Annotated in this window: 58 protein-coding genes and 1 pseudogene (2 of these 59 running past the window's edge); 30 read left to right on the forward strand and 29 right to left on the reverse strand. The window is 62.3% G+C overall.

Annotated elements, in window-relative coordinates; genetic code table 11:
- Nucleotides 1-1546, reverse strand: the 5' portion of a protein-coding gene (locus WN982_RS24910) for a CHASE domain-containing protein (protein ID WP_341318308.1). The gene continues 533 nt to the left of window position 1, outside the view; the window shows 1546 of its 2079 coding nt (coding positions 1-1546); it begins with the start codon at nt 1544-1546; the stop codon falls past the left edge of the window.
- A gap of 387 nt (nt 1547-1933) precedes the next feature.
- Here WN982_RS24910 and WN982_RS24915 point away from each other — a divergent pair, with 387 nt between their 5' ends.
- Entirely contained in the window at nt 1934-2410 is a 477-nt protein-coding gene (locus tag WN982_RS24915; RefSeq protein ID WP_341318309.1) for a universal stress protein, read from the forward strand.
- A 111-nt stretch (nt 2411-2521) separates the two neighbouring features.
- Here the strand turns inward: WN982_RS24915 and WN982_RS24920 are convergent, their stop codons facing one another.
- The 11 genes from WN982_RS24920 to arcD all read right to left on the reverse strand — a co-directional run bounded on the left by WN982_RS24920 (nt 2522) and on the right by arcD (nt 14830).
- Complete coding sequence (locus tag WN982_RS24920) at nt 2522-3349, reverse strand: universal stress protein (RefSeq protein ID WP_341318310.1); 828 nt, start codon at nt 3347-3349, stop codon at nt 2522-2524.
- Complete coding sequence (locus WN982_RS24925; protein ID WP_341318311.1) at nt 3346-3849, reverse strand: universal stress protein; 504 nt, start codon at nt 3847-3849, stop codon at nt 3346-3348. Before WN982_RS24925 ends, WN982_RS24920 begins: the two co-directional genes overlap by 4 nt.
- Nucleotides 3850-3891: 42 nt before the next feature.
- Nucleotides 3892-4728, reverse strand: coding sequence for a universal stress protein (locus WN982_RS24930; RefSeq protein ID WP_341318312.1), 837 nt, complete (start codon nt 4726-4728; stop codon nt 3892-3894).
- 151 nt (nt 4729-4879) lie between these two features.
- Nucleotides 4880-5641 (reverse strand): enoyl-ACP reductase FabI, encoded by a 762-nt coding sequence (gene fabI, locus WN982_RS24935; RefSeq protein WP_341319414.1) that lies wholly within the window; start codon nt 5639-5641, stop codon nt 4880-4882.
- Nucleotides 5642-5649: 8 nt separating this feature from the next.
- Entirely contained in the window at nt 5650-6843 is a 1194-nt protein-coding gene (locus WN982_RS24940; protein WP_341318313.1) for an acetate/propionate family kinase, read from the reverse strand.
- On the reverse strand, nt 6840-8243 hold the full coding sequence (locus WN982_RS24945; RefSeq protein WP_341318314.1) for a bifunctional enoyl-CoA hydratase/phosphate acetyltransferase: 1404 nt from the start codon (nt 8241-8243) through the stop codon (nt 6840-6842). The genes WN982_RS24940 and WN982_RS24945 overlap by 4 nt, the downstream gene beginning before the upstream one ends.
- Nucleotides 8244-8252: 9 nt before the next feature.
- Nucleotides 8253-10046 (reverse strand): alpha/beta fold hydrolase, encoded by a 1794-nt coding sequence (locus WN982_RS24950; protein ID WP_341318315.1) that lies wholly within the window; start codon nt 10044-10046, stop codon nt 8253-8255.
- 100 nt (nt 10047-10146) lie between these two features.
- Nucleotides 10147-11058 (reverse strand): carbamate kinase, encoded by a 912-nt coding sequence (gene arcC / locus WN982_RS24955; protein WP_341318316.1) that lies wholly within the window; start codon nt 11056-11058, stop codon nt 10147-10149.
- A gap of 9 nt (nt 11059-11067) precedes the next feature.
- A complete protein-coding gene (gene argF, locus WN982_RS24960; RefSeq protein ID WP_341318317.1) occupies nt 11068-12066 on the reverse strand; it encodes an ornithine carbamoyltransferase in 999 nt (332 codons plus the stop codon).
- 39 nt (nt 12067-12105) lie between these two features.
- On the reverse strand, nt 12106-13323 hold the full coding sequence (locus WN982_RS24965) for an arginine deiminase (protein WP_341318318.1): 1218 nt from the start codon (nt 13321-13323) through the stop codon (nt 12106-12108).
- Nucleotides 13324-13348: 25 nt separating this feature from the next.
- Entirely contained in the window at nt 13349-14830 is a 1482-nt protein-coding gene (gene arcD, locus WN982_RS24970) for an arginine-ornithine antiporter (RefSeq protein ID WP_341318319.1), read from the reverse strand.
- 269 nt (nt 14831-15099) lie between these two features.
- Here arcD and WN982_RS24975 point away from each other — a divergent pair, with 269 nt between their 5' ends.
- The 10 genes from WN982_RS24975 to WN982_RS25020 all read left to right on the forward strand — a co-directional run bounded on the left by WN982_RS24975 (nt 15100) and on the right by WN982_RS25020 (nt 22291).
- Nucleotides 15100-15540 carry a hypothetical protein gene (locus tag WN982_RS24975; protein WP_341318320.1) on the forward strand — a complete coding sequence of 147 codons (441 nt, stop codon included), beginning with the start codon at nt 15100-15102 and terminating at the stop codon, nt 15538-15540.
- A 136-nt stretch (nt 15541-15676) separates the two neighbouring features.
- Nucleotides 15677-17152 carry a F0F1 ATP synthase subunit beta gene (gene atpD / locus WN982_RS24980; RefSeq protein WP_341318321.1) on the forward strand — a complete coding sequence of 492 codons (1476 nt, stop codon included), beginning with the start codon at nt 15677-15679 and terminating at the stop codon, nt 17150-17152.
- A complete protein-coding gene (locus WN982_RS24985) occupies nt 17149-17607 on the forward strand; it encodes a F0F1 ATP synthase subunit epsilon (protein WP_341318322.1) in 459 nt (152 codons plus the stop codon). The genes atpD and WN982_RS24985 overlap by 4 nt, the downstream gene beginning before the upstream one ends.
- Complete coding sequence (locus WN982_RS24990; protein WP_341318323.1) at nt 17604-17921, forward strand: AtpZ/AtpI family protein; 318 nt, start codon at nt 17604-17606, stop codon at nt 17919-17921. The genes WN982_RS24985 and WN982_RS24990 overlap by 4 nt, the downstream gene beginning before the upstream one ends.
- Nucleotides 17914-18195: an ATP synthase subunit I gene (locus WN982_RS24995; protein ID WP_341318324.1), complete on the forward strand. Its 282-nt coding sequence runs from the start codon at nt 17914-17916 to the stop codon at nt 18193-18195. Before WN982_RS24990 ends, WN982_RS24995 begins: the two co-directional genes overlap by 8 nt.
- Entirely contained in the window at nt 18192-18890 is a 699-nt protein-coding gene (locus WN982_RS25000) for a F0F1 ATP synthase subunit A (RefSeq protein ID WP_341318325.1), read from the forward strand. Before WN982_RS24995 ends, WN982_RS25000 begins: the two co-directional genes overlap by 4 nt.
- Nucleotides 18887-19135, forward strand: coding sequence for a F0F1 ATP synthase subunit C (locus WN982_RS25005; protein ID WP_341318326.1), 249 nt, complete (start codon nt 18887-18889; stop codon nt 19133-19135). The genes WN982_RS25000 and WN982_RS25005 overlap by 4 nt, the downstream gene beginning before the upstream one ends.
- Before the next feature lie 9 nt (nt 19136-19144).
- Nucleotides 19145-19894: a F0F1 ATP synthase subunit delta gene (locus tag WN982_RS25010; RefSeq protein ID WP_341318327.1), complete on the forward strand. Its 750-nt coding sequence runs from the start codon at nt 19145-19147 to the stop codon at nt 19892-19894.
- A gap of 1 nt (nt 19895) precedes the next feature.
- The gene (locus WN982_RS25015) at nt 19896-21449 is read left to right on the forward strand and encodes a F0F1 ATP synthase subunit alpha (protein ID WP_341318328.1); all 1554 of its coding nucleotides are present in this window, start codon (nt 19896-19898) and stop codon (nt 21447-21449) included.
- A complete protein-coding gene (locus tag WN982_RS25020; protein WP_341318329.1) occupies nt 21446-22291 on the forward strand; it encodes a F0F1 ATP synthase subunit gamma in 846 nt (281 codons plus the stop codon). Before WN982_RS25015 ends, WN982_RS25020 begins: the two co-directional genes overlap by 4 nt.
- A gap of 50 nt (nt 22292-22341) precedes the next feature.
- Here WN982_RS25020 and WN982_RS25025 read toward each other — a convergent pair whose 3' ends face one another.
- The gene (locus tag WN982_RS25025; RefSeq protein ID WP_341319415.1) at nt 22342-24054 is read right to left on the reverse strand and encodes an oleate hydratase; all 1713 of its coding nucleotides are present in this window, start codon (nt 24052-24054) and stop codon (nt 22342-22344) included.
- A 292-nt stretch (nt 24055-24346) separates the two neighbouring features.
- On the opposite strand from WN982_RS25025, the gene WN982_RS25030 reads away from it, so the two are divergent.
- The 12 genes from WN982_RS25030 to WN982_RS25085 all read left to right on the forward strand — a co-directional run bounded on the left by WN982_RS25030 (nt 24347) and on the right by WN982_RS25085 (nt 33501).
- Nucleotides 24347-25180 carry a potassium channel family protein gene (locus WN982_RS25030; RefSeq protein WP_341318330.1) on the forward strand — a complete coding sequence of 278 codons (834 nt, stop codon included), beginning with the start codon at nt 24347-24349 and terminating at the stop codon, nt 25178-25180.
- Between the two features lie 450 nt (nt 25181-25630).
- Nucleotides 25631-25984: a hypothetical protein gene (locus WN982_RS25035; RefSeq protein WP_341318331.1), complete on the forward strand. Its 354-nt coding sequence runs from the start codon at nt 25631-25633 to the stop codon at nt 25982-25984.
- 74 nt (nt 25985-26058) lie between these two features.
- Nucleotides 26059-26517 (forward strand): universal stress protein, encoded by a 459-nt coding sequence (locus tag WN982_RS25040; protein WP_341318332.1) that lies wholly within the window; start codon nt 26059-26061, stop codon nt 26515-26517.
- Between the two features lie 173 nt (nt 26518-26690).
- Nucleotides 26691-27200 carry a hypothetical protein gene (locus WN982_RS25045; RefSeq protein WP_341318333.1) on the forward strand — a complete coding sequence of 170 codons (510 nt, stop codon included), beginning with the start codon at nt 26691-26693 and terminating at the stop codon, nt 27198-27200.
- The gene (locus WN982_RS25050; RefSeq protein ID WP_341318334.1) at nt 27190-27936 is read left to right on the forward strand and encodes a beta-ketoacyl-ACP reductase; all 747 of its coding nucleotides are present in this window, start codon (nt 27190-27192) and stop codon (nt 27934-27936) included. The genes WN982_RS25045 and WN982_RS25050 overlap by 11 nt, the downstream gene beginning before the upstream one ends.
- A 138-nt stretch (nt 27937-28074) precedes the next feature.
- The gene (locus tag WN982_RS25055; protein ID WP_341318335.1) at nt 28075-29115 is read left to right on the forward strand and encodes a zinc-dependent alcohol dehydrogenase family protein; all 1041 of its coding nucleotides are present in this window, start codon (nt 28075-28077) and stop codon (nt 29113-29115) included.
- 131 nt (nt 29116-29246) lie between these two features.
- Complete coding sequence (locus tag WN982_RS25060; protein ID WP_341318336.1) at nt 29247-29675, forward strand: Hsp20/alpha crystallin family protein; 429 nt, start codon at nt 29247-29249, stop codon at nt 29673-29675.
- Nucleotides 29676-29748: 73 nt separating this feature from the next.
- The gene (locus tag WN982_RS25065) at nt 29749-30399 is read left to right on the forward strand and encodes a BON domain-containing protein (RefSeq protein ID WP_341318337.1); all 651 of its coding nucleotides are present in this window, start codon (nt 29749-29751) and stop codon (nt 30397-30399) included.
- A gap of 75 nt (nt 30400-30474) precedes the next feature.
- Entirely contained in the window at nt 30475-30711 is a 237-nt protein-coding gene (locus WN982_RS25070; RefSeq protein WP_341318338.1) for a UDP-glucose 4-epimerase, read from the forward strand.
- 216 nt (nt 30712-30927) lie between these two features.
- Nucleotides 30928-31617, forward strand: coding sequence for a CBS domain-containing protein (locus WN982_RS25075; protein WP_341318339.1), 690 nt, complete (start codon nt 30928-30930; stop codon nt 31615-31617).
- A gap of 71 nt (nt 31618-31688) precedes the next feature.
- A complete protein-coding gene (locus tag WN982_RS25080; protein WP_341318340.1) occupies nt 31689-31973 on the forward strand; it encodes a universal stress protein in 285 nt (94 codons plus the stop codon).
- 346 nt (nt 31974-32319) lie between these two features.
- On the forward strand, nt 32320-33501 hold the full coding sequence (locus WN982_RS25085) for a DUF4346 domain-containing protein (protein WP_341318341.1): 1182 nt from the start codon (nt 32320-32322) through the stop codon (nt 33499-33501).
- A gap of 91 nt (nt 33502-33592) precedes the next feature.
- On the opposite strand, the gene WN982_RS25090 is transcribed toward WN982_RS25085, so the two are convergent.
- The 5 genes from WN982_RS25090 to WN982_RS25110 form a co-directional block, all read right to left on the reverse strand.
- Nucleotides 33593-33913 carry a hypothetical protein gene (locus WN982_RS25090; protein ID WP_341318342.1) on the reverse strand — a complete coding sequence of 107 codons (321 nt, stop codon included), beginning with the start codon at nt 33911-33913 and terminating at the stop codon, nt 33593-33595.
- 212 nt (nt 33914-34125) lie between these two features.
- Nucleotides 34126-35151 (reverse strand): alcohol dehydrogenase AdhP, encoded by a 1026-nt coding sequence (gene adhP, locus WN982_RS25095; protein ID WP_341318343.1) that lies wholly within the window; start codon nt 35149-35151, stop codon nt 34126-34128.
- Nucleotides 35152-35454: 303 nt separating this feature from the next.
- Nucleotides 35455-37218 carry a SulP family inorganic anion transporter gene (locus WN982_RS25100; RefSeq protein ID WP_341318344.1) on the reverse strand — a complete coding sequence of 588 codons (1764 nt, stop codon included), beginning with the start codon at nt 37216-37218 and terminating at the stop codon, nt 35455-35457.
- Between the two features lie 762 nt (nt 37219-37980).
- Nucleotides 37981-38328 (reverse strand): hypothetical protein, encoded by a 348-nt coding sequence (locus tag WN982_RS25105; protein WP_115105509.1) that lies wholly within the window; start codon nt 38326-38328, stop codon nt 37981-37983.
- Nucleotides 38329-38453: 125 nt separating this feature from the next.
- Complete coding sequence (locus WN982_RS25110; protein WP_341318345.1) at nt 38454-39035, reverse strand: hemerythrin domain-containing protein; 582 nt, start codon at nt 39033-39035, stop codon at nt 38454-38456.
- Nucleotides 39036-39055: 20 nt separating this feature from the next.
- On the opposite strand from WN982_RS25110, the gene WN982_RS25115 reads away from it, so the two are divergent.
- The gene (locus tag WN982_RS25115) at nt 39056-39271 is read left to right on the forward strand and encodes a hypothetical protein (protein ID WP_341318346.1); all 216 of its coding nucleotides are present in this window, start codon (nt 39056-39058) and stop codon (nt 39269-39271) included.
- Here WN982_RS25115 and WN982_RS25120 read toward each other — a convergent pair.
- The 6 genes from WN982_RS25120 to WN982_RS25145 form a co-directional block, all read right to left on the reverse strand.
- Nucleotides 39253-39876: a c-type cytochrome gene (locus tag WN982_RS25120; protein WP_341318347.1), complete on the reverse strand. Its 624-nt coding sequence runs from the start codon at nt 39874-39876 to the stop codon at nt 39253-39255. The genes WN982_RS25115 and WN982_RS25120 overlap by 19 nt on opposite strands.
- 398 nt (nt 39877-40274) lie before the next feature.
- Nucleotides 40275-40862: a hemerythrin domain-containing protein gene (locus tag WN982_RS25125; protein ID WP_341318348.1), complete on the reverse strand. Its 588-nt coding sequence runs from the start codon at nt 40860-40862 to the stop codon at nt 40275-40277.
- A 147-nt stretch (nt 40863-41009) separates the two neighbouring features.
- On the reverse strand, nt 41010-42155 hold the full coding sequence (locus WN982_RS25130; protein ID WP_341318349.1) for a polymer-forming cytoskeletal protein: 1146 nt from the start codon (nt 42153-42155) through the stop codon (nt 41010-41012).
- A 67-nt stretch (nt 42156-42222) separates the two neighbouring features.
- Nucleotides 42223-43092 carry a DUF6544 family protein gene (locus WN982_RS25135; protein ID WP_341318350.1) on the reverse strand — a complete coding sequence of 290 codons (870 nt, stop codon included), beginning with the start codon at nt 43090-43092 and terminating at the stop codon, nt 42223-42225.
- 70 nt (nt 43093-43162) lie between these two features.
- Complete coding sequence (locus tag WN982_RS25140) at nt 43163-44263, reverse strand: Tat pathway signal protein (protein WP_341318351.1); 1101 nt, start codon at nt 44261-44263, stop codon at nt 43163-43165.
- A 329-nt stretch (nt 44264-44592) separates the two neighbouring features.
- Nucleotides 44593-45756, reverse strand: a complete 1164-nt coding sequence (locus tag WN982_RS25145) for a tyrosine-type recombinase/integrase (protein WP_341318352.1) — start codon at nt 45754-45756, stop codon at nt 44593-44595.
- Between the two features lie 92 nt (nt 45757-45848).
- Here WN982_RS25145 and WN982_RS25150 point away from each other — a divergent pair, with 92 nt between their 5' ends.
- Nucleotides 45849-46124, forward strand: a complete 276-nt coding sequence (locus WN982_RS25150; protein ID WP_341318353.1) for an MbcA/ParS/Xre antitoxin family protein — start codon at nt 45849-45851, stop codon at nt 46122-46124.
- Nucleotides 46125-46722: 598 nt separating this feature from the next.
- Here the strand turns inward: WN982_RS25150 and WN982_RS25155 are convergent.
- Together WN982_RS25155 and WN982_RS25160 are read right to left on the reverse strand one after the other, a co-directional pair.
- Nucleotides 46723-47595, reverse strand: coding sequence for a tetratricopeptide repeat protein (locus WN982_RS25155; protein ID WP_341318354.1), 873 nt, complete (start codon nt 47593-47595; stop codon nt 46723-46725).
- Between the two features lie 143 nt (nt 47596-47738).
- A complete protein-coding gene (locus tag WN982_RS25160) occupies nt 47739-49148 on the reverse strand; it encodes an amidase (protein ID WP_341318355.1) in 1410 nt (469 codons plus the stop codon).
- A 253-nt stretch (nt 49149-49401) separates the two neighbouring features.
- Between WN982_RS25160 and WN982_RS25165 the strand changes: the two genes are divergently transcribed.
- Nucleotides 49402-49920 (forward strand): TetR/AcrR family transcriptional regulator, encoded by a 519-nt coding sequence (locus WN982_RS25165; protein ID WP_341319416.1) that lies wholly within the window; start codon nt 49402-49404, stop codon nt 49918-49920.
- Nucleotides 49921-50749: 829 nt separating this feature from the next.
- A complete protein-coding gene (locus tag WN982_RS25170) occupies nt 50750-52432 on the forward strand; it encodes a long-chain-fatty-acid--CoA ligase (protein ID WP_341318356.1) in 1683 nt (560 codons plus the stop codon).
- Nucleotides 52433-52605: 173 nt separating this feature from the next.
- Here WN982_RS25170 and WN982_RS25175 read toward each other — a convergent pair.
- Nucleotides 52606-52728: pseudogene (locus WN982_RS25175) on the reverse strand (tyrosine-type recombinase/integrase); the annotation flags it as partial.
- 602 nt (nt 52729-53330) lie between these two features.
- Here WN982_RS25175 and WN982_RS25180 point away from each other — a divergent pair.
- Entirely contained in the window at nt 53331-53888 is a 558-nt protein-coding gene (locus tag WN982_RS25180) for a peroxidase-related enzyme (protein WP_341318357.1), read from the forward strand.
- A gap of 25 nt (nt 53889-53913) precedes the next feature.
- On the opposite strand, the gene WN982_RS25185 is transcribed toward WN982_RS25180, so the two are convergent.
- Nucleotides 53914-54069 (reverse strand): hypothetical protein, encoded by a 156-nt coding sequence (locus WN982_RS25185; RefSeq protein ID WP_341318358.1) that lies wholly within the window; start codon nt 54067-54069, stop codon nt 53914-53916.
- Nucleotides 54070-54134: 65 nt separating this feature from the next.
- Between WN982_RS25185 and WN982_RS25190 the strand changes: the two genes are divergently transcribed.
- Together WN982_RS25190 and WN982_RS25195 are read left to right on the forward strand one after the other, a co-directional pair.
- Nucleotides 54135-54521: a nuclear transport factor 2 family protein gene (locus tag WN982_RS25190; protein ID WP_341318359.1), complete on the forward strand. Its 387-nt coding sequence runs from the start codon at nt 54135-54137 to the stop codon at nt 54519-54521.
- 230 nt (nt 54522-54751) lie between these two features.
- Complete coding sequence (locus WN982_RS25195) at nt 54752-55201, forward strand: MarR family transcriptional regulator (RefSeq protein WP_341318360.1); 450 nt, start codon at nt 54752-54754, stop codon at nt 55199-55201.
- A gap of 28 nt (nt 55202-55229) precedes the next feature.
- Here WN982_RS25195 and WN982_RS25200 read toward each other — a convergent pair whose 3' ends face one another.
- Nucleotides 55230-55855, reverse strand: the 3' portion of a protein-coding gene (locus WN982_RS25200; RefSeq protein ID WP_341318361.1) for a LysR family transcriptional regulator. Its footprint extends 259 nt past the window's final position; the window shows 626 of its 885 coding nt (coding positions 260-885); its start codon lies beyond the right edge, outside the window; the stop codon is at nt 55230-55232.

Raw genomic sequence — 55855 nt, forward strand, 5'->3', positions numbered from 1 at the left:
TTTCGAGCTGCTGCTCGACCGACGAAAGGTCCATCTTGAGGGCGGTCAATTGCTGCCCGAGGTCGTCGTGCAGTTCCCGTGCGATGCGGGTTTTTTCTTCCTCGCGAACGTTTTGCAGATTCGCCGAGAGTTCGCGCAACTCCTGACGCGATTGCCGCAGCGCATTTTCCGATTTGACCCGCTCGGTGATGTCGCGCAGCATGACCGTGTACAGCTTGTCGTCGCCGTCGCGGATCTGCGAGATCGACGCCTCGATAGGAAACTCCTCGCCGTTGCTGCGCAAGCCGAACAGCACACGCTGCTTGCCCATTTGGCGGTCGGAAACGCCTGTCACGCCGAACTGTTCGACGTGCCGCTCGTGCCCCGCGCGAAAGCGCTCGGGAATGAAGCGCGAGAGCGAGGTGCCCACCGCTTCCATGGCGGTGCATCCGAACACCCGTTCAGCCGTTGGATTGAAGATGACGATGTTCTGCCGTTCGTCGATGGTGATGATGGCCTCCATCGATGACCGGATGATCCCCATCATGCGTGCCTCGTTCAGGTTCAACTGGTTGCGCGCCTTGCTCGTCGCGGCAGATCCGACACCGCGTTCGCGGGCGATCAGGAAAGCGATGGCGCCGAACAGGCATGCCGCCGCGATGCCGGCGATCAGCACTGCGGTTTCTGCAATTTCGTCCTCAGCTCGTAGGGAGCGGCTGCTCGCCGTATAGGACAGCGTGAGCGGTTCACCGCCGACGCGCAAGGTAGCGGTTTTACGCATGATGGGTGCGCGCTCCGCGGGGTCGTCGTCCCCGGCGGCGGACGAATAAATCAGTGTGGCGGGCGTTCCGCTCAATACCTGCAGGTCGATGCTTCGTTGCCGGGCGAGCGCGTTATCGAACACACGGCTGGTGTCCAGCGCCGCCACCAGAAGCCGCTTGATGGCCGCGCGCCGCGCTGGTGGCGTAGGCGGCGATCCGGTGTCCGAATACACTGGAAAGTAGACGTAGAGACGCGCGTGGCTGTTCGAGCTGGTGTCGCCGAATTGCGCTGCGCCGGCGTTGAGCGCGCTTGCTCCTGTGTCGATGGCGCGCAGCAATGCCTTACGGCCCGCGGGGGCGCTAGCCAGGTCGTAGCCGACCGGCATCCCATCGGCGGTGCCCGGCTCTATCAGCTTCACCGGCGCAACCGGTTGCGGCGCGGCGGCCTGTCCGGCCGCGCTGCCGGTGTCGTCCGTCAGGCGGGCGATGCCGGCGGGGTCCACGTCGGCGTAGCCAAGCGCGCGCACGACGGACGACGTTTCATGCAGATCGAGCTGCGCGACATATCGGTACCAGGCCTCGGCATCGACAGAGGGCGCGAAGGAGAGCAAGCCGCGCGCGCCGAGCAGCAGTGATTCGCTGGTGGCGAACTCGCGCTGCAGATCGGCGGTGATTTGCGCAGTGCGCTGATCGAAGCGGCTGTCGGCGGCGTGCAATGACTGTTCGCCCACCCAGCGCCACGCAGTGAGCGCCACCACCAGGACGACAGCAAATGTGACCGCCGCGACAAGTTTGGGGCGCCGCAAAGGTGGCGCAGCCCGGCTGTGCGGAGGCGATTCGTTAGCAAAGGGCGTCTTACCGCGAAAAGGCATGTGCGCCTCATTGGATGGTGGCAATGCGCAGCACTCGCTTACAGAGCAGGCGCGGAGCGGGAAACGTCACCGTCATTTTATTTGAATGCTGCCAACCGGAACGACGGGTGCGCCGCCTATTGTGCGCGGTCCGCACGGATCGTGCCAGTATCCGGCAATTCGCCATGGGAGCCGCGCCGCGCAAGAATACTGACGGACCGCCGACCCGCCGGGCTTGATCCTCGTCAAGCGTATTCCGGGCTGCGAACCGCAGACTGAAAGCGCGTTGCCGCCCTGATGGCCGTGGCCGTTCAGGACGGCGGCGAACTCAGGGAGAAGGTCATGTACAAACAGATTCTCGTAGCAATCGACGGCAGCCAGGCCGCGAAGCTCGCGCTCGAAGAAGCGCTAAAAATCGCCGAGGCCGCACAGGCGATGGTGACGGCCGTATTTGTCGCCGAACATGTTGCACAAATGGTCGATATCGGAACCGGGTTGATCGACGAACAGACAGCCGATACAGCGGCGACTGAAGCCGCGATGGCGACGCTTGAAGATGCCCGCGCGTTGTTTGAACAGCGCAACGTGCGCGGATTGACCCGGACGATTGACGCGTACGGCGAAGACGTCGTCACCGTCCTCTGCCGTGTGGCGCAAGAGTGCGAAGCCGATCTCGTGGCGATGGGCACGCATGGGCGGCATGGCATCGGCCGGCTGTTGCTCGGCAGTGTCGCCGAGGCGTTCTTGCGGCGGGCCGAGATGCCCGTTCTACTGGTTCGGCGCGCACGGGACATGGACGAGATCCCGTCGAGCCTGTAATAACGCGGTGGCGAACCGGCGCACCGGGGGAATCCAAAAAAGAAGCGCCTCGAAAACCGGGCGCTTCAAGTTGTGCGAGGGTCACTTTCGCGCAATTCCTGAATGGTTTGGTCAATGCGACATCAGTACCGGCACGGTCATCGATTCAAGCATGAGCCGTGTGACGCCGCCAAGCAGCAGTTCCTGGGCGCGTGCATGCCCGTACGCGCCCATCACCAGCAGATCGATATGACGATCGGCCACCATGTTCAGCAGCATTGCGCCTGTAGGGACGCCGGCCACCTTGGGCACGGCCGAAAATCCCGCCTGGATGCCGTGCCGTTCGAGCCAGGCGGCGACGTCGATGCCGGCTGGCGCTTCGCTACCCTGGTGTCGCTGCACGGTCATCACGGTGACGAATTTCGCGCGTTTGATCACCGGCAACGCATCGGCCATGGCCCGGGCGCTCTCGCGGCCGCCATCCCACGCGATCAGCACGTTCTCTGCGAACGAACGGACGGCCCCGGCATAGGGCAGCACAATGGCGGGGCGGCCTGAGCTCATCAGCACGTCCTCGACAAAATGGTGTGCGATGTAGGACGAAGGGTCGTCCGGATCATACTGGCCGAGGATCAGGAGGTCGGCGTGGCGCGCGTGCAGGACCGCCGTTTCCACCGCCGGCCCTGCCGGCGCCCGCCATTCCACGCTCCGCCCGGCTCGTTCCGCCGCCGCCAGGAAACGCGCTTGCGCGCCTTTGAGGTTGGTATCGCGCTGCGCTTCGCGAAGCGCGACCCACGGGCCTTCGCCGTGAAGAAACATCGGCTGCGTCAGATCCTGACAAACCACATACAGGCCGATCAGATGCGCGTCGTGCCGGCTGGCCAGTTCAAGCGCGAATTCAATCCGCGCGGCGCTATGGGTGCTGTCGTCGAGATGCACCAACAGGGTTTTGCAGGTCATGACGGCTCCTTGATGGGTTCGGCTACCTGTGCGCCGCTTGCCACGGGTTTGCTGCTGTGCGCCGAGATCATCAGCACCGCGCACTGTGCGATGCGCAGAAAACGTTCGGCGACACTGCCGAGCACCAGTCGCTGGAAGCCTCTCCGCCCATGCGTGCCCATCACCACCAGGTCGGCCTTGAAATCGTTTGCCGCGCGCAGGATGCAATGCGCGACGTCGTCACCCGACAGGGCGGTTTCGATGATGCGTGGCGTACCCTGCACACCGGCTCGCTTCATGCTCGCGACGGCGTTCTCGATCACATTTGCGCCTTGCTCCAGCAGTGCATTGCGGGCATGGGTCAGGTCGCAACCGGGCACGTCATACACCAGCAACGGGACGTCCACGACAAAAAGGGGCTGCAGTCTTGCGCCGGCGTCGTGCGCGAGCTGCAACGCTGCGTCGAAGGCGCGCGTGGACGTTTCACTGCCGTCGACGGCGACCAGAATCTGCTGATACATGGCGAACTCTCCTGGATGGAACTGACTCGGCGATTCCGTTCATCAATGCGACATCAGTACCGGCACGGTCGTCGATTGGAGGATCGTGCGGGTCGCTCCGCCCATCGCCAGCTCCTGCCAGCGGGCATGGCCGTAGCCGCCCATCACGAGCAGATCCGCACCGATCCCGGACGCCTGCGACAACAGCGCGTCGCCGATCGACGCGCCAGTGCCGGCTTCGATATCCTTGACCTCGACGTCGACGCCATGCCGGGCGATGAGCGTCGCGATGTCCGAGCCCGGAATGCGCGGGCGCCGCTCGCCACGCGCGCCGTTGACGGTGACGACCGTGGTGGTTTTCGCCGCGCGCATGAACGGCAGCGCATCGTGGACCGCGCGGGTGGCTTCGCGGCTGCCGTCCCAGCCGACCATCACGTGTGTGCCGGGCGATGTGACGCTGCTGGCGTATGGCACCAGCAACACCGGACGACCTGCGGACATGATCAGGTTTTCAGGAAAATAGTCGCCGACATACGACTCCGGATCGTGTGGATCGTCCTGGCCGGCGATGATCAGATCGGCGCACCGGGCGCGATACGGCACGGCGAGCTTTGCCGGGGCCTCGACGGCAATCCACTCGCCGGCGACCTCCGCGCGGCTCAACTCCGCATGAAAGAGCCGTTCGAGCGCGCCGCGACGTTCCGCGCGCAGCTGCTCGTGTGTGCCGTAGTATTCGGCGGTTCCGGCCATCACGTAGAGCGAGCGCGGATCGGGCGTGAACACCGCAAACACGCCAGTCAGATGGGCGTCGAACTGCTTGGCGAGTCGCAGCGCGAGTTCGAACCGGGGATGCGCATGCTGACTCATATCCAGATGGACGACGATGGTCTTGTAGGTCATTGCAACGCTCCAGAAGTGGAAGAGTGGCGCATGAACGCGTGATCTGAGTCTATGAGCCGGGTGGTCGGCGGTGTTGATTCAGATCAACGGTGCGCTAGCGCCCGATTAGCGCCCGATACTCGATCTGCGTTGCGCCGGGCGCGATCCGCTGTCAGGGCACCACGTGAAAGCCCGCGGCCGTGTAAACCGTCGAGCCGGTCAGCGTCATGCCTGCCTCGCTCGCGAGCACGGCGGCGATCCGGCCGATTTCCTCGATCGTGACGAGGTGCTGTGCCGGCGTTCGTGTGCGGACCTCATCAAGCAATACGTCGAAGTGATCGATACCCGACGCGGCACGTGTTTTCACCGCGCCGGCGGAGATCGCGTGGACATGAATGCGGCGCGCCGCCAGATCGGCGGCCAGATAGCGGACGCTCGACTCGAGCGCCGCCTTCACCGGTCCCATCACGTTGTAGTGATCGACTGCGCGCTCGGCGCCATAAAAACTCACGGTCATCAGGCTTCCACCGCCGGACATCAGCGGCAGCGCGAGCTTCGTCATGCGGATAAACGAGTGGCACGACACATCCATCGCGAGCGCGAAGCCGTCGGCGGAGCAATCGACGAGGCTCGCATGCAGGTCGTCGCCGGGCGCGAACCCGATCGAGTGAAGTAAAAAATCAAGTCGTCCCCAATCGTGCGAGAGTCGCTCGAACACCGCTTCCAGTTGCCCGGCAACACGTACGTCGCAGGGCATAACAATGGCGGCCTGGAGCGCCTGCGCGACCGGCCGGACAAAAGGTTCGGCCTTTTCGTTCAGGTAGGTCACGGCCAGTTCCGCACCGGCCTCGCGAAATGACGCCGCGCAGCCGGCGGCGATACTGTGCTCGTTGGCGATGCCGACAACGAGTCCGCGCTTGCCCGTAAGATCGATGATTGGCTTCATGACTTGATCGCCTCGCGATGGTGCACTGCGACAGCCTCATCGGCGATGATCTGCTCTTCGTCGGTGGGCAGCACGAGAACGGTGACCCGGCTGCGCGCGCTGCTGATGACGCGGTCATTGCTGCCGTTGGCGTGCGGGTCGAGATCGACGCCCAGCCATGCGAGCCGTTGGCATATGGCGGCGCGTACTTCAGGCTGGTGTTCGCCGATGCCGGCCGTGAACACGAAACTGTCCAAACCGCCCAGCGTGGTGGCAAGCCGCGCCGTCTCGCCGGCAATGCGGAACGTAAAGAGGTCAAGTGCTTCGCGAGCCTCGGGACGCCCGCTTGCCAGCAGTTCACGACTGTCCGCACTGATGCCGGAAACGCCGAGCAGACCGGATTGCTCGTACATCATCGTCTCGACTTTCTTGACGTCGAGGGCCTTCTGGTCGAGCAGATGGAGCACGACACCGGCATCGAGCACGCCGCAGCGGGTTGACATCGGGATGCCGTCGAGCGTCGAAAAACCCATGCTGGAGTCGCGACTCATCCCCGCCTCCAATGCACACAGACTTGCGCCGCTGCCAAGGTGCGCGGCGATGACCTTGCCGCGCGCGCGGCGCGGGAACTGACGCGCGAACTCGCCGATGACGAACTGATAGGAGAGACCGTGAAAGCCGTAGCGCTTGATGCCCTGGTCGAAGAGCGGGCGCGGAATCGCGAAGCGTCGCACGAGATCGGTCTGGGTGCGGTGAAATGCCGTGTCGAACGACGCCACCTGCAGAAGATGCGGCCGCAAATGCCGGATTGCCCGGATGAGCCGCACACTCTGCGGCTGGTGCAGCGGGGCGAGCGGCACCAGCGCGGCGATGGCCGCGAGCGTTGCGTCGTCGATCGCCACGGGCCCGCCGAAACGATCGCCGCCGTGCACCACGCGATGGCCGACGCAAACCAGATCGTCGAGGGGAAAGTGTGCGGCGAACCATCCGAGTGTCTCGTCGAGGACTTCGTGAAGGTCGTCGCTGACGGCCGCTTTGAGCGGGATCTCGTTCACCCCGTCGCCATGGACGAGATGAAGGCGCAACGGCTGATGCCGCAAATCGATTAAGCCGTGACCGATTCTCGACGCGGTACTGTCCAGTACGCTGTATAGGCCGATCTTAATGGTTGAGGAGCCGGGATTGAAAGTCAGCAGGAGTGGGGCGCTCATGATCGGATCGGACCTCCCGGCGTGCGTTCGGCTGCCAGCTTGGCGAGCGCCGCGGAAGCGAGACGCACGCGCATGCTGTCGGCGCGGCTCGTGACGATGATCGGCAGGCGCGCGCCGAGCACAAGGCCCGCCGCGTCGGCGCCGGCGAAGTACATGAGTTGCTTGGCGAGCATGTTGCCGGCTTCCAGATCCGGGACCAGCAGAATGTCCGCCTGACCCGCGACGGGCGAATTGATTTGCTTGGTTTTGGCGGCGGCAAAACTGATGGCGTTGTCGAACGCGAGCGGGCCGTCGACCAGCGCCCCGGCGATCTGGCCACGTGCGGCCATCACGGTGAGCGCGGCCGCGTCGAGCGTGGTCGGCATTCTGGCGTTGACCGTTTCCACTGCGGCGAGCACCGCGACCCGCGGCAGTTCGACGCCCATGACATGCAGCAGGTCGATCGCGTTCTGGCAGATGTTGCGCTTGTGCTCGAGCGACGGTGCGATATTGACGGCGGCATCGGTGACAACCAGCGGCTTCGGATAGGCCGGCACATCCATCGCATAGACATGACTGATGCGCCGCTCGGTGCGCAGGCCGGATGCCGGCGCGACGACCGCGGCGAGCAACTCGTCCGTATGCAGGCTGCCTTTCATTAACGCGGCAACTTTACCGGCCGCCCCCAGTTCGACTGCACGGGCCGCCGCCGCGTGACTGTGCTCGACCGCCTCGATCGGTATGCCGTCGAGACTTACGTCGGCCGTCTCCGCGGCGGCGCGGATTTTTGCCTCGGGGCCGACCAGCACGGGCTCGAGCAGGCCTTCGTCGCGGGCCTCGAGCGCCGCCATGATGGCCTCCACGGAGCACGGATGGACGATCGCGGTACGCAACGCGGGACGGGCGCGCGCCTCGTGGATGAACGCCTCGTAGCGGTCGTGCCGCCTTACCGAGACGTCGGGGCGTGGCGCGGACGGCCACACAACCGGTGTTGACGGGGCGATCACGGTCGCCGTGCCTAACAACACCACGTCGCCCGCCTGATTCGTGCAACAGGTGTCGAGCAGGACAATGCGCTTGTCCGGGCGTTTTTCCTTCACGGTCACTGTCGCCGTGACCGTGTCGCCAGGCGCGACCGGGCGGCGGAACTGCAAGGTCTGGTCGAGATAGATGGTGCCCGGGCCGGGCAGCCTCGTGCCGAGCAGGGCGGAGATCAGCGCGGTGGTCCACATGCCGTGGACCACCACGTGACCGAACAGGTCGCCCGATGCGAAGGCCGCATCCACATGCGCGGGGTTGATGTCGCCGGACACGGCGGCGAACAGATCGATGTCGTTCTGCGCGGCCACGCGCACGAGGGAGGCCGATTCGCCGATCGCGAGTTCATCGAAAGTCCGGTTGCGCAACAGGTTGTCGTTCACGAGCGTCCCTCAAGCCTGGAAAACGTAAGTGCCGGGCGCGTCCGCCAGCGGCTGACCGTTCTCGCCGGCCGGCATCGGCGGCGGCGGCGCCACGCGCTGCGGACTCGAATGCGCTTTGAGCCACTCGCTCCACGCGGGCCACCACGATCCGTCCTGCACCGTCACGTCGGTCACCCATTCATCTGGGCCGATACGCAGGTCGTCGGCCGCGCTGAGTTTCATCCTGAAGTGCCGGTGCGGATGCCCGGGCTCGCTGACGATGCCCGCGTTATGACCGCCGCTCGCCAACACGAACGTGATGTCGGTATCGGACAGGTTGTGGATCTTGTAGACGGATTGCCACGGCGCGATGTGATCGTGCTCCGTCCCCACCACGAACATCGGCGCGCGGATGTTGCGAATCGAGACAGGCCGTGTGTCGACCAGATATCTGCCACAAGCCAGGTCGTTATCGAGAAAGAGGCGCCGCAGATACTCCGAATGCATCCGGTACGGCATGCGGGTCGCATCGGCATTCCAGGCCATCAGGTCGATTACCGGTTCGCGCTCTCCGAGCAGATAGTCGCGAATCACGCGCGACCAGATCAGATCGTTCGACTGGAGCAACTGGAACGCGCCGGACATCTGGCCGGCGGCAAGATAGCCTTGCGACCACATCATGCTTTCGAGGAAATAGACTTCGCTGTCGTCAATGAAAAGTTGCAGCTCGCCGGGCTCGGTGAAGTCCGTCTGCGCGGCAAACAGCGTGATCGAGGCGAGCCGTTCGTCGCCGGCTTCGGCCATCGCCGCCGCGGCGATCGACAGCAACGTGCCGCCAAGGCAATAGCCGGTTGCATGAATTCGCCGGTCCGGCACGATCCGCGAGACGGCGTCGAGCGCTGCCATCACACCTGATTGCCGGTAATCGTCGAGACCGAGATTGCGGTCGTCGCTATCCACGTTGCGCCACGAAATGCAGAACACTGTGTGGCCTTGCTCGACCAGGTAGCGAATCAGTGAGTTGTGCGGCGACAGATCCAGGATGTAGTACTTCATGATCCACGCGGGCACGATCAGGACGGGTTCGGCGAGAACCGCCTCGCTTGCGGGACTGTATTGGATAAGCTCGATCAGGCGATTGCGGAATACGACCTTGCCGGGCGTGACAGCGAGATTCACGCCGACCTTGAACTGCTCCATCCCGGCGGCGGGCTTGCCGCAGGCCGCGCGGTTCGCATCTTCGAACGCATTGCGGGCGCCCTGCGCCAGGCTCAGGCCACGTGTTGCCGCCGTGCGTTGGATGACTTCGGGGTTGGTGAGCGGAAAATTCGTCGGCGCCACCGTGTCGAGCAGCTGGCGCGCAACGAACGCCGCGACGTCCTCGTGGTGGCGCGTGGCGCCCGGCACGTTGCGGGTTGCCGTATTCCACCACTGCTCGGCGAGCAGGAAACTCTGCTGCCACAGGCGGTATGGTTCGATCTGCCATGAGTCGGCACGAAACCGGTGGTCAGCAGGGGACAGCTCTGCCAAAAGAGGCGCTGGCTGCCCGAGTGCAAGCTGAGCGAGATATTCGGATAGCCGTCTCACATTCGACACGTACAGCGACGCCAGTTCGAGCTGCTTGCCCGGCGCGACCGCGAGATGAATAAGCCAATCGGACAGCGCCGCGCCCAGCGCCGCAGGCGAGAGACCGGCGGTCACGCGCGCGATGAGCGCCTCCTTGGCGTGGTCCAGATCGCGAAACGCTTTGCTATCAAGGCTGGGCGCAGCGCCGCCCACTGGGGTGGGGAGGGCGGCGCTGACTGCTCGCGTGCGGGTGTCCATTGAGATTCCTTTGCGTTCGACTGCGCTTTGTTCGACGGCATCGCTGGATAAGCGCGAAACCACTGGGAGACGGGCACGCTATACGTTCGCCTAACGCTGCTTACGCACGCGTGACGCGCGTGCCCGCCGTACCGCTTGCCATCTCCTCGATGCGGTCGAGCGAGCCGATGACTGCCGGCCGGCCAGTGCGGGTGGCGAACTCGCACGCCGCCTCGACCTTCGGTCCCATTGAGCCGGCAGGGAAAGACATCGACCGAAGTCCCGCCACCGTCACCTCGTGCAGCACCCGTTCGCTCGCCGTGTGCCAGTCGGCATAAACCGCGTCCACGTCGGTGGCGATCAGCAGCAGATCGGCGTCGACGTCTGCCGCCAGCAGCGCGCTGCACAGATCCTTGTCGATCACGGCCTCCACGCCGCAGCGGGTCCGGCCATCTGCTGCGACCGTGACCGGAATTCCGCCGCCGCCGGCTGCAATCACCACGGCATCGTGGTCGAGCAGCCAGTGAATGGGCTGAAGCGCGACGATGCGTTGCGGTTTCGGCGACGCGACGACGCGCCGGAAACCGTTGCCGTCCGGCGCGACGGTCCAGCCTTTGCTGATGACCAGACGTTCGGCCTCGGCCTCCGCGTAAACGGGACCGATTGGCTTGGTGGGGTGAACGAAGGCCGGGTCGCCGGCGTCGACTTCGACCCGCGTCAGCAGTGTCGCCACCTGCCGCTGCGGCGGCAATGCGTTGGCCAGTTCCTGCTCGAGCAGATAGCCGATCATGCCTTCCGACTCGGCATCGAGCACATCCAGCGGCGCCGCACCGGCCGCACCCGCGGCGGCGGCCTGCAATGCCAGCAGGCCGACCTGGGGTCCATTGCCGTGCGCGACGATCAGCTGGTTGCCGTCGGCCAGCCGCGCGATCTGCAGTGCGGCGCGGCGGATATTGGCGATCTGGTGGGACATCGTCATCGGCTCGCCGCGGCGAAGCAGGGCGTTGCCACCCAGTGCGATCAGAATGCGCATGATAGTTCCTTAAGCGAGTGTCGCGACGAGTACCGCCTTGATCGTGTGCATGCGATTTTCAGCTTGCGAAAACACAATCGACGCATTCGATTCGAAGACTTCGTCGCTGACTTCGAGCTCGGACAGACCGAAGTGCGCGTGAACCTGCCGGCCGGTTTCGGTCTCCAGATTGTGATACGCGGGCAGGCAATGCATGAAGTGAGTGCGCTGCTTGCCGGTTGCTTTCATCAACGCCGCATTGACCTGGTATGGCCGCAGGAGCTCGATGCGTGGCCCCCAGGCCTCCACCGGCTCGCCCATCGAAACCCATACGTCGGTATAGACGAAGTCGGCGCCGCTCACCGCCTCATGAGGATCCTCGACGATCGCCACGCGAGCGCCAGTCCGTTCCGCGAGGCGCCGCATCTGTCCCACGAGGTCGTCGTGAGGCCACAGTTCGCGCGGCGCGGCAATGCGCACGTCCATGCCCATCTGCACGCCGCCGATCAGCAACGAATTGCCCATGTTGAAGCGGGCGTCGCCGAGGTAGCAGAGCGACAGTTCGTGCAGTGGCTTTTCACCGAATTCCTGCATCGTCAGCAAGTCTGCGAGCACCTGGGTCGGATGGAATTCGTCGGTCAGACCGTTCCATACGGGAACATGCGAATACATCGCGAGATCCTCCACCACGCTCTGGTGAAAGCCGCGATATTCAATTCCGTCATAGAGCCGGCCGAGCACGCGCGCCGTGTCTTTGAGCGACTCCTTGCGGCCAAGCTGCGAACTCGCCGAATCGATGTAGGTGACATGGCCGCCCTGGTCGTGCACGGCAACTTCGAAGGCGCAGCGCGTGCGGGTCGAGGTCTTTTCGAAAATCAGCGCGATATTCTTGCCGTTGAGCCGTGCGACTTCGTTGCCGGCGTATTTCGCGCGCTTCAGTTCCGCGGCAAGGTCAAGGAGAAAACGGATGTCGCGTGGGGTGAAGTCCTGCATGTTCAGCAGGCTGCGGTTGCGCAGGTTGAATGCCATGGCGTGCGATTCCTTGAAATTGGGGAGGTGGAATGCGTGTCAGACGGGATCGCGTTCGATCGGGCAGGTCATGCAATGTCCGCCGCCACGCCCGCGCCCCAGTTCGCCGCTCGGAATCGTGATGACTTCGACGCCTGCCTTGCGCAGCAGTGTGTTCGTGTAGACGTTGCGGTTGTAGGCGACCACCACGCCTGGCGAGAGCGCAATCACGTTGTTGCCGTCGTCCCACTGTTCGCGTTCGGCCTCCCATGTATCGCCGCCGGTGGCGACGACGCGGAGCGTTTTAATACCTAGCGCCTGGGCAACGACATCGAGAAACGGCGCGGTCTCGAGCCGGACATCGAGCTTGCCCGGCTCGTGCGACGGCCGCAGGCTCGTGCAGCGGATGCCGTCGACCACTTCCGGAAAGATCGTGACCAGATCGCGATCGCAGAAGGTGAATACCGTATCGAGATGCATGGCGCCGCGCGAGCGCGGCAACTGTGCGGCGATCACATGTTTCACCGATTCGCTCGCGAAGAGGGACCGCGCGAGTTGCGCGACGCCCTGTGGCGAAGTGCGCTCGCCCATGCCGATCAGTACGACGTCGCGCGATAATGGCATGACGTCGCCGCCTTCCAGCGTAGCGCCGCCGTGATCGACGTCCGGGCCGCCCCACCAGATGCGCGTGGCGCGGCTGAAAAGCGGATGAAAGCGGTAGATCGCCGCGCTCAGCAGTGTTTCCTGACGGCGTGCCGGCCAGTACATCGAGCCGAGTACGGCGCCGTCGTTGATCCAGCAACTGTTGTCGCGGGTGAAGAGCGTATTGGGCAACGGCGGAAGGATAAAACCGGCAGGTTCCGTACATTGCGACAGCAGGCCCGCGGGCTTGAACGGAAGTTCGGCCCGCACGATTCCGCCGATCAGCCGGGTGGCGAGCTCGTCGGCTTTCATCTCGTCGAGCCACGGCAACAGCTGCGCGGATAATTCCAGATCGACGGTGCCCGGCGTCAGCTTGCGTTCGAGCACCCAGTCACGTGCTTCCCGGCCTTGCAGAATGTTCGCGAGCAGGTCATGCATATCGAGCACTTCAATGCCGTGCTCCTGCATCGCACTGGTGAAAGCATAGTGGTCAGTTTTGGCCTGGGAGACCCACAAGACATCGTCGAACAGCAGTTCGCGGCAATTGGCCGGGGTCAGGCGCGCCTGGGCGAGCCCCGGCCGGCAGACCATGACCTTGCGCAAGGTGCCGACTTCGGAATAGACGCCGAGTGCCATGGAAGTTTTCCTTTTGATTAGCGGTTTACAGGCCTAGTGCGCCGCTTGTCAGCAGCCAGGCGGCGATTGCAGCGAGCACGACCAGCGCGGCCAGAATGACGGCCTCGAAAGGCTTGAAAAGACGTGCGCCGCGTTCGTGTTTCGCCCACCCGTACAGCAGCACACCGGGCGCATAGAGCAGGGCGGACAGCAGCAGATACTTCGGGCCGGCCGCATACAGCAACCAGCAGCAATAGACGCTCGCGGCCGCACCGATCAGCATGTCGCGGCTGCGGACGGTGTCGGTCGCCGCGTAGCCTTCGCCGCGCATGGCAATGCGGGTGGCGTACACGGCCGAGAAGAGATAAGGAATCAGGATCATCGAGGTCGCGAGCGAAATCAGCGCCTGATAGGTCGCGTTCGATACCAGCGTGATGATCAGGAACAGCTGCACGAGCCCATTCGTCACCCACAGTGCATTGGCGGGTACGCCGTGGCGGTTTTCGCGGGCGAGGAAGGCCGGCATCACGCCGCCGCTCGCCGGCGTGAAGAGCGTTTCCGCCGCCAGCAAGGTCCATGCGAGCAGCGCGCCGCCCACCGACACCAGTAGCCCGAGGCTGATCAGCACAGCGCCCCAGGTGCCGACGGCTTTATCGAGCACGCCTGCCATCGACGGGTTCTTCATTGCGGCCAGATCGCCTTGCGAGACGATGCCGAGCGACAGCAGCGACACCGCCATCAGCAACAGCAACACCACAACGAAACCGAGCATCGTCGCGCGCCCGATATCCTCGCGACGTTGCGCGCGGGCCGAAAACACATTGGCACCCTCGATGCCGATGAACACCCAGACAGTGATCAGCATGGTGCTTTTGACCTGCGTGAACACGCCGCCAAGCTTCGGGTTGCCCCAGAAATCCTGCGTGAAGATGTGGCTTCTGAAGGCGGCGAGCGCGAGCACAATGAACAGCAGTAGAGGAACGACCTTGGCCACGGTGGTGACCGCATTGAGAATCGCCGCGCTACGCACGCCGCGCAGAATCACCGCATGCATGATCCACAGCACGATCGACGCGCCCAACACCGCGGCGCGTGTGTTGCCGTCGCCGAACACCGGAAAGAAATAGCCGAGCGTGCCGAATACGATGACGAGATAGCCGACATTGCCGATCCACGCGCTGACCCAGTAACCCCACGCCGAGTTGAAGCCGACGAACTCGCCGGCGCTGGCGCGCGCGTAAGCGTAGATGCCGTTGTCGAGATCGGGTTTGCGCGTCGTCAGAGTCTGATAGACGAAGGCGAGCATCAGCATGCCCGCGCCGGTGATCAACCAGCCAATCAGTACTGCAGCGGCGCCGGCGCCCGACGCCATGTTCTGAGGCAACGAAAACGCGCCGCTGCCGATCATCGAGCCGACCACAAGCGCCGTCAGCAGCCCGAGCCGCAAGGGTTTCGCCGCCGGGGCATTGGTCTGGACAGCCGGTCCGGGAGTCGACGACCCTGAAAATGAGTCCGCTAGATTCTTCATGACACGCCCTCACTGGTTTTCAAGACACAGTGATTAGGTCACTTCGAGACGGTTGGACGATTGATCTGGATCAGTCATATATCGCTGACGGTGTCGGCCGCTGTCAGGAAAGTCAGCTCAGCCAGTGTGATAACCGGTAAGTCCGCCGCTTGACATGGATCACAGAAATCCTCCGATGCGCACCTATGCTCTGGGCATGCACGGCGAATCCCGCATGTGAACGAATAACAGGTGTCGTGGGGAGATTGAAATCGAGGGATCGAGCGGACATGAACAACAGACTGTTTCTCGTGCTTGCCGTCGCGGGACTAGCGGCATGCGCCACCGACGCACGCGTTGCCGCGCTCCGCGATACCGAGATCCAGCTCGAGGAGGCGCGAGCCCACGCATGGGTGAGCTGTTCCGCGCGCGCGGACTGCGATCGTCTATGGAGCCTGACGAAGACGTATGTCGCGCAACACTCGATCACACTCATCCGCCGCGCAGACGAAACGGCAATCGAAACCGCCGAGCCGCATACGTTCGGTGCGGTTTATGTCTGGGCGACGCGGACCACCAACGACAGCGGCGCCTCGACGATCAGACTGAAAGCAATGTGCCGGGGCATGTATCGCGCCGACGGCAATCCGGGCTGGCTGTACAGCAGTTGCGGCGAACAGATTCGCGCGGTCGAAAACAACTTCCGGTCATTCATCGGCGCGTCATCGTGACGGGCAACGGAGAAATCGCTCTCCCGCTCACGCCTCTTTAAGGGTCATTTCCCACAGGTTTGATAGAGATCAGTTTTTCGGCCGGCTGCGGCGGTATCGTGCGACTGTTCGAACGCGGCCGCATGGAGGCCCAACAATGTCGGCTCATCTGGCAACACCACCTTCGACAATTCCGTCAGCCGCTACCGACGGGCATGTGCTCGCCGTGCGTGGCGCGGTTGTCGACGTCATGTTTGCCGATGACACGCTTCCCCCCGTCAACGACGCGCTCCTCATTGTCTCGGACGACCTCGCGCCAGTTCTCGCCGAGGTGCAAGCCCACCTGAGCGAAACAACCGTGCGTGCGCTAGCGCTGCAATCGACGGCGGGATTGCGGCGCGGCGCCCGCGTGAGCGTGGGCGGCGGACCCATTGAAGCGCCAGTCGGCGAAACTGTTCTGGGCAGGCTGCTGGATGTAACCGGAGCGACACGCGACGACGGCAAGACCTTATCCCCGCACATCGAGCGCCGCCCGATTCATCGCGCAGCGCCGCCGCTCGCGTCGCAGAAAGGCACCACGACGCTCTTCGCCACGGGAATCAAGGTGATCGATCTGCTCGCGCCGCTCGCCCAGGGCGGCAAGGCGGCGATGTTCGGCGGAGCAGGGGTCGGCAAGACCGTGCTGGTCATGGAATTGATCCATGCGATGGTGGAGCGCTATCAAGGGATTTCCGTATTCGCGGGCGTCGGCGAACGCTCACGCGAAGGGCACGAAATGCTGCTCGACATGCGCACGTCCGGCGTGCTGGCGCGCACCGTGCTGGTCTATGGACAGATGAACGAGCCGCCCGGCGCCCGCTGGCGCGTGCCCTTTACCGCGCTGACAATCGCTGAGTATTTCCGCGACGAACGCCGGCAAAACGTTCTGCTGCTGATGGATAACGTGTTCCGTTTCGTGCAGGCGGGTGCGGAGGTGTCCGGCTTGCTGGGGCGCATGCCGTCCAGAGTCGGCTACCAGCCCACGCTCGCGAGCGAAGTCGCAAGCCTGCAGGAGCGCATCGTGTCGGTCGGCGACGTCTCGGTCACCGCAATCGAAGCGGTGTACGTGCCGGCCGACGATTTCACCGACCCCGCGGTGACCGCGATCGCCGCGCACATCGACAGCATGGTCGTGCTATCGCGCGCGATGGCCGCCGAAGGCATGTATCCGGCGATCGATCCGATCGCCTCGTCGTCGATCCTGCTCGATGCGCTGGTGGTCGGCGAGGAGCACGCGGCGGTCGCCACCGAGGTGCGCCGGATCATCGAACATTACCGTGAGCTGCAGGACGTCATCTCATTGCTCGGTATCGAGGAACTGGGTGCCGAGGACCGCACCCTCGTGGGGCGTGCGAGGCGCTTGCAGCGCTTCCTGACGCAGCCGTTCGCCGTGACCGAAGCCTTTACGGGCGAAGCGGGCCGTTCGGTGGCGCTCGCCGATACGATCGCCGGCTGCAAGGCGATTCTGGCAGGCGAGTGCGATGCGTGGCAGGAAAGCTCGCTCTACATGATCGGCACACTCGAAGAAGGCCGCCTCAAAGAGCAAACCGCTGCGCAACACGGCGTGGCCCAGGCCACGGAGCAGTCGAAATGAGCGGCACAGCCTTGACGCTCACCTTGGCGACGCCGTCGCATGTGTGGTTCGACGCTGTCGAGATCGTCTCCCTGCGTGCGGAAGATGAAAGTGGCTCGTTCGGCATCCGGACGGGACATGCCGACTTCGTCACGCTACTGACGCCCTCAGTGGTCCGCTGGACGTGTGCGGACGGCTCGCTCCACTTCTGTGCGATCGATGGCGGGGTGCTGCTGGTCTCGTACGGAACGAAGGTGTCCATTGCATGCAGGGAAGCGATCCCCGGCGACTCACTGGAAGATCTTGAAGCCGGCGTTCGCAGCCGCCACGCCAGCGACGCCGATGCGGCGCGGCGCGCCCGCGTCGACGAGTTGCGGCTGCATGCACGCGCCGTGCGCCAGATGCTGCGCTATCTGCGGCCGCGCGTGGGCGCCGACGGCGCGGTCGCGGAAAGCCTTGGAGGAGCGCTGCGATGAACGGGCGCCACAGAGACGAGCGCAGGCTGCGGGAGCAACGGATCGCCGACGCCGCCCGGCAGGCCGCCGAGCGCGATTCGCGCGGGCGCGAGGAGCCGGAGCCGTCGCTCGGCAGCCGGCTCGGCCAGATCGGCATCCTCGGCTGGGCCATCGTCCTGCCGACGCTAATGGGCCTCGCGCTGGGGCGCTGGCTGGACCGGACGTTCGGCACGCGCGTGTTCTTCTCGGCGCCGTTGCTGATGATCGGCGCGGCGGTGGGCCTCTGGTCGGCATGGAAATGGATGCATCGCCAGCAACGGAACCATCATGAATAATCCACTACCGTCGACGGCGACCCAGCTCGCGCTGGGGCTCGCAATCGGAACCCTGGCCGGCGCGTGGCACTTCATGTCGCTGCGCTGGAACTGGCCGTTGTTCGCAGCGCGCAAAGCGATGGCGGCGCTGGCCTTGCAGCTTGCCAGGTTCGCGCTCACCAGCGCGCTGCTGCTGATGCTCGCGCACGACGGCGCGCTCGCCTTGCTCGCGGGCATGATGGGGTTTCTACTGGCGCGTGCTGTCGCGGTGCGCCGCCATGGAGGTGGCCAATGACCGCCTCACCGCTGGCGACCGCGCCGCTGCTGCATATCGGTCCGCTATCCATTACGGAGCCGGTACTCGTCACCTGGGCGATCATGATTCTGGTGACCGCGGGGGCGGCCTTGCTGAGCCGAAGCCTGTCGATCGCGCCGAGCCGGCGGCAAACCGCTCTTGAACTGCTGGTCGTCACGATCGACCAGCAGATTCGCGAAACCATGCAAACCGGACCCGCCACCTACCGTGCGTTGATCGGCACGCTCTTCATCTTCGTGCTGATCGCCAACTGGTCCGCGCTGGTGCCCGGAGTGACGCCGCCGACCGCGCATATCGAGACCGATGCCGCGCTGGCGCTGATCGTGCTGGGCGCCACGGTCTTCTACGGCATCCGCACGCGCGGCATGGCCGGTTACTTTGCGGCGTTCGCCGAGCCGAGCTGGATCATGATCCCGTTGAACGTCGTCGAGCAGATCACCCGGACGTTCTCACTTGTTGTCCGTCTGTTCGGCAACGTGATGAGCGGCGTGTTCGTGATCGGCATCATCCTGTCGCTCGCAGGTCTGCTCGTACCCATTCCGCTGATGGCGCTGGACCTGCTTACCGGCGCCGTCCAGGCCTATATTTTTTCCGTGCTGGCGATGGTTTTCATCGGTGCGGCAATCAGCGATACCCATCAACAGGTCAGCATAAAAAAGGGCGAAATTTCATGAATAACCTCATCGAAGTTATCAGCATCGCCGCCGCGGCGCTCGCCGTGTCGTTCGGCGCGATCGGGCCGGCGCTTGCCGAAGGCCGCGCAGTCGCAGCCGCGATGGATGCGATCGCGCGGCAGCCGGACTCGGCCGGAACCGTATCGCGCACGCTCTTCGTCGGGCTTGCAATGATCGAAACGATGGCGATCTATTGTCTGGTGATCGCATTGTTGCTGCTCTTCGCCAACCCGTTCGTCAAATAGGCGGCGGCCATGCGAATCGACTGGTCCACGCTCGTGCTGCAGACGATCAATGCGCTCGTGCTCATATGGCTGCTGGCGCGCTTTCTGTTCCGTCCGGTCGCGGACATCATCGCCGAGCGTCAGAAAGCGGCGCAAGCGCTGATCGCGGACGCCGACGCAGCGAAGCTCGCAGCGGTCCTCGAGCGCGATGCGGCGGTTCGCGAGACGCAGCGCCTCGTCGCGGCTCGGGCGGAGGGCATGAAAACGATCGCTGCGGAGGTTGAGGGCGAGAAGGCCGCGCTGCTGGCGGCGGCGCATGCGGACGCGGACAGGCTGCGCGCGACCGCCGCTGCCGAAACCGAGGCCGCGCGCATCGAACAGGAAAAACGTGTCGCGGACCGGGCGACCCAGCTCGCCGTCGATATCGCAGCGAAGCTGCTTGACCGGCTGCCTGACAGTACGCGCGTGAGCGGTTTTGTCGATGGTCTCGCCGACGGGGTCGCGCAACTGCCCGCCCAGGTTCGCGCGGAACTCGGCGCAAATGACGTGGCGCTTTCGCTCGCCGCGCCGCGCGCGCTGACCTTGCAGGAGCAGGAAATCTGCCGCGCCGCGCTCGCGACCTGTCTGAGCAGGCCGGTTGCCCTTCAGATAGAAGTCGATCCTTCGCTGATCGCCGGATTGGAACTGACGGCTGCCCACGCGGTAGTGCGCAACAGTTTCAAGGCAGATCTTGTGCAGATCAAAGCGGCGTTACTGAGTGGCGATAATGGGCTCCGCTGACATGACCGACGATCCCTGGCTCGCGGACCAGCGCGACGCACTCGCCCGAACCGTCGTGAAGCCGCACGCGCAGACGCTCGGCCGCGTCGAACGTTTTGGCGATGGCATCGCATTTGTCTCGGGACTCCCGGATGCGGCCCTCAACGAGCTGCTCCACTTCGAAAGCGGTGCGACCGGCTTCGCGCACACGCTGGATGCGGACGTCATCAGTGTCGTACTGCTGGACGACGGTACCGCCGTAGAAGCGGGCTCCTGCGTGACCCGCACCGGCACCGTGCTGGAAGTGCCGGTCGGAGAAGGGCTGCTGGGGCGTGTGATCGACCCGCTCGGGCGGCCGCTCGACCGCGACGATCCCATCGTTGCCGATATGCGCATGCCGGTCGAACGGCCGGCGCCGGCGATCATCGAACGCGATCTGGTGAGCGAGCCGGTCGAAACGGGTGTGCTTCTCGTCGACGCGCTGTTCGCGATCGGCCGCGGGCAGCGCGAGCTCATCATCGGCGACCGTGCCACGGGCAAGACCGCTTTGGCCGTCGATACGATCGTCAACCAGAAGCATTCGGACATGATCTGCGTCTATGTCGCGATTGGCCAGCGCATGACGGCTGTGCAGCGTGTCATCGAATCGGTGCGTCAGTACGGTGCGCCCGAGCGCTGCATCTTCGTGGTCGCCCCCGCGGCGTCAGCGCCGGGGCTGCAATGGATCGCGCCGTTCGCGGGCTTCACGATCGCCGAGTATTTTCGCGATCGTGGACAGCATGCGCTGGTCGTGGTCGACGACCTGACAAAACATGCCGCGACGCATCGCGAGCTGGCGCTGCTGACGCGCGAGCCGCCGGGACGCGAGGCCTATCCTGGCGACATCTTCTATGTCCACGCCCGCCTGCTTGAGCGCGCGGCGAAGCTGTCGGCCGGGCTGGGCGGCGGATCGCTGACCGCGTTGCCGATCGCGGAAACAGATATGGGCAACCTGTCCGCCTATATCCCGACCAATCTCATTTCGATTACGGATGGGCAGATCGTGCTCGACGCGGCGCTGTTCGCGGCGAACCAGCGTCCGGCGGTCGATGTGGGTCTGAGCGTGAGCCGGGTCGGCGGCAAGGCGCAGCATCCGGCTTTACGAGGGGTGTCGGGGCGCTTGCGCCTCGATTACGCGCAGTTCCTGGAACTGGAGATGTTCAGCCGGTTCGGAGGCCTGACGGATGCGCATGTCGCTGGCAAGATCGCCCGTGGTGAACACATCCGCGCGCTGATCGCGCAGCCGCGTTTCAGCGCGTTGCGCACGCTCGATGAGATCGCGCTGCTTTCAGCGCTGGCGGAGGGCGTGTTCGATTCGGCGCCGAGCGGGATTGTGGCGCAAGTGCGGACGCAACTGGCTGCGCATCTGGACACCCAGCGCCTGCAAGCCCAAATTGCGCAAGGCTTTTCGCTGTCGTCGCCCGCGCCGTTGAGCGCCGGCGTGCAAGCGGTGCTCGTCGCCGCGGTTCGCGATCTGGTGCGGCAGTGTGCGCCAACGGTCGCCAGCGGCACGGCAAGCAGTGGGGTTGGGCAATGAGCGGAAAACTCACCGAAATCGAATCGCGCAGCGCTACCGCCCGGCAACTGGACGCCGTCATCGGCGCGATGCGCGGCATTGCGGCAGCACGTTCGCGCGAAGCACAACGGCGGCTGCCCGGCATCCGCTCCTCGGCCTCGACTGTCGGCGCTGCGATCGGCGCCGCGCTGACCCACGCTTCGGGCGAACCTGCGCGCGCGCTGGAACATGGCGCGCGGATCGTCATCGCGCTTTGCGCGGAGCAGGGTTTCGTCGGCTCGTTCAACGAGCAGATCCTCGACCACGTGCTATCTCGTCTGGCGTCGGCGCACAGCGAACTCCTGCTCGTGGGTACGCGCGGCGAAATTGTGGCGAACGAACGCCGCCTGCCGTTTGCCTGGAGTTCTCCCGCGGCCTCCCATGCCGACGATGTGCCTGCGCTCGCAAGCCGGATCACCGATGCGCTTTATACGCGTCTTGGCGATCGCGGTGTGACCCATGTCTCGGTCGTTCACGCCATGCCGGGCATCGCCGCGCACAGCGAGATCGTCGAACACAGCCTGATTCCGTTCGATTTTTCGCGATTTTCCGTTGCGCAGGGCGCCCAGCCGCCGTTGCTCACATTGCCCGCCGACCATCTGCTTGCCGGACTGGTCGAAGCCTACGTGTATGTCGAGTTATGCGAGGCGTTGATGCTGTCGTTCGCCGCCGAGAACGAAGCACGAATGCGCGCGATGCTGGCCGCGCGCGCCAATGTGAAAGAGACGCTTGCCGAACTCACGCAAAGCTATCGGCAGGTTCGTCAGGATGAGATCACGGCCGATATCGTGGAACTCGCGGCGGGCGCCGCGGCAGGCGTCTGAACGGTACAACCGTGCCGCGCGGTTCCCGCAGGAAGGACACAGCACAGACCCTAGCGGTCCCCGAACGTCGAAAACGCCTTGTACACGATCCGCGGATCATGCTGGCCTTTGTAGACCTCCGGTGCTGCGAGATCGAGTCCGAGCAGCGCGTACACCGCATTCTGCGCCGAACGCACCGAGTATTCGACGGTGAAGACAACGTCGTTGGGCAACTCGCAGAACTGTCCCGTGAACGCCAGATTTTGCCAGCCTTCAGGCACCACGTGCGGCCGGTCGCCTTTGCTGCGCGGCAGGAACTGGCTCGTGATGAACGGCATCATGCACGGAATGCAGTTAGCGTGTTCGAGAATGCGGGATGCCTCTGTTTCGATCCGCAGATGGCCAAGGATTTCGGTCAGAATTTCGCGGCCTGTGCATGCCGACATCGGCTTCCTGACAAAATCGCCGGGCTGGTCGACCCGCAAGCCGTAGCCCCACAGCACCTGCACGTCCGCGGGTTGGTCGACGAAATGCGGCTGATGCGGCAGCACGATGGAGGCAAGCCAGCTCGACTCCGGAAAGGTGATCAGCCCGCCTTCACCCGGCGTATTTCCCGTCATGTCGCGGATCAGGCGGAACAGCGTCGGGTCGCGCAATGTCACCGTGAACGACAGCCACTTCGACTCGTCGATATGATCCGCGAAAACGGCAGGGTGGCCGAACTCGGGTCGGCCAGCGGCGATCGTCTTCCAAAGGGTCCAGGCGCCCGTGCCGTCGACAGTACTCAGAGGGGCGGGACGATCCATGTCGCCCAGGCTGGAACCGGCTGTCATCGATCCGAGCGTGACAATGACCTTGTCTGCCGCTCCGACCGGTATTTCGAGGCGCCGATGCGTGGTTTCGCAAACGATGCCGCGGACCCGGTTTTCCACGCCGGTTTCGTCGAACAACAGATCGGTGACCCGGGTGTTCGGCTGAAACGCAACGCCGTGGTCGTCCAGCCAGCGGCGCAGCGGCCTGACCATCGAGTCGTACTGGTTATAGACGGTGCGCATGATGCCGTGCAGCTGGTTGAATCCGGAAGACATATGCGCGAAGCGCAGCAGATAGCGCCGGAATTCGACCGCGCTATGCCACGGCTGGAAGGCGAACGTCGTACACCACATCAACCAGAAATTGGTCTCGAAGAAAGACGAATCGAAGTGATCGGAAATCCGGCTGTTACCGAGCATGACTTCGGGTTCGATCGACAGACGGCCCAGCGTCAGCAGGTGGTGCTCATCCAGTCCGTAAGCGGGAGAATCCTCGCGTTTGCCGTTCCTGACGAGCCGCGACCTCGACGAGGTCCTGATGTTTTCGTTCCAGTCGAAGATCTCCTGTGTCACGCTTTTGCTGCCGTCCAGCGCCGGTATCGACGAGAACAGGTCATAGGTGCACAGATACTTGCTTTCGAGCATACGGCCGCCGCGCACGACGTAGCCGCTTTCCGCCGAACCCGAGCCGTCGAGGCTGCCGCCCGGCTTGTCGAGCGCTTCCAGAATGGTGATGTCACAGCCGCGCACATGCCCATCGCGGATCAGGAAGGCCGCCGCCGCCAACGAAGCAATGCCGCCGCCGACGAGGTAGAACCTGGCGTCCTCTGTGTGGTAGCTGTCAACTTCAGCGGTAAGGGCTCGTTCGGGAATCTGATCAGAGTTTTGCACGTCGATATTCCTTTTCATGTTCGTCACCATCCGGATGCAGCCGGGCCGCCCGGAGGCGCACGGCAGATGTTGATTCACCATACCCGCGGCGCCGGCGTCCCGATTGAGTTGGATCAAGCACCGATCATGAGCGCGTGAGCTTGATTGCCCCGATATGGCGCGATCAGGTTCATGCGCTGCTGCTGCCAATTGCCGGCGCGGATTCGGCATATCTCGCAACTTCATGATCCGTGTCAAAACCGGCCGGGGTCGCGCTCATACGATGGTTCAGCACGTGGCGTTATCCCGCCTACCGAAGCGGCGGCGTCATGAACGGACGCTGGCCGGGGTCGGTGTCGTAATTCAGCGTCGTAATCTCGGATGCGGTGGCGAAATGAGCAATGTTTTTCGCGTAGCCGGATTGGGCGGCGTCGATCCGCATGACGACGCACGGGCAGTGCGCACATGGCGTTGGTTACAGTGGGTCCTGTTCGGCTTCAGCCTGCTCGCCATTCCCGCCTTCTATTTCGAACTGGCCGTTGACTCACCTGTGCTTCATCAGATGGGTCGGGCGCTATACGCATGCATGGTGGCCGGTTTCGCGGCTTCGTTGGCTTGGATGACGCATCTGAGCCGCAAGCCGAGGCGGTTTCTCATGCGAAATCGCTACGACGTTCTGATCGCGGCGGGAGCCGGCGTCAGCGTCGCATGGGGCGTCTCCCCCTGGTCGTCGCTCGAGTGGGTTCTGCGCATTCTGTTCATGGGACTGGTGGCGGCGCGAATAACGGTGTCGCTGCGCGGATTCTTCTCGCCCAACCGATTGTTTCTGTTGCTCGCAACGGCAGCGGCTCTGCTTGCGTCGGCGGGAGCCGGGTTCTACTGGCTCGAACCAGGCGTGCACACCTATGCCGAGGGCGTCTGGCTCGCGTTCGAAAGCAGCGCGACAGTCGGGTACGGCGACATGGCGCCGACGACCCCGGCATCGCGCGTCTTTGCTGCGTTCGTTGTATTGCTCGGCTACGGTCTGCTATCGCTGGTGTTCGCCAGCATTGCAGCCATCTTTGTCGAACAGGAAGAACGTCTGCTGCGCCGTGAGATGCATCGCGACATCAAGACTTTGCAAGCGGAAATCGCGTTGCTGCGAAAGGAAGTATGCAGCCTGGGCGTCAAAGTGCATGTCGACGAAGATTCCATCGGGCAAGATCGGCCATCCGGTGTGGGCGATTGATCCATGTGGATTCGCCGATGGTCGGATCGTGTCGACCGGATAAAGCGTGTGCCTCCGCGATGGCCAACTCGCGCCCCGGCTTGTCTGCAGCCGCGTCTTCACGCGTATAGAAATCAAAAAATGGCAGCCGACGCTTTCATCGGCGGAATACCCCTTGACTTTCCGTGTGTGTCAGGCCAACGCGCAGGTAGTCAATGCGTTGACACAAGTCAATTGCCCCGCGCCGTTCGCGCCGATTATTCAATCATGCCGCCAGTTATACGTCGCTACCGCGACGACCTGACTGCGCAGGGAGGCACGCCCGACCGCCCACGCACACCCGAAGAATGAATCTGAGGTCCCGCAAAAAAGCGGTGGAATCGGCGGCGGCGTCGGACCCTGCCGGCAACGATGTACCGCCGATCTTCCTGCAGTCGCGAAAGAAGCCGGCCTCACCAGAGAAATCGCGGCATGTCTGGGAGAACAGTGATGGGTGTCGGCATGCAAATCGTCTATCTTGGCTTTGCCGGGACCTCGCAGATCGAAGGCGAGGCGGCTACGCAACTGATGCGCCTCGAACGGTTCAGCAGGTCTATCGCGGGCTGTCACCTGGCAATCGAAGCTATTCGCGAACGGCCTGGTGGTGCCGGAACCGACGCGCCTGCCGCCGATATCCGCTGTCCGGTTTTCGACGCGCGGCTCGACCTGATCATGCGCAACGGGGAGCTCGTGCCGATCGAGCATTGCCTGAACGCCGATCCGAACATAGCGGTACGGGCTGCATTCGATGTCGCCGAGCGGAAACTCGACCGACGCCCGGGTTGAACACGGTGCCAGGCGAGCTTGCGTTCGTTGCGGCGCCGTGCCTGTTTTTTCCAACGCTCCATGAGGAGGGAGCCATGTACGCAAATATTCTGGTGGCAGTGGACGGCAGTGAGGCATCGAAGCGCGCGGTGGACGAGGGCATCCGGATGGCCAAACTGTCGGGCGGCAAGCTGACGGCGGTCTATGTGCTGGATCAGTCCGCGGCGTTCACGTATGCGGGTGCCTGCGATCCGCATCTGCTGACCGACACGGCGCGCCAGGTAGGGCGCAGCTTCCTTGACGAAGCTTGCGCGAAGATGCAGGCGCTCGGCGTGGCGGGTGATTCGGAGATCGTCGAAACGCAAGGCATCGCCGAGGACATTGCCAGTTGCCTCGCTCGCTGCGCCGAGCGGCTCGGCGCGGAGCTTGTTGTGATGGGCACGCACGGGCGGCGCGGCATGCGGCGCATGGTGATCGGCAGTGTCGCGGAGCGTTTCGTGCGGCACTCGCCATGTCCCGTGTTGTTGATTCGGGAAACGCCGGCCGAGGTTTGAGAGTTCTTCAGCGGCGCGGCCGATCACATTTTGCCGCGGCGCACCGCACGCTTGATACACATCAATCGGCCTCTGAAGGCGTCGCCTACATTAAGCGGACTGCTGCCGCGAACTCGACCGCGCGACAGGCGCGGTGCATAGGCAAATCATCTGGCCACGACTGGAGGAGCACCATGGCATCTGAATTCATCACGCCGCTTGATGCGTATCGAGCGAACCTGACGCTCGCACTCCGGATGATGAACTTCGGGCACGAAGTCCGGCAATTGGCATGCGCGTTCGAGATGCTTCGCATCAAACGCGACCTCGCCGTAATGAACGCCACTCGCGAAGCAGCGCTTGGCGCGCGCGACTGGAACGATTTCGGCGTGAGTTGCCAGACGATGCTACGCGATTACCTCGAGGCCACGACGAATCTCTGGCAACAGGGTTGGGTCTCATCGATGCGGCAACAGAGCGCATACAGCGACGGAATGCGCGAAGCGCTCGCAAAGTGGCAGTCGACGTGGACCGATCATTGGCAGAAAGGCCCCGGCATGAATCCCACAGCGATACCTGTGCAGGAATGGATGCAACACTTCGAGCGGGCGCTCAAGGGAGTGCTGGAAGGGCGTGCGCCGTTCGCGGTGCCACCGTTTGCGACACTCAACGGTTCAGCGCAAGGAGAACACCATGTCGGCTAAACGAGTTGCTTTCATCACCGGCGGCATGGGCGGACTCGGCGCCGCCATCAGTCGGCGTCTGCACGATGCCGGCATGGTCGTCGCCATGTCGCATTCCGAGCGGAACGACCATGTCGCCACATGGCTCATGCACGAACGCGATGCCGGCCGCCGTTTTCATGCGTACGAGGCGGACGTGACCAGCTTCGAATCGTGCGCGCATTGCGCTGACCGCGTGCTCAAAGAGTTTGGCTCTGTCGACGTGCTCGTCAACAATGCGGGCATCACGCGCGATTCGACCTTCGCCAGGATGAACAAAGACGATTGGGATGCGGTGCTGCGCACCGATCTCGATTCACTGTTCAATATGACCAAGCCGTTACTAAACGGGATGGTCGAGCAAAAGTTCGGACGTATCGTCAACATTGGCTCGGTGAACGGCGCTCGTGGCGCGTTCGGTCAGACCAACTATGCGGCGGCGAAGGCCGGCATTCACGGCTTCACGATGTCGCTGGCGCTGGAGGTCGCGAAACATGGCGTGACAGTCAACACGGTGTCGCCCGGTTATCTCGCGACTGCAATGACCGCCGCGATTCCGAAGGACGTGATGGACGCGAGAATCCTGCCGCAAATACCGGTCGGCCGGCTAGGTCAACCTGACGAGATCGCGGCGCTCGTTGCGTTTCTCTGTTCGGACGACGCGGGTTTCGTCACAGGCGCGGACTTCGCGATCAACGGCGGCATGCATATGCGGTGACGGCAGCAACAGGCTGAGGTCACGGTTTTCGCCGCGCTCCGGACAACGCGTATCGCTTGATACATGTCAATCGTCGCGGCGTCCGCGATCCTGAAATCAGTCATACAGCAGGTTCGTTTCGATCAACGGAGGCAGTAGATGAAAGCACTGGTGTATCACGGTCCCGGCAAGAAATCGCTCGACGAAAGGCCCGTTCCGCAGCTTGCCGCGCCGACCGATGCGATCGTCAAGATGACGCGCACGACAATTTGCGGCACCGATCTGCACATTCTGAAAGGCGATGTGCCGAGCTGTGAGCCGGGGCGCATCCTCGGCCATGAGGGGGTTGGCATCGTGCAGCAGGTCGGCTCGGCGGTGTCGTCGTTCAAACCGGGCGACCGGGTATTGATTTCGTGCATTTCGTCGTGTGGCAAATGCGATTATTGCCGGCGCGGCATGTATTCACACTGCACCACCGGCGGCTGGATTCTCGGCCACAAGATCGACGGCACCCAGGCCGAATATGTGCGCATTCCACACGCCGACACGAGCCTGTACCCGATTCCCGCCGGCGCCGACGAAGAAGCGCTGGTGATGCTGTCGGACATCCTGCCGACCGGCTTCGAATGTGGTGTTCTGAACGGCAAGGTGCAGCCCGGCAGCACGGTGGCGATCGTCGGGGCCGGACCGATCGGGCTCGCTGCGCTCCTGACCGCGCAGTTTTATTCACCTGCACAGATCCTGATGATCGATCGCGATCCGAACCGCCTTGAAGTTGCGCGCCGATTCGGTGCGACCGGGTGTATCGACATCGGCCGGGCGGATCCGGTCGCCGAAGTGATGAAGTTAACCGAACAAACGGGCGTCGATTGTGCGATCGAGGCGGTCGGCATACCCGCGACGTTCGAGTTGTGCGAAGGGATAGTCGCGCCCGGCGGCGTGATCGCGAATGTCGGCGTGCACGGGGTAAAGGCCGATCTGCACCTCGAAAAGCTTTGGGATCGCAACATAGCGATTACGACGCGCCTTGTCGATACCGTCAGCACGCCGATGCTGCTCAAGACCGTTCGCGCCGGCCGCATAGATCCCACAAAACTTATTACACACCGCTTCCAGCTCGAGAATGTTGCCGGCGCTTACGACACGTTCGGACGCGCGGCCGAGACGCATGCGCTGAAGGTCATCATCGAGGTCGCCTAGACGGCGCCGCTTGCGCGAGCAAATCCGGCGACCTGTTCAGGAGAGTAGCGAGGCCAGGCGAGCAATGCGGCCGAACGACTCAACGTAGCCCGATGTCCATGACATTCATGGATGAATCAAGGAGATAGACGATGAGCAACTTGACCCGTTTTGATCCGTTTCCGCTTGAACCCATGTCGGAACTCTTTCAAGGCCTGTTCCGTCCGCTGCGCGGCGCGGGCGGCGATGCGCCATTGGCCGACATCAAGGTCGACGTAACGGAAAGCGACACCGCATACGCAGTGAAGGCCGAACTGCCGGGTGTCGACAAGAACGATATCGACGTGAAAATCGACGGCAACCTCGTATCGATCAGCGCCAAGGTCGAACGCAATCAGGAACTGAAGGAGGGCGAGCGCGTGATACGGCGCGAGCGGTATTCGGGCGCGGTCAGCCGGTCGTTTTCGCTCGCGAGCGAGATCGACGAAGCCACGGCCGCAGCGGAGTACAAGGACGGCGTCCTCTCATTGACGCTGCCCAAGAAGGCGGCTTCCGAGCGCAAGCGTCTGCCGATCGCGTGATTGACGCCGCGCCGGACTGGTGGCTGCACGTCCCGGCGCGGCTGCATCTTTGCATGCCATCAAGGAGCAGGCAATGAAGTCGGACATGGAACTGAATCGGCAGGTCGAGGACGAGCTGGCGTGGGATCCTGCGGTCGACATCACAGACATCGGCGTTGAAGTGCGCGACCGTGTGGTGACGCTGTCCGGACACCCGACCAGCTACGCCGAGAAACTTGCGGCGGAAAAGGCGGCGCAGCGGGTGGCCGGTGTGAAGGCGGTCGTCGTGGAAATGGACGTTCGCCTTCTGCATACCGACGTACGAACAGATGAGGACATCGCCAACGCCGTTCGCACGATCCTGCGCTGGACCGTCGGTCTGTCCGAGGAGTCCGTCAAGGTGCAGGTCGAGAAGGGCTGGGTGACGTTGAGCGGCGAGGTGGATTGGGCTTATCGGAGCCACGTCGCGATGCGCACCGTCGCGCACATGCGGGGTGTCACGGGTGTGTCGAACCTGATCCGGATAGGCGGCGACGCCGCCGCCCAGGATATCGGCGATCAGATTAGCCAGGCATTGCAACGGCACGCCGAGCGTGAAGCGAAACACATCGAGATCAAGGTGCACGAAGGCACCGTTACGTTGACCGGCAAGGTCGACTCCGCCGCCGAGCGATCGGCCGTGCGCGGAGCGGCATGGTCGGCGCCGGGCGTGCACGCGGTCGTCGACAATCTGACGATAGGCTAACTTGCGGCGCGGCGCCGGGTGCGCTTCTTTGGGGCGGCATCGGCTTTGCGCGGCCGAAAAAATCAGGAGTCACTCATGGCACTTTCGGGTAGCGTCTGCGACAACGATTGGTCGGTGTCGGTCGTGACGCATCAGACGGCTGACGGCTTCTGTTGCTCGATCCAGCTCAACCACAATGCGCCGGAAGGCGTTTTCAAACACGAATTCACGCACAGCGGCGTTTTTTCGACCGAACGCGAAGCGGTGCTCGCCGGTTTGCACGAAGGCATGGTATGGGTCCAGCTCAAGATGGCGAAGACGCTCTCGCTTTAGGCGCGTGAAGGGCGTGCCAGGCGCGCGGCAACTGCCGCAGCCGGCGAGGGTAGGGGCATCGAGGGTGGAAGCAGCTCGCCCGATGACCTCATCTCACACGGTGTTATACACAACCGGCCTATATTGGCGTCAGCACTGATCCACATCAAAAAATGACGTCCGTTACGGACGTAGTGTAAATAAAGGCACAAGCCAAAACAGCGAAGGAGTCTCACCATGCGTGCATCAGATGTAATGACCAGTAACGTCGTATCCGCCAAACCTGACATGACCGTGAGCGAGGTTGCCAGGATGCTGGTGGACAGGGGAATCAGCGGCGCGCCGGTAATCGACGCGGAAGGACATGTCGTCGGCATGATCAGCGAAGGCGACCTGCTGCACCGGGAAGAGCTCGGCACCGATCAGCGCCGGCGCTCTTGGTGGCTCGATCTTTTTTCGTCAAGCAATGACGCCAAAGACTACATCAAGACACATGCTCTAAAAGTCCAGGACGTGATGACCACCCACGTCATCTCGGTTGATGAAGACACGCCGCTGAGCGAGGTAGCCAACATCCTGGAAACGCGGCGTATCAAGCGTGTTCCTGTGACAAAGGCGGGTCGTCTTGTGGGCATCGTCAGCCGCGCGAATCTTGTGCAGGCATTGGCCAGCATTCCCGATGAGCCGGCGCAGGACGTGGCCCTCTCGGATCGGGAGATTCGTGCGACGCTGATGGGTGAAATGACTGGCCACAATTGGGCATTTGCCGGGCGCAACATCGTCGTGATCGATGGCGTTGTCCACCTGTGGGGCATCTTTCATTCGATGGAGGCCGTCCAGGCTGTCCGCGTTGCGGCAGAAGGCATTCCCGGCGTGAAGCGCGTGGAAGATCATACGGAACCTTACCCGGTGATGCCAGGCATATAAAAGATCAAGCGCGAAACTCCTCGATCAGGGAGTCTCGTGATCGAGACGCGCGGTTCTTAGCGCACAAGATCATGTACCGTAGGACCGTATTGGCCGTCGATGGACATGACGCGTCGAAGCGCGCGTTGGGCGAAGCGCTCGACATCGCGGCGCTCGCACAGGGGCGGCTTCATGCCGTATATATCATCGATCCATGGGGCGTTTTGCCGTATGCCGGTTATTCCGACCCGGAGGCACTGCGCAACGTGCTCCATGAAGACGGCAAAATCACACTGGAAGCCGCGCTAGGCGATAGCCGAACATGGGGTGGCGGGCGATACCGAAATCGACGAAACACAGAGCCCGGCAGACGATAGCCCGAGTTGCCTGTATCGCTGTGTACAACGCCATGGCGCCGAGCTTGCACGCCAATTGTATTGGGAGATTGATCATGCCATGCGGATGCAGACGAGCAGCAACGAGCAGACCGGCCGAAACCCGGCCCAACAAACCCGAGTCGCATGAAGCCGTGCCGACACCTGCCGGAGAACGCCGCACCGAACCCTGTTGCGACTGCAATGGCCCGACCGAAGTTGGACCGAAGGCTGCGGAGCAGGCCAGATCGGTTTGTGGCTGCTGCGGCTAGCGGCTCGGACGGCTAGCGCGAGGGCGCGAAGTCCTGACAGGGGATGGGCTCCCTCGCGGGTACCAATGGAGCAAGCCATGGACCAGGACGGAACTGCCGCATCTCGCGCCGCTGCGCTACGCGTTGTTTGTGACGAGTTGGAGCAAGCCGTCGCCGCGACCAAATGCCATCGATGTGGGTGCTTGCGGCACACCATCGAGGCGCTGGAGAAAGCCGCTCCCGTAGTTGTGGAACTGGTGCCGGTGCTCGATGGCGCTCGCCGCGTGCTGGTGCCGCAGAAGTACGAATGCCTCGGTTGCGAAATCTGTTTTCCGGCGCTTGCCGCTAATGCATTCGCCGAGGCGTTTCCGCAGGCGCTGTCAGACGCAGCGCTTTGTCCTGTCGAGGCGCCAGAGGAACGCAGCGGCTGGCCGCCCCTGCCAGGTGATTACTCTGTCGTCCGGCACGGGGCGTCCGTAGCCGTATGCACGCTAAACAGCGAGAGTCTCGCGAAGGAACTCGCGCAGTCTGCACCTGATGGGCTCGCCATTGTCGGCACGATGCGTACCGAGAATCTGGGCATAGAGCGCGTCATTCGCAACGTGCTGGCCAATTCCAACATTCGATTTCTGATCCTGTGCGGCGAGGATTCCCGGCAGTCGGTTGGCCATTTGCCGGGGCAGTCGATAGAGAGTCTGTTCGCCAATGGCCTTGACGACAACCGGCGTATCGCCGGTGCGAAGGGGAAACGCCCATTCTTGAAGAACGTTGGGCCGCAGCACATCCGGGTCTTCAAGGAGCAGGTACAGCTTATTTCGTTGATTGGCGAGCAGGATGCTGCCCGTATACGTCAAGTCATTGTGGACCGCCACGCTCAGGGGCTGCCGCCGTTCGATGGGGCCGTGACTGACGTTTCTGTTAAAACCGTGCAAGCTAGGGAGCCGCAGTTTTTCAAGTCCGACCCGGCCGGTTTCTTCATAGTCTACCCAAACCGCCGCGTACACGAGCTGGTAGTTGAGCACTACACGAACGCGGGCGTCCTTGACTGCGTCGTGGAGGGATCGACGCCTACAGCCGTCTATGCGGAAATCGTGAAGCTAGCGCTTGTGAGTCAACTCGATCACGCCGCCTATCTTGGGCGCGAGCTCTCGATCGCGGAACGCTGCCTCCAGACGGGCGAATCTTATGTTCAGGATCGGGCGCCCGGCGAGCCAATGCCCACGCAGGAAGCCACCAAGACGGATCGTTGCGGCCCACGTGCACGCCATGCCATTAGATGACGCCGACAGAAATCGTTTTCCGTACTCGGTGAATCACCGCAAGTGGCAAGGTCCGGTCCAACACCGAACATTCGCCGTCATCGTCTTGCTGTCACAAACGGCCGTTATGGCCGATGAAGCAACGGTCAAGCCCCCCCTCGGTCCAGTCGAGATCCGCGAGTTCGAGCGAAACGACTTCCCCCGAGCGCAATCCCAGTCGCACAAGTAGGGGCAAAATGGCATAGTCGCGACGACCGATTGCGCTGTGTCGATCGATGCTTGCCAGCAATTGCCGCGTCTGTTCAGGACGGATTGCGCGAGGGATTGCCTGCATTGACCAACTGGCCACGACCGGAACAGTAGCGCCCAGATCAAACGCAATGTCACCCCGATAGCACGCATAGCGCAGAAAGGAGCGCAGCGTGGTGGTCATGAGCTTCGCGCGTTTCGGATGCAAATGGAGTGCCTGATGTCGCACAAATCTCACGATATCGCCGGTGCCCAAGCAGGCACGCCAGATGACTCAGGCCTTCGCCGCGCGATAGCGCTAAGCCGAAGCCAAACGGGCGTTGCCCGCTTAACGTCCATTATTTTCCGTTCTCTGAAGCGATCCCAATGAGCGCAACTCGCATCGTATGGTGCCCGTCAATCGAGCGTCAGCACGACGCGGCCATCGATCTTGCCGCTCTTCAACTCGACAAACACGGCATTGATGTTTTCGAGGCGGTCGGTATGAATCCGGGCGCGTACTCGCCCTTCGGCCGCAAACTCGAGCGACTCCTGCAAGTCCCCGCGTGTGCCGACGATCGATCCTCGCACGGTGATGCCATTGAGCACAGTGGAAAAGATCGGCAACGGAAAATCACCTGGCGGCAGACCGTTTAGCGTGACGGTGCCGCCGCGGCGGACCATGCCGAGTGCCTGGGCGAAGGCGCTGCGCGATACCGCTGTGACCAGCACACCATGCGCTCCGCCGATTTCCTTCTGGATCGCCGCGGCAGGATCGCCCTCCGATGCATCGATTGTGAGGGCGGCACCGAGTTCACGAGCGAGGGCGAGCTTGTCGGCTGATATGTCCACCGCGACGACATGTAGTCCCATTGCAATGGCATATTGAACCGCGACATGGCCAAGGCCCCCGATTCCCGAGATCGCGATCCATTGGCCAGGCCGCGTGTCGGTCATGCGAATGCCCTTGTAAACGGTAACGCCCGCGCAGAGAATCGGTGCAATTTCTTCAAAACCGACTTTCGGCGGCAAGTGCCCGACATAGTTCGGATCAGCCAGCACGTATTCCGCATAGCCACCGTTGACTGAATAGCCGGTGTTCTGTTGTTCGTGACAGAGCGTCTCCCACCCGCTCAGGCAGTGCTCGCAATGACCGCAAGCAGTATAGAGCCACGGCACGCCGACGCGGTCTCCTTCCTTGACGGCCTTGACGCCATCACCAACGGCCGCGACATAACCAACGCCTTCGTGACCGGGAATGAAGGGGAGCGTCGGCTTGACTGGCCAGTCTCCGTCGGCTGCGTGAAGATCGGTGTGGCAGACACCGGATGCCTTGATCTTGACGAGTATCTGCCCGCGGCCCGGTGTTGGTATGGGCACTTCCTCAATGCGAAGCGGGGCGCCAAATTCGTGGACGACTGCGGCTTTCATCGATTGCGTCATGTGATCCTCCGGGAGAAGAGTGCATGACCGCCAGTATCGCGGTGACCACGGCGTAGAAATTGACATGGGTCATCGAACGGCGACAGCCGGGTGCGACGCGACCAACTGGTAAGCGGTCTGTTTATGTGGCGGCTCGCGGCTAGTTAACGGACGTTCAGCGTACCGCTGCGAATGGCGGAGAGAGAGCATGACGAAAGTTCGGCATGGGACCGACTTCGGCCGGCCCATGAAAACCTCGCAAGACCGTCTGCCAGTGACTTTTTCAACAGCATCCCCTGACACCGGACACTCGCGCTATCTGGCCTACGCCTCATCCCCCCAATCGTGCCATTCGACCGCATGCGACTCCAGATAGCGGTTCACCGCCTGTCCGATGGTAGGGAAGAAGTTTTGCTCGTCGATCATCTCGAACAGGCCGTAGTGCTTCAGGCTGTCCTTCACGGGCCCCTTCAGCTCCGCGAAGCATAGCGTGACGTTCAACGCGAGCAGTTCGTCATGAAGCCGCGCGAGCGTGTCGGCGGCGGTGAGGTCGACGTCTGTCACCGGTTCAGCTGCGATGACGATCCACACAGTTTTTGTCGGCGCCTCGCGCACTGCCTGCCGCACGCGCTCGCGAAAAATCTCCGCGTTTGCGAAGAAGAGCGGCGCATCCCATCGCAGCAGGACGAGCCCGGGAATGCGGTGGGCCTCCGGATGGCGGGCGACGTCGTGATAGCCCTTAATCTGATCGACGCGACCGAGCACAGCGGAATGCGGACGCCACCCCCGCCACAGGAACCCGAGAACCGCGAGCGCAAGCGCAATGCCGATACCGTTCACGACCCCGATCATCGCGACACCGAGCAGACAGACGATCGATTGCGCGAACTCGCTCGGTCTCAGCCGATAAAGCCGCAATACTCCGCGCACTTCGAGCATCCCGAGACAGGCGGCGATAACGACCGCCGCAAGCGCTGCCTGCGGTGTGTTGCGCAGCGCCTGTGGCGCGAATAGCAACAGCCCCGCGACAATCAGGGCCGCGAAGACGCCGGTCGCCTGCGTCTTCGCCCCTGCCGCTTCAGCGACCGGCGTGCGCGAAGCGCTCGCGCTCACGGCGAACCCATGCGCGACGCCCGCCGCGATGTTCGCGAGCCCGAGCGCGACGAACTCCCGGTTGCGATCGACTGCTTCCCCGCTGCGCGCCTCATAGGTGCGCGACAGGATGCTGATGTCGGTGAATGAGACGAGCGCAACGGCGGCAGCGCCGCCGAGAAGCGCCGTCCACTCGTTGAGTGCGAGCGCCGGAATGCGTGGCGCCGGCAGCACTTGCGGCACGTTGCCCACCACCGCCAGCCCGAAGCGCTGTGCGAGATCCAGCGCGGCGACCGCAATGGTCGCGCCCGCGACCGCGATGAGCACGCCGGGCACCTTCGGCAACCAGCGCCTGCAACCGAGGATCGCGACGAGCGCCGTAACGCCGATCGTAACGGCCAGCACATTGGTCTGGCCCGCAACGACGCCGCTCGCGAGTTCGCGCACCTGCTGCAGGAATGATTCGCCGTGCACCTGGAAGCCAAGCAGCCTGGGTGTTTGCCCGACGACGATTGTCAGCGCCATTCCGTTGAGATAGCCGTAGCGGATCGGCAGCGAAAGCAGTTCGGCGACGAAGCCCAGCCTCAGCGTGCCGACCACCACGCAGATCGCACCGGACAGTAAAGCGAGCCCGCCCGCGAAGGCAAGCGCGCTCTCCGCGTTGCCATGCGCAAGCGGCGCGACGCTCGCCGCGATCAGCGCGACTAGCGCGGAGTCCGGACCCAGCACGAGGATCCGGCTCGGGCCGAAAAGGGCGTAGGCAAGCAGCGCCGCGAACGACGCATAGAGCCCGGATACGGCGGGCAAACCGGCGGCCTCCGCGTAGGCCATCCCCGCGGGCACGAGGACGGCGCTCAGGCTGAGGCCAGCCATCGCGTCGTGGGGCAGCCATGCAAGCCGGTAGTTGCGTGCCACAGTAAGCCCGTTGACCCAACGCGATTGGATACGCCCGGCGGGACTCGATGGCCGCTCGGGCTCACGGGTGTCTGGTTTCACGGGTAAGGACAATTCGAGCCAGGGCGGTTGGTGATCGGACGAGCGGCTCGCAGTACCCACCCCACAACCGCGAAGCGCGGCTTCGGATCCTCGGTGAGGAGAATGAAAATCGCATGCGAACGGTCCGTCAGGCTATTGCTGATGATCGCATGAACCGGCGATCACGGCAGGCACGGTGTTTGGGTGGGTGCAGGTCCGTACTCGACGATCATCTGTCGGTCAACAAGACGGCACGAGTGACTTTAGTACCTTGCGGAGTCAACCGGTGGACGCAACAGATTGATGAAATCGCCTGACGTCCATCCGCGCAGACTGACACCCTCTTCACTTGAAGGAGAAGTTCGTGGAAGCGACTACGACAACACGGTGCGCGTGCTGCGGAACAACGGCAAGTTCACAGGACAGAAGCCGCCGCTGAGACTGATGGAGATTTGGGCCGTCCGGACTTGCCTGCAACGCTCGATGCGAACAGGCGATCTAGCGATGTCCCAGCAAGTTGAGAGCATACAATCTGACCAGACTGAGAGTGCGTGGCAACTGTCACGGCCAAGGCGTCGGATCACCGGCAACCTCCAGCGGTATCGATCCATTGAGTCCCGGGTATACAGTGGGGCGCGTTCAGTGACGATGCGCTCACATGCCGGTCGTCGTGAGGGTTGTTCGACGCCCGCGCTCATCCGCGTAACAGTGAGCGCACAGCCTCGGGCGCAGGTCGATGATCACCTTGACTGCGCCGGAATCGAGGACTCCGCGGAACTCGCGCTACAGCGCGTACTGCAAGGCGAGATCAAAGCCGATAACGACCAGTGAACAGCCGAGCCCGGCTAGGAGATTCGCGATCCGATGTTCGAAATCGTGCTCTCGCCCCATCCACGCCCCGATGAGGAAAATGCCTTCGACGACGACCTGGAGCGCAACGAACACCAGCATGAGAAGGAACTCGTAGCCCATGAACCTGAAGTTCGCGAAGTTTAAACCGTAATCGAAGATCCACCTGCCCACCCGATGAATCTCATAGACGAGCAAAAGGATCGGAAACAGGTAGCTGGCAACATAGGTCGGCAACGTTGCATGCCGCAGTTCCAGGTGAAAGTGACGAGCAGCTTGCATATCCCCCTCCTGCGTCGGCTTTTTGTGCTCACAAAAATTTTTTGTTCAATTGCGCGGCCACAGATTCTGCAGATCCGCGTTTGCATCGCGTGGCCGGCCGCCCATCGAAAGGCGCAACCGAACTGCTAACTTTCCGTCTCCGGAATCGTGTTGACGATCATCGAAAATAATTTGCCCAGATCGTCTTCAAGTTTTACCCCGTCAAACGGATCACGATTTGCGCCAAAGGCGGCGTCGATCTCCGCCCAGTCTTCCTTTGTCAGCAGACGTCTGGCAGCCGGCAAAATCAACGTCTCTTCCATACACCGATGGTCTGCATAGAACTCGGCATACTCGTCCACTGTGGCTCGCAGCTCCCGAAGTGCGGGGGCACCCTTCAATTCATACCGGGTCAGCGCGTGTTCGATATTGATCAACTTCGCGTCACCTCGAGCGTGCTGGGACTCCAGTTCCGCAAGGACATAGTCAAATTCATCCGTCCGATCCCGCAGCGGCGTGAACAGGTAACGGTCCTCTTTAGGATGGTGCACCCGCTGAGGGTACTCGCGGATGTAATAAAGCATCGCCCGAAACACCATGAGGCCCGGAACGGGCGCACCTGCTGCCAGCAGACGCACGAAGCGGCGCATGCCCTCGATCACGGTCGACAGTTGCTCGTGTTCACGAAGGATGACGGTTATCGCACTACGCGGTCCCGGAGACTGCATATCAAACTCCGCAGCGGTACATGAAAAGCATTGGCAAATCGATTTGCAGCTTCACGCCCGTGGCACGAGCGGAAAGCTGCATCGATGCTTTAATGCTAGTCATCATCCGCTCGACATCAAAGCGCGCTAACGCCACAGCTTTGATGGAGATCAACGGCTGTGAGGGCATGGTGGCCCATAAGCTGAGCGCCCGTCGACTGCATAATTTGGCAACCGCTTATCTGGATTGCAGATAGGCGGCAACGGCCTTGGCCTGTTCGGAACTCAACGTATGTGCGACAGCGGTCATCACGGGCGCGTTGGCGCGCGTACCGCCTTGAAAGAACTCGATCTGACGCAGCAGATACTCCCGATGCTGCCCTGCGAGGCGCGGAAATGTACCGACCCCCTGGGCCTGCTCGCCGTGGCATGAAGCGCAGGCCGGCACCCCCTTGTCCGGCACACCGTGTTCGAAGATTTCCCGTCCTTTGGCCATTAAGGTGGGGTCGCCCGCCGCGCCCCGGGTTGCGGCCTGATGAGAGTAATAATCGGCCAGCGATTTGACGGCTGCCTCGTCCAGCAGTGCGGCCATGCCCCACATGTAATCGCGGGCGGTGGATTCGCCGCGCGCGTGTTCGCGGAATCCCTTGAGCTGGGCTTCGATGTATTCAGGTGTCTGGGCGTTGAGCTTCGGAAACATCGGCGATTCGCTGCGCCCGTGTACGCCGTGGCAGCCAGAGCAAATCTGCCCGGCAATGCGGGCGCCATCCTCGGCCCGTGTGGGATCTGGCAGCATCAAGGCTGTGCCTGCTGCGGCAAGCAGTGCGATCGCTGGCATCCATGCAGCAAGTATCTTCTTCATGAGCGTTCTCATCAGGCTGAGCGGATCGAAAATATCAGTGGCCGGGCCATCTGGTCAGCATATGAGCTATCCAGGCTCGGCGCGCAGAGAAAGTTGAAGGCAGGCGTGCGGTTTCACACATACGAAACAGCGCGGGTACAGTTCCCCATCAAACTGGAGGGTAACGAGGGGCGGGGCGACGGCGCCAGTCATGCGCTAAAGGTTCACATTCTGTCCGGACAGATGGCGGTCGCGTTCGCTGGCGCCCCCAGGCTGGCATGCAACCTGATCATCGAAATTAAGTCGGACATTGAGGTCGATCCAACGGCTACAAGGCCCGCGTCGACGTTGTTACACGGACGAATGGGCCCGATGCTGTTGCATCGTTGACGCGCGTGAACAGCACCCTGTAGCCGGGGTCAATCAATGAGTGTCGGTGGTTGGCCCAAGTCCTTTGACACCTGCGCGTCTAGCGCGATCTGCCTGCGAAGCGCCTCGAAGCGCTCCAGTACATTGTCGCCGAAAAGCGGATCGGGGCTAGCCGGGACGGCCGCATCGACCGCAGCCCAGTCCTGTTCTGTCAGCACCTGCGCGGCGCGAGGCATCACGTCTCGCTCCTCAGTGGAAAGGTGGTGACGATAATACACAAGATACGTCGCCGTGGCCGCCTCCAGAGCCGTGCGAGGGATTACAACATCTCCCGCGGCTTCATTGATGCGAATGAGGAGTTCATCGCCGGCCGTAGCGATCACGCGATGCTCCTGCAGAAGGCGGTTCACCACCATTTGCGTCCCCGGATCCCGTTCAGCAAGCCGCGCGTACGCAACATCCTCCCGTGGATGATGAACACGATCGGAAAAATTCCGCATGTAGTAAAGGATATCGCCCATGAGAGCGTAATTCGGGCTCTCGCCCCGGCGGAGCTCCGCTACCTGTTCTTCCAGAATGTCGAGTAGCCGGGCGAAATTAATGTGCTCGGTGTGCCATACGGCAAGTGGGTCGGCCATGGCATGCTCCATTGAATTGGATCAAGTACACGATAGACCGTCTGGACCCAAGCGCAAATGCATTCCTTGTGGCGCGGTCGACAGCGCCCAGCGCGATCCGTGCAATTCAAATACTACTGGTTGCAACCCGAGAAGAACTGACGCAGGTCAATCCACTGCAGCATCAGTGCGCGGAGATCCTGCAGGGCAACAAGAAGCAGCGGCCCACGCCTGAGAAATGAGTGCGCCAACGCCGACGAGCAGCGCAACAAGGCGGACGAAGCCGCCAACCCACGGGATCCATCCAGCGAGAGAAATCGCCAGCACCCCCAGCGCCGCGAACGCGGTACGCCACCGCTTGACGTCCGCGTGGTCAGCCTTGGCGCGTCGCAGGATCGCGTCGCCGAGCGCGACGCCCGCGCTTGCGTAGCCAACGAGCAGCAGCCCCGGGTAGGCGAGGGCGGTCAAGATTCCCAGTGGAGCCCCGATCCCCGTGGCGAGCAGTACGATCGCGGCGATGGGAACACAGACGATCGCGACGAACGCCAGCAGCATGCTCAACAGGAAGCGTTTGATCACCCTCCTGGATACGCGCGCGGAGAAGCCGGGCAACGCAGTAACCAGTAGCGCAGCAAGGACCATCAAGCCGATCGTCCAGATCCACCGCACGACCCAATGCGACGCTCGTCCAGGCGCGGCCGGGCCACGTGCCGCCAGCCGCTCGATCCCACCGCTGACGACAGCGCGCGGATCCTGTTCAAGGGCATCAGGGCTACGGTAGCGCAGCGTGCCGGCTACGCGGGCGTTCGGTCCGAGCGCCACTTCGCCCCCAGCCGCTTCGACATCGCCGCCGACTGCCCCATCGATATAAACGCGGCCGCCAGTGGCCTGGAGGTAGCCCTTGACGTTTCCAGCCACGTTGACACGCCCTGCAGCGATGCTGGCGTTGCCGGCGATCTGCGCCCGTCGGCCGATATCGACTCTGCCGCCGGCGATGCGCGCGTTCCGGCCGACCGCGCCATCCACCACCACCCGGCCACCCGCGGCGTAGACGTTCTGGCTTGCCTCGCCGTCAATGCGTACCTCGCCGCCAGCGAGAATGACATCGCCGGACACGTTTGACGAAAGCGCGACCTCCGCCCCGGCGGCAATGGAATCGCCGGCAACCGGCCGATCGACTTCGACGCTGCGGCCCGCGGAGAAATGATCCGTTGCAATATCGTGATCGAACACGCGTTCCACGTGCTCAGCCGCGTAAGTCACATCGGCGAAGCCCAGGAGTAGTGCCATGGATACGACGACTAGCTGGTGCATGATCATGCTCCTTTCTACAGGCGATAGCCGCGCGATGGGCTCCCGAGTTTAACGAAAACCAAACCCGTCATCGACCAGAGTCGCGCGGCTTCACAAAGTCATAGGCCAGGCTGGCGATCCGGCCTCGCCAGTAGGGTTTCGGTCCTTCAGGAAGCAGCCACGCCACCTCGCCCTCGAGCGGCACGAGCATACCGTCGCGAACCGCGTAATTTCGATAGCGGGCCTCCCACGGCGTCGGAACCACTGAACCGGCCACAGTGCGTCCGCGCGCGTCGGCGCGCGCCGATGCGATCAACCCTCTCTCGTCGAAACGAATCAGAAGCGTGACCGTCACGTTGTGGTCACTGAGCGACGCCTTCGCCGAAGTGTCGTCGACCGGTTCCCACTCGACGCCCTGGCTCGGCAGCAATGCCGTCGGATACCACGCCGCTTCTGCCAGGAACCGCACCAACTCGCCATGCGCGAGCTCCGGCGTTTCCCGCAGTTTGGCGAGCGTGACCAGTCCGAACAGGCTGGCGTGCAGAATGCCTTTACCCGCGGCGTAGGCGTCGTGCACCGTTACCTGCACGCCCGGCAACAGTGCGATACGCCCGTTCCACACGAATCCCGGAGGTGCCGCCGTCACGCGCTGGGTCGAGCAGAACGGCCTCCAGCGCTCGCCGCTCTCGCTCATGTTGAAGTGGCCGGTGTGATCGACTTTCACCGCCGCCACGATCGGCTGGCCTTCCCGCAACGACGCTCGGAAATAGCGCTGCACAGGCACAGGAAGGCACTCGAGTTCCTGCGCGGCGTACCGGTGAGGTCCCGGACAAGCACGCGTCGCATCGAGCTTCGCACACAGCGCCTCGGTAGCGCGCCGCCAACGCCACGAGCCGAAGGCGGGGAGGAGCATGGCCGCACTCAATACGGCGAATGTCAGCAACGGTATGGACGTCATCGCGATGGAGACTCCTTGGGCCGCACGGCGCCTCGCGGTCCCATCACGAGCATGGTTAGTGCCCTTGCCATCACGCCAGCACCGCTTTTATCGGACGGCGCAGTGAGCGTGGCATCTCGGGGCCGCGGCCGAAGCGAATTACGAGGTCGGGCCGCAGACCGTCGAGATTCAGGAAGTGCGCCAATTGCGATCTGACCTCGGCGACCTCGACGGGTTGATTCAAATGTGCGTTACGGATGCCCAACGCGGTGGCCTGCAGCGCAAAACGCTCATAGCAGCGCCCCGTCTCCAGCCAATGCTTCCTGTCGCTCACATCGGAGACGAACACCGCAAGCCCGCTCGAACTGCGGAGGTGCCGCACGTATCTGGCATTTTCGCTCCCGCTTCTGTATAGCAGGCCAAAGAGCGTATTGCCGAGCCATGGCGGAACCGATGGATTTCCGGAACAGCGCGAGAACAACCCGTCGCCGGTGTGAACCGCTTCTGCGGCGCTGAAGCGAATCCAGTGCCTGAGTTCGCCGACGAACGCCGGGTCGTTCATTTGCCGGGTGTTGCCGTGGAGCACGTATTCCAGCACGTTTTCCATCACTTTCCTGTCGGTCAGCAGGAGCACACGGACGCCGTTTCCAGTGGCTGCCCGTTCAAGCAAGGTCAACTCCGCCGTCGACAGTTGTTTCGCGTCGAACTCGGTGCGGGAGCACTGTCGCGTGGTAATCGCATCGAACAGCGGCGACGGTTGCGCCTTCGTGGGTGCCAGGCCGACCTGCACGGTGCTCGCTGCGGGGTCGAATGCCACCTCTGCGTTCAACCCGTGCGCGATCGCTGCCTGGCGCAGATTTTCGGTCGCACAGCCCAGCGAGACAAACAGATGATGATCGTCAGGGTCTACGGTCGGGCAACGCCGGCTCAGGTCCGGCAGGATCGAGATGGCACGCGGCCCAATTCGGAATTTCCAGCACTGGGTGTTATGACTCGACGGCGCGAGCGTTGCGTAGCGCACCAGCTCGTGCATCAGTTGTATGCTGCTTGCGACGCCAGCGTCCGGACGCCAGATATGGCGCACAGCCTCATCATAGTCGTCGTCCGCGCTGCCGGCGCTACAGCCGCTCCCGAGCGACGCAGCGGCCGCTGTCGCCGCGATCCCCGCGAGGAAATGCCTTCTGGTTGCCATCGATTCCCTCTTTCCCGTTCCGACGAGACGATCCTGAGCCGGGCTCTTACACGCATCGTGCAAAGATCCAGCGGGTAATGCCAGTAACCAGTACGCGAGCATCCCGAGCCTTGACACACATCAAGGAATGCGAAGAGGTAGTGTCGTGCGTCGCTCAACCTACGCTCGTTCGACATTGTTTGGCCACCCGTGAGGGCGGTCGAGCCGCGCCCCCGGGACTGCTTTTCTTGAGGTTTGTTCGACGCCTGCCCGCACGTCTCGTCGCGCGCTTCCGAGCCCGCAGACATGGGCAGGCGTCGAACAAACCTCAAGAATTTCAGCCGTTTGGACTACCAGTCGATACGGTGCTTATCAGAGGTTTCACGATGACGACGATCGTTCTCGACGTGAAGATATTGGCTGGTGGTCGTGAGTGACGCATGCCCGAGATTGTCACGCACGAGCCACAGATCGATCTGCTGGTCCGCCATATGCGACCCTGCGCTGTGTCGCAGCCCGTGCGCCGACGCCTGCCCGAGCTGATCGGCCCGTAGCGCATGCGTTTCGCCGCGAGCGCGCAGCGCGTCGGCTGCCTCGCTGAAAACCTGCTTGACGATGCGGTGCAGCGCGGCACGCGTCAGCGGCTTGAGCGACCGCCCGATCGGCAGTACCAGCGGGGTGTCTTCGTCCTGGGACGGAAGTGCCGGCAGTCCCCGTTCGCGACGGTACGCCGAGAACTCCGTCATCATTTCTGAAGTGGCCGGCACCAGCCGCTCCTTGCCACCTTTGCCCAGCACCTCCAGCCACCAGCGATCCTCGCCGTTCGCGTCGCGCCGGCGGAAGAATCGGCCCATCGTGTTTTCGCCCACTTCGGTGATCCGCAAACCGCCCAGATAGAGCAGGGTGAAGAGCCAGCGCACGCGTGCGTAATGTTCGCGCTCGCGGTCGGTTTCTTTCGGCATGTTCTGAATCCAGGTTTTGACCTCAAGCCATAGCTCGGGCGACAGATAGCGCGTGATACGCGGCTTTGCATGCCGTGCGCGCTGCCGCGACAGAGAAAGCGGATTGCCGGCCAGATACCCCGCCTGTACCAGCCACGCGAACATCACGTTGAGAATCACCATGGCCTGGCGTTGGCTGGTGGAAGAGAGCGGTCCGTAGAAGGGGCGCCAGCGCGGATCGCCACGTGGATGCTTGCGTCCGCCACCGGCCGTCCAGCGCGCGGCCGGCTGCGGGTCAGCGAGGAAGTGCTGGTAGACGAGCAGGTCCTCGTGGGTCAGCGAGGAGAGCGGTTTGCCCATCTGCAGCACGGACCACAACAGCAGCCGTTCGGCTTCCTTGCGGTAGTTGTCGAAGGTCGTTTTCGTGTCGGTGAAGCGGGCGAGCCATGCACGGATCGCGTCGAGATCATTGCGGGCGGCGATCTGGGCGAGGCCGTTTGTCGCGCGATTTTTCCCCTCAGTGCCGTCCAGCTCAGGCGGAATGGTCAGGGTCTCGATGGGCTGCGGAGGCAACCTGATCCCGCTCTTGCACCGTACCTCCCTCTGTCTTCTCCGACCCCCTAGCTGTTAAGTTTCACCTAGGTGATTCCCATAGCGGGGGAGACATGACTGACTTGGAAATCCTCTCGTCCGACGTCATCGCATTAGGGAACCAGTTGCGAGCAGCCAGCCTGCGAGCGCTCGAAATCATTACTGTGACCGACGGCGAACTAGCTGAAAAACTGCTACAGACGTTCGGAAATGCCGATTTTGCAGCGTCCTGGTTGGTACTCTCCCAACCGCACTTTAATGGGAAAAATCCACTTGAGGTGCTTTCAGGAGGGCAGCGCGATGAGGTTGTCAATGTTTTGCGGAGAATCCAGTACGGAATATGTGCGTAAACTGGCGTCCGTCGGCGGGGCGGTTTGCATCGGGCGGCTATTTCATGTCTCCGCGGTGCTAGTGAACGTGCCGCTCCAGCCGAGCCGATCAAATCTGCTACTGGATCTGACCTGGCAGCCGCCTGAGCGAGTCAATCCACGGGCTGCTGCGGCCGAGCAAGGAGTCGATACTTCGAGCGCCAAGCAACAGACGTCATTTTCTAGGCCGGAGCAGCTTTGAAAGGCAGTCCGCTGGACACCTCAGTCCCTCATGGCGAAGCAAAGGTGGCCAGTTGACAGCCGCCGAGCAGTTGTAGGTTGGTTGGCGTCTGACAAGAAGTAACGCTGATCACCTGTTGATCACGGTGATGCAAGTTTGGACGCAAGTTGACCGGAAGCCCAAACTAAGTCGCGTGGTGGTTAGATTTAGATAGCGCTAGTGGTCGAGATTGCTTGCGTCGGTCACGCCCAACGGCCGAATGTAGTCCGAGGTGAGCAAGTTAGAGAACTTATTTTACATAATTAAAGTAATCAACCGGACTGGTATGTTTGGGAGTGTTGCGCCGGCTGCTCGAAGTGCTCGAAGGGTGTGAGTATGTGAGTATCTCGTTGGGTAGCGCTAGCAAGCGCCCTGGATACGGCGATACGCGTTGTAGTGTCGGAGCGCGCCTTGCTTGTCCCCTCGAAGTTCCTTGAGTCTTGCAAGGTTGTAGTGTGCATCCGCGTAGTCTGGCTCAATCGCGAGGCACTTTCCGTAGCCATTCAGCGCATCGTCGGCGCAGTCCAGCTCTTCCAGCGCAACGGCGCGGTTAAAGTGCAGTTGGCAATCGTCCGGGAAGAATTCCAAGGCCCTGTCAAACACTGTCAGCGCTTCTTCGGAGCGTCCCTCTTCACACAGGAGAACGCCCAGGTTGGTGTAAGCGCCATAGTGCGCGACGGGCAGCAACTCCAGGACTCTCCGATAAGCATGCTCGGCCCCCTGCCGGTCCGTGGTGGTCAGTTGCTCACCGAGCTCAAACCACTCCTCGGCCTGGATGTGAGCCTCCTTTGCGCTGCGAGGGGAGCCGTCCAGAAACGCCACGTCACCTTTCAAGGGAGCGACCTCAAAGTCGAGCAGCAGCTGGACCGACTCGGCATCCCATTGGTCGGGGCCTAACCGCACAGCAATTGTGTTGCCAACAGCGGTGATTCGAATTCCAGTCAACGGCAGTTCATCCGGAAGCGAAGCTCTGAGCCGCGCCAACGAACCCAATATCTTCCGCGAAGGAATCCTGGCCGTCTGGAGCTGATAGGCCGTCCGCAGCAGGACAGCATCCTGAAAGCCGAAGCGCAGTTCGTTCCGGCGGCCGCGGGCAGGAGTCACAAAGCCGGCTTCGACCAGGCCGGTCAAGACTCTGCGTGATACACCAAGCAGGGCCTGGAGACTGCGCAGAGAGTAGTGACGCTCCAAAGCGTGGCGCGTCACTTCCGGGCCCGTACCGCAGCCGGACATTCAGAGCGGTTGTCCCGTGCTTGTTGCGTTACCTGAGCGCTGGATTGTCGATTGAGTCAGGCACGAACGGGTTGCCGGCCAGATAGCGCACGTCGACGAGCCACGCGAAGCGAAGGCATCGCGCTCAAGCAGTTGTTTGCCGCTCAGATGTTCGGGTGCAGGTTGCGAACCCGGCTGACCGATTCAAGCAGTGATGCGAGATGGAGGATGGTTGACTCCGCGTGCCAGCTGCCAACGACCTGAACGTTGATCGGCAGTCCCTCCTTACTCGTACCGAACCGCATTGAGATGCCGGGCAAGCCGGTAACGTTAAGCGGTACGGTCGCGCCCTGGAGATAGGTGGCGTCCACGGTCTGGCCGTTGATTTCGAATGTGTCCACGCCATGTTTGTGGGCTGGAATCGGCAGCACATGAGTAATCAACGCGTCGTACTTCGTGAAGTATTCGGCGTATCCGTCACGCAGCCGCTCTGCGGCCTGTTCAGCGTCGATATAGTCCTTCATGGTGGTATCGGGCAGGGCGAGCATCGTCCTGGCCATTTTGTAGAGCTCGTCCTTGCTGTGCCCTGCCGTGGCTTCGTCGAATGCCGGTTTCATTTCCATCACGTGCAGGCGGTTGAACACATCGAGAGCGAAGTCACGCTCGAGCGCAGGAATACTTACCGGCTCCACAAAACATCCGACGCCCTTCAGCGCTTCCGCCGCCGCTTCAACGGTGGCGGTAACCTCGGGATCGACCGGTCCGAACCCAGGTTCCACCATCCAGCCTACCCGCAAATGGCGATACGGCGAACGGCCGACGCCAGCATCAAACTGCGCGGTGCTGCTCGCGAAAGCGTCCAGCCCGTCCGGCCCGGACAGTTGCGAGAATGCAAGTGCGAGGTCGCGGATGCTGCGAGCCATAGGGCCAACATGCCAGAAGCGGCGCGGGGCGCGCGGCCAGATTCCTGTCATCGGAACGCGCCCGTGCGTAGCCTTGAGCGAAACGATCCCGGTCTGCGCGGCGGGTCCACGCACGGAGATGGCGAGGTCGGTGCCGAGCCCGAGCGGCGACATACCTGCTGCGATGGCCGCTGATTCGCCTCCGCTCGAACCACCCGGTGTGCGCTCAAGGTCCCACGGATTGTTCGAACGACCGCTGAGCAGGTTGTCGCTTTCAATCCAGTACGAGAACTCGGGAAGATTCGTTTTCGCGAGCAGGATGCCGCCTGCCTTCTTCATTCGTGCGACGCTGGTTGCGTCGGCGTCAGGAACGCGTCCCTTGAAGATCGGCGAGCCGCGCCGGGTCAGCACACCTGCGGTGTCGATCGAGTCTTTGACGGTGAAGGGCACGCCGTGCAGGGGCCCAAGTTCATGACCTGCCAGTACGGCAGCTTCCGCAGCCTTCGCGGCCCTGAGCGCATCGTCTGCAACCGTGACAATGGCGTTGACCTTGGGATCAACGACTTCGATCCGATCAAGGTGCGCCTGGACGACCTCGACTGGCGAAACTTCGCGATTGCGGATCAGTTCTGCCAAGCTCGTTGCGTCCTGATAAAAGATTTCCGAGTTCATAGTTCTACCTTCGACGGTAAATGGATCAACGGATCGCGGGCACGAGCCGTAGTCTAACTAACGCTCGTTAGACATTGCAGCCAACGGACCCACTGGTGCATCACGATGTCGTCCACTTGGCTACCTAACGTTTGTTAGGCGAACTTTAAGCGTTACAATCGGTCTCGTCAACACCTGTTTTCGGGGGAGCACTATTTTGAAGTTTCAAACAGGCACGAACTCGGGCGACAAGATCGTTGTCGCAGCGACGAAAATGGCGCAGGCGCATGGCTACGGCGGGCTGAACATTCGTGACGTCGCGCAAGACGTCGGGATCAAGGCGGCAAGCATTTACCATCACTTCGCCAGCAAGGCCGATCTCGCCGCTGCAGTCGCGAGACGGTATTGGGAGGACTCGGCCGCGGCCTTGGAGACGCTGTCGGGCGAATCAGCTGATCCGCTGGTTAGCCTACGTCGATATCCGGAGACCTTTCGCAAGTCGCTCGAGAGCGACAACCGCATGTGCCTGAGCAGCTTCATGGCAGCCGAGTACGACGACTTGCCCGAAGTCGTGAAGAAAGAGGTTCAGGCTTTCGCGGACGTCAACGTGGCGTGGCTTGGCAAGCTTCTTCTGGCTGCGGGCGTCGTCGCTGCCGAAGAGGCCGACGGGCGCGCTCGCGCCATCTACGCGGCGGTCGCCGGCGCACAGCTCATGGCGCGCGGCCGTGCGGACATTGTGCTCTTTGACGCGTTGATCAACAGTTATAGGTCGGCCGGGCTGTTGCCAGCGTGACGACGTTCGCAATCAGCGCCCCTGGAGCTTGCTCGCCCGGAGACGCCAGACCGGAAGGTCGCTGCGACCGGGCCTGTCGATGTGATCGAGAGTGTGCGTCGACGGACTGAAATGGGCACGAAAGCGGCCGCCAAAGCAGCGACAACCCGAACGGCGGCCTAGGGTCGCTTGTTGCCCCTCGACATCAGCCGCTTCGTTGCCGCGAATCGCGATCAGTTCGGATTCGACCAGCTGCGAATATCGACGGCAATGGCTGAATCGGGATACGTCGCATAGTCCTTCACCATGTCTTCCTTACGCGGCCAGGCTCATGGAGCAACGCCGGCACCGGCAGCAACAGCCTTGCCCTTCGTATGATGTTTAATCGCCCGTCGTCGTCTCGTCCTTGCGCCACGACCCTCCGAAAGCCCAGCCACTGTCCAGCGCATGGGAGGCATTGATCCGGCACCGAGGCCAAGAGCAACTCGCGGTATCGCACAGCCAGGTTCAGGTCTATAACTGTCACGAGGGGACCGAACCGGTCGACGGCAGCCTAAGCTCACATGCTCCATGTCTCCACACGGCGGCTGCAGGGTGGAGACACCGTAAACGGCTACCCGGCGCGTTATGGCAGCATCGTCAGCCACGATGTGTTTTTCCGCGGAGATGCGCTCGCAATGACAGCAGCCGACATGGTGTCACTAGTACACCGCCGGGTTGGGATCGAAATGCTGACATCGAAGCGCCCGAAAGGCGGCGCCATGGTTGGGCGCACCTGACGATGGCAAAGATGCCGAAAAGACGGCATGAACCGTGGTAGTACAGGACGCGGCCTTTCAGGGAGATAGACGTGAAGAATTCGCCATATTGGCCCGACGGCCTTTCGCATCATCTCCCATTGCCGCGTACTTCGCTGTACGACAACCTCCAAGCCTCCGCCACCCGCTATCCGGGGAAGACGGCGATTCACTTTTACGGCAGCGCGATGAGTTATGCGCAATTGCGGAAAGAAGTGGATGCGCTGGCCGGCTTCCTTCAGCATCAGTGCGGCGTCGCGTGTGCCGATCGCGTTGCCCTGTACATGCAGAACAGCCCGCAGTACGTGATCGGGTACTTCGCAATCCTGAGAGCCAATGCTGTCGTGGTGCCGGTAAATCCGATGAATACGGCTGCCGAACTTCGACACATTATCGAAGACTGCGGTGCGAAGGTCGCTCTGCTGGGCGAGGAACTTTTCAAGAATGCCCGCCCCCTTCTCGGGGAGGCGCTCGATCATACGATCGTGGCGCGCTACGCGGACTACATCGACGAAGCGACCGACCTGCCGCTCCCCGCCATGTTGACCGAGGTCGCCCCTGACCTTGACGCACGCCCCGAATTCTCCGCAACTGTCCCACCGAAAGCAGTGCGCTGGCATGTTGCAATCGGGGCCGCCCAGCAGCCGTCGGCGAATGTCGCATCACCCGAGGACCTTGCGGTCATTCCGTACACATCGGGCACCACGGGTGCCCCGAAAGGATGTATGCATACGCATCGAGCCGCAAATCATGTTGTGGCTGCGTCTGTGCAATGGTGTCATTTATCATCGGACTCAATCGTCTTATGCTCGATGCCGATGTTTCATGTAACCGGGATGCAACACACAATGAATTTGGCGATCTTCCTTGGGGCGACCATGGTCGTGATGACGCGTTGGGACGGTCGTTGTGCCGCGCAACTGATCGAGCGCTACCGCATAACGTATTGGAGCGCCATTTCGACGATGATGATTGACTTCATGAGTGTGCCCGATCTCGACCGTTTCGACCTAAGCTCCATCGAGATCGTGGGTGGCGGTGGTGCTGCGATGCCCAAAGCACTGGCGCAGCGCATGGCAGCACGTTTGGCCGTTCCCTATGTGGAGGGCTATGGGTTGTCCGAGACCATTGGTGCGACCCATCTCAACCCTCCGCAGCGCTGCAAGCAGCAGTGTTTGGGTATTCCGATTCAGGACACGGACTCGATTGTGGTCGATCCCACAACGTTCGAGGTCCTCGATACGCGTTCAACGGGTGAAATTCTCGTCAGCGGCCCACAAGTGTTCACGGGCTATTGGGGACGTCCTGAGGCCACGCGCGATGCTTTCGTCGAAGTTTCCGGGAAGCATTATCTGCGCACGGGCGACCTCGGCTATATCGATGAAGAAGGTTATTTCTTCTTCGTCGATCGGTTAAAGCGGATGATCAACGCTTCTGGATACAAGGTACGGCCCGCCGAAGTCGAGACTGTACTCTTTGAACACCCTGCGATTCAGGAAGCGTGTGTCGTGGCAGCACGCGATGCGCGTAGGGGGGAGACAGTGAAGGCATTCGTGGTCTTACGCGCGGGCGCCGACGCGTCGGCACAGCAAATCATTGCATGGGCTCACGATCACATGGCGTCATACAAGGCGCCCACGATCGTCGAATTCATATCCACGTTGCCGCGCACAGGCAGCGGAAAGGTGCAATGGAGGCTACTGCAGGAGCGCGAAGATGGGTGCCTGAGGCCTTGAGCGGTGGGATTGCGTGACGCGGGTAATCGAAGGTTCGGTTCCGCGTCTTGCCGTACCCTTGGAGATGTTCGTTTATTACCGCAAGAGCCCGTTCAGGTTGATACAGGGTTTCATGTGGAAAAACCATCCGCAGGAGCGTAGAGACGGTCGTGCATTCACGACCGAATTCCCGGTTTCATTGCAAGGTCGGCCTCGATGTAACGGTGGGTGGCGGTGGTGCTCTCGTGGCCGAGCCAAAGCACGATGACGTTGAATGGCACGCCCGACTGCAGGAGATGCATTGCCACGGTGTGGCGGCCATGTCGCTGGCTAGATAGGCATCACAGCGTTGCGACCCACCTGCTCGAGCAGAAGGTCGATATCCGCTTCATCCACTCCGTGCAGAGGACACACGTCGCGCCCCAACGAGGTCGCTGTAAGCCTGGTGCGGCGCGCTTCGTCCTGTGTCCCGTACCGCGCGCCGATCCGGCGCGCGGCCTGTCTTACTTGCCTCCGTTCCGTGTTTGCCTGGTTACCTCGACGCTGCCTGATTAGCCGCCAGAGCGGCACCCAGTTGTAAAGCCGCAGTGGCCGCTTGCTGCATCTTACGAGGAGAGCATTGCAGAGAAGCGGATCGATGCCCTTTCAACGCCCCGCTCGCCCCAGTCTTTGCCGGCTCCTACGTGCTCGCTATCTGACGTTGCAGATGCTGTAAGGCGTAGCAAGCGTGGTCAGCCGGCTGGTACGTTCCCCTCACGTCTCGCCCAGGATCCTCGAAAACATCGGGCTGGCTCACGAGCTTCGAAGCGAGCCTTTCTATTTCACTGGCGGAAATAAAGACGTTCACTTCCACGCAATTAACAAGGGCCGAGGCAACTTGTACATTGACTACTCCCAAACCAACTTGATGGAGTTTCAAATGGCACGCGTCGCTATCCCCACGAAAGAACAGGCGCCCACAAAGGCACAACCGATCCTTGCGAACTACGAGAAGGTCCTCGGTACGATCCCGAACTTCTTCGCTCTGATTTCCCAGTCACCGGACGCCCTGAAGGCAATCGCTGACATGCACGGTACGCTTGGTAAGAGCTTGGGCCACGGAACGCGCGAACGCATTCACATCGCCATCGCGGAAGCCAATGGGTGCGACTACTGTGTATCTGCCCACACCTACCTGGGCGGCAAGCTGAGCGGTCTGACGCAGGAGGACATGGAGCTCAATCGCGATGGCCATTCCACGGACCCTAAGGCTGACGCGGCAGTCCAGTTCGCCCACCGCGTGGCGAAGACGCGCGGCCACATCGACGCCGCCGACTTCGAGGCCGTGCGAGCCGCAGGCTTCTCCGACGCGGAAATCATCGACATCGTGGCCGAGCTCGCGTTCAGCTTCGTGACCAACCTCTTCAACAATACGTTCAAGACCGACATCGACTCTGTGTTCCCCGTCATTCACACCAAAAGCAAGCCGACTGCTTGAGTCCTGGCCTGAACTTGATGGCTACCTACTGTTCGGGGTAGCCATGTGGGCCGCCGTCGGGTGCCGCTTCCTGCTTCAGATCCGGATCGGCCCACGCACCAACTTGTGATGCTGTTGCAGGAAATGCCGAAGACTTGGACGCCTCGTTTGCATCCGCATATTCCATATGGCCGCCTTTCATCGAAGCCTCTCCGAGGCCGAATGATCTCCCGAAACGCACCATTGCTCCACCCTGAGGGTACCGACATGAATGATCCCGTAGAAACAATCCGTAGCTTCTACGCAAAGCTTGCCGATGGTGATGCTCCCGGTGCGCTGGGCCTCATGTCGGCGAATATCGAATGGAATACGATGTGGCATTACAAGGTGGACGGAAGGGGCCCCGAGCGAGTGGCTGAGGGACTCTTCAGGCCGCTCATGGCGGAGTGGTCGAGCTTTTCACTCGAACCAACTGAATTTTTCTGTGAGGGAAGTACCGTCGTTTCTTTGGGTCGATTCCTCGGGGAACACGGTGGCACTCGTAAGCGTGCGGAAGCCGGATACGCTCACGTTTGGTCCGTAGAAGACGGTAGGATCACGCGCTTTCGTCAATATATTGACACCCTTGCAGTCGCAGATGCGCGCAAGCCTTGAGAACGCCGCTCTACTGGATGCTCCACGGTAGCCGCGCTTATGTTGGGTCGCATTGCAGGAGACAATTCACCCGTTTCAACTCCAGCACTTCACCCGTCGATCCGCTGCACTCTGCGCGGCAGCGGCAGCGGCAGCGGCGTTGGTATATTGCATAACTAATCGTCCCTAGCAAAGCCATGCCCGCTAGTTCATACCTGTTACTCCGCCTTCGGGCAGCGCCTGGAAAATTCATGAAAACATCTTCCAATAACCTGCCGGGTGCCGCCGAAGTGCAGTTGGGAGACGAGGTCGGGTTTTCGCTCTATGCCACGTCGCTCGCGATGACGAAAGCGTACAAGCCGCTGCTTCAGCCACTTGGTTTGACCTACCCACAATACATTGCAATGCTGTCGCTTTGGGAGAGCGATGAGGTCACCGTCAAGGCCTTGTCGACCCGGCTGTCCCTGGACCCAGCGACGATAACGCCTCTCCTTAAGCGACTCGAATCGCAGGGACTGGTCAGCAGGACCCGTGGTATCACTGACGAACGTCTGGTATTTGTCAGCCTGACAACGAAGGGAGACTTGCTCAGAAGGCAGGCGGCTCTGATACCTGCTGCAATCACCGAAGCGACCGGTCAAAGCAACCAGGTGCTTCTGCGGTTGAAGCGCGACCTCGATCAGCTTCGCAGCAGGCTGTAGGGCACCACGGCCTTACTGGAGTGGCTGCCTACAGCGCTGGCCGATCAGGTAGCGCAGCCTGAGCGGCAGAGATGAAGGCCCTAACGCTTTGAGACTGCTGCCGGCCGCCTTGATATACAAGGCTTACCGGAAGCAGTTTTTCGTCAGCGTTCGCCAGGACCCTGACTAGCCGCCCATCGGCCAGTTCACGCGCGACGTGATAGGAAAAGAGGCGCGCGATACCGAGGCCACCCACCGCGGCTTCAACTGTCGCATCGACGCTATTAGTCAGAAATCGCGGTTCAATCTGACTCCGACTGCCCGCGCGCCTCCACTCCTCATTCAAGCTGGCCGTTTCAAACGCAATCAGGTGGTGGGTCGATAAATCGGCTTCGCAAGCTGGCGTTCCACGCCGCGCAAGATAATCAGGGCTGGCCACCAGTACGCGCTGAACGCTCGCAAGGGGCACAGCTCGCAGCGTACTATCTGGCAACTGCCCAATCCGTACCCCGATGTCAATGCCCTCCTCTGCCAGACGAACAACCCGATCAACGAGGATCAGACGTAGCGACAGATCCTGATATTCACGAAGAAGGTTTGCGACGATCGGCATGACATGCATCCGGCCGAAAAGAACGGGCGCAGTTACCACCAGCAAGCCACGGGGTCCAGAAT

Origin of the sequence: Paraburkholderia sp. IMGN_8, from assembly GCF_038050405.1 — a bacterium.
GTDB lineage: Bacteria > Pseudomonadota > Gammaproteobacteria > Burkholderiales > Burkholderiaceae > Paraburkholderia.

What these genes read in the sequence shown, in the direction of transcription:
- WN982_RS25165 (WP_341319416.1), top strand. Translation starts at nt 49,402, where the DNA reads ATGGCGCAGGCGCATGGCTACGGCGGGCTGAACATTCGTGACGTCGCG.
- WN982_RS25040 (WP_341318332.1), top strand. Translation starts at nt 26,059, where the DNA reads ATGTACGCAAATATTCTGGTGGCAGTGGACGGCAGTGAGGCATCGAAG.
- WN982_RS25115 (WP_341318346.1), top strand. Translation starts at nt 39,056, where the DNA reads ATGAAAAGCATTGGCAAATCGATTTGCAGCTTCACGCCCGTGGCACGA.
- WN982_RS25125 (WP_341318348.1), bottom strand. Translation starts at nt 40,862, where the DNA reads ATGGCCGACCCACTTGCCGTATGGCACACCGAGCACATTAATTTCGCC.
- WN982_RS25070 (WP_341318338.1), top strand. Translation starts at nt 30,475, where the DNA reads ATGGCACTTTCGGGTAGCGTCTGCGACAACGATTGGTCGGTGTCGGTC.
- WN982_RS24975 (WP_341318320.1), top strand. Translation starts at nt 15,100, where the DNA reads ATGAACAACAGACTGTTTCTCGTGCTTGCCGTCGCGGGACTAGCGGCA.
- WN982_RS25160 (WP_341318355.1), bottom strand. Translation starts at nt 49,148, where the DNA reads ATGAACTCGGAAATCTTTTATCAGGACGCAACGAGCTTGGCAGAACTG.
- WN982_RS25180 (WP_341318357.1), top strand. Translation starts at nt 53,331, where the DNA reads ATGGCACGCGTCGCTATCCCCACGAAAGAACAGGCGCCCACAAAGGCA.
- WN982_RS24950 (WP_341318315.1), bottom strand. Translation starts at nt 10,046, where the DNA reads ATGGACACCCGCACGCGAGCAGTCAGCGCCGCCCTCCCCACCCCAGTG.
- WN982_RS25065 (WP_341318337.1), top strand. Translation starts at nt 29,749, where the DNA reads ATGAAGTCGGACATGGAACTGAATCGGCAGGTCGAGGACGAGCTGGCG.
- WN982_RS25015 (WP_341318328.1), top strand. Translation starts at nt 19,896, where the DNA reads ATGACCGACGATCCCTGGCTCGCGGACCAGCGCGACGCACTCGCCCGA.
- arcD (WP_341318319.1), bottom strand. Translation starts at nt 14,830, where the DNA reads ATGAAGAATCTAGCGGACTCATTTTCAGGGTCGTCGACTCCCGGACCG.
- WN982_RS24985 (WP_341318322.1), top strand. Translation starts at nt 17,149, where the DNA reads ATGAGCGGCACAGCCTTGACGCTCACCTTGGCGACGCCGTCGCATGTG.
- WN982_RS25030 (WP_341318330.1), top strand. Translation starts at nt 24,347, where the DNA reads ATGAGCAATGTTTTTCGCGTAGCCGGATTGGGCGGCGTCGATCCGCAT.
- WN982_RS24995 (WP_341318324.1), top strand. Translation starts at nt 17,914, where the DNA reads ATGAATAATCCACTACCGTCGACGGCGACCCAGCTCGCGCTGGGGCTC.
- WN982_RS25050 (WP_341318334.1), top strand. Translation starts at nt 27,190, where the DNA reads ATGTCGGCTAAACGAGTTGCTTTCATCACCGGCGGCATGGGCGGACTC.
- WN982_RS25055 (WP_341318335.1), top strand. Translation starts at nt 28,075, where the DNA reads ATGAAAGCACTGGTGTATCACGGTCCCGGCAAGAAATCGCTCGACGAA.
- WN982_RS25085 (WP_341318341.1), top strand. Translation starts at nt 32,320, where the DNA reads ATGGACCAGGACGGAACTGCCGCATCTCGCGCCGCTGCGCTACGCGTT.
- WN982_RS25155 (WP_341318354.1), bottom strand. Translation starts at nt 47,595, where the DNA reads ATGTCCGGCTGCGGTACGGGCCCGGAAGTGACGCGCCACGCTTTGGAG.
- WN982_RS24930 (WP_341318312.1), bottom strand. Translation starts at nt 4,728, where the DNA reads ATGACCTACAAGACCATCGTCGTCCATCTGGATATGAGTCAGCATGCG.
- WN982_RS25185 (WP_341318358.1), bottom strand. Translation starts at nt 54,069, where the DNA reads ATGAAAGGCGGCCATATGGAATATGCGGATGCAAACGAGGCGTCCAAG.
- WN982_RS25135 (WP_341318350.1), bottom strand. Translation starts at nt 43,092, where the DNA reads ATGACGTCCATACCGTTGCTGACATTCGCCGTATTGAGTGCGGCCATG.
- WN982_RS25140 (WP_341318351.1), bottom strand. Translation starts at nt 44,263, where the DNA reads ATGGCAACCAGAAGGCATTTCCTCGCGGGGATCGCGGCGACAGCGGCC.
- adhP (WP_341318343.1), bottom strand. Translation starts at nt 35,151, where the DNA reads ATGACGCAATCGATGAAAGCCGCAGTCGTCCACGAATTTGGCGCCCCG.
- WN982_RS24965 (WP_341318318.1), bottom strand. Translation starts at nt 13,323, where the DNA reads ATGGCACTCGGCGTCTATTCCGAAGTCGGCACCTTGCGCAAGGTCATG.
- WN982_RS24940 (WP_341318313.1), bottom strand. Translation starts at nt 6,843, where the DNA reads ATGAGCGCCCCACTCCTGCTGACTTTCAATCCCGGCTCCTCAACCATT.
- WN982_RS24920 (WP_341318310.1), bottom strand. Translation starts at nt 3,349, where the DNA reads ATGACCTGCAAAACCCTGTTGGTGCATCTCGACGACAGCACCCATAGC.
- WN982_RS25090 (WP_341318342.1), bottom strand. Translation starts at nt 33,913, where the DNA reads ATGACCACCACGCTGCGCTCCTTTCTGCGCTATGCGTGCTATCGGGGT.
- WN982_RS24915 (WP_341318309.1), top strand. Translation starts at nt 1,934, where the DNA reads ATGTACAAACAGATTCTCGTAGCAATCGACGGCAGCCAGGCCGCGAAG.
- WN982_RS24990 (WP_341318323.1), top strand. Translation starts at nt 17,604, where the DNA reads ATGAACGGGCGCCACAGAGACGAGCGCAGGCTGCGGGAGCAACGGATC.
- WN982_RS24925 (WP_341318311.1), bottom strand. Translation starts at nt 3,849, where the DNA reads ATGTATCAGCAGATTCTGGTCGCCGTCGACGGCAGTGAAACGTCCACG.
- WN982_RS25035 (WP_341318331.1), top strand. Translation starts at nt 25,631, where the DNA reads ATGTCTGGGAGAACAGTGATGGGTGTCGGCATGCAAATCGTCTATCTT.
- atpD (WP_341318321.1), top strand. Translation starts at nt 15,677, where the DNA reads ATGTCGGCTCATCTGGCAACACCACCTTCGACAATTCCGTCAGCCGCT.
- WN982_RS25080 (WP_341318340.1), top strand. Translation starts at nt 31,689, where the DNA reads ATGTACCGTAGGACCGTATTGGCCGTCGATGGACATGACGCGTCGAAG.
- WN982_RS25190 (WP_341318359.1), top strand. Translation starts at nt 54,135, where the DNA reads ATGAATGATCCCGTAGAAACAATCCGTAGCTTCTACGCAAAGCTTGCC.
- WN982_RS25025 (WP_341319415.1), bottom strand. Translation starts at nt 24,054, where the DNA reads ATGGTGAATCAACATCTGCCGTGCGCCTCCGGGCGGCCCGGCTGCATC.
- WN982_RS25105 (WP_115105509.1), bottom strand. Translation starts at nt 38,328, where the DNA reads ATGCAAGCTGCTCGTCACTTTCACCTGGAACTGCGGCATGCAACGTTG.
- WN982_RS25195 (WP_341318360.1), top strand. Translation starts at nt 54,752, where the DNA reads ATGAAAACATCTTCCAATAACCTGCCGGGTGCCGCCGAAGTGCAGTTG.
- argF (WP_341318317.1), bottom strand. Translation starts at nt 12,066, where the DNA reads ATGGCATTCAACCTGCGCAACCGCAGCCTGCTGAACATGCAGGACTTC.
- WN982_RS25010 (WP_341318327.1), top strand. Translation starts at nt 19,145, where the DNA reads ATGCGAATCGACTGGTCCACGCTCGTGCTGCAGACGATCAATGCGCTC.
- WN982_RS25020 (WP_341318329.1), top strand. Translation starts at nt 21,446, where the DNA reads ATGAGCGGAAAACTCACCGAAATCGAATCGCGCAGCGCTACCGCCCGG.
- WN982_RS25110 (WP_341318345.1), bottom strand. Translation starts at nt 39,035, where the DNA reads ATGCAGTCTCCGGGACCGCGTAGTGCGATAACCGTCATCCTTCGTGAA.
- WN982_RS25120 (WP_341318347.1), bottom strand. Translation starts at nt 39,876, where the DNA reads ATGAAGAAGATACTTGCTGCATGGATGCCAGCGATCGCACTGCTTGCC.
- WN982_RS25075 (WP_341318339.1), top strand. Translation starts at nt 30,928, where the DNA reads ATGCGTGCATCAGATGTAATGACCAGTAACGTCGTATCCGCCAAACCT.
- WN982_RS25130 (WP_341318349.1), bottom strand. Translation starts at nt 42,155, where the DNA reads ATGCACCAGCTAGTCGTCGTATCCATGGCACTACTCCTGGGCTTCGCC.
- WN982_RS25150 (WP_341318353.1), top strand. Translation starts at nt 45,849, where the DNA reads ATGACTGACTTGGAAATCCTCTCGTCCGACGTCATCGCATTAGGGAAC.
- arcC (WP_341318316.1), bottom strand. Translation starts at nt 11,058, where the DNA reads ATGCGCATTCTGATCGCACTGGGTGGCAACGCCCTGCTTCGCCGCGGC.
- WN982_RS25000 (WP_341318325.1), top strand. Translation starts at nt 18,192, where the DNA reads ATGACCGCCTCACCGCTGGCGACCGCGCCGCTGCTGCATATCGGTCCG.
- WN982_RS25060 (WP_341318336.1), top strand. Translation starts at nt 29,247, where the DNA reads ATGAGCAACTTGACCCGTTTTGATCCGTTTCCGCTTGAACCCATGTCG.
- WN982_RS25045 (WP_341318333.1), top strand. Translation starts at nt 26,691, where the DNA reads ATGGCATCTGAATTCATCACGCCGCTTGATGCGTATCGAGCGAACCTG.
- WN982_RS25005 (WP_341318326.1), top strand. Translation starts at nt 18,887, where the DNA reads ATGAATAACCTCATCGAAGTTATCAGCATCGCCGCCGCGGCGCTCGCC.